The sequence below is a fragment of the Streptomyces sp. NPDC007875 genome (genome assembly GCF_042868035.1).
Classification (GTDB): Bacteria; Actinomycetota; Actinomycetes; order Streptomycetales; family Streptomycetaceae; genus Streptomyces; species Streptomyces antimycoticus.
On record NZ_JBIADZ010000003.1, the window covers coordinates 1 to 53,171 of the forward strand.

General features: G+C 72.4%; 48 protein-coding genes and 1 pseudogene. 34 read left to right on the top strand and 15 right to left on the bottom strand.

All coding sequences use genetic code 11. The features are described from left to right. The 4 genes and pseudogenes from ACFYOY_RS06905 to ACFYOY_RS06920 all read left to right on the top strand — a co-directional run. A pseudogene (locus ACFYOY_RS06905) lies at nucleotides 1-159 on the top strand (4-hydroxy-3-methylbut-2-en-1-yl diphosphate synthase); the annotation flags it as partial. Nucleotides 160-182: 23 nt separating this feature from the next. Continuing rightward, nucleotides 183-2,132 carry a 1-deoxy-D-xylulose-5-phosphate synthase gene (gene dxs, locus ACFYOY_RS06910; RefSeq protein ID WP_351903754.1) on the top strand — a complete coding sequence of 650 codons (1,950 nt, stop codon included), beginning with the start codon at nucleotides 183-185 and terminating at the stop codon, nucleotides 2,130-2,132. Then, a complete protein-coding gene (locus ACFYOY_RS06915) occupies nucleotides 2,129-3,535 on the top strand; it encodes an aspartate aminotransferase family protein (RefSeq protein WP_351903757.1) in 1,407 nt (468 codons plus the stop codon). Before dxs ends, ACFYOY_RS06915 begins: the two co-directional genes overlap by 4 nt. A gap of 17 nt (nucleotides 3,536-3,552) precedes the next feature. Beyond that, complete coding sequence (locus ACFYOY_RS06920; RefSeq protein ID WP_388585325.1) at nucleotides 3,553-4,761, top strand: serpin family protein; 1,209 nt, start codon at nucleotides 3,553-3,555, stop codon at nucleotides 4,759-4,761. Between the two features lie 104 nt (nucleotides 4,762-4,865). Here ACFYOY_RS06920 and ACFYOY_RS06925 read toward each other — a convergent pair whose 3' ends face one another. Continuing rightward, on the bottom strand, nucleotides 4,866-5,690 hold the full coding sequence (locus tag ACFYOY_RS06925) for a tyrosine-protein phosphatase (RefSeq protein WP_351903763.1): 825 nt from the start codon (nucleotides 5,688-5,690) through the stop codon (nucleotides 4,866-4,868). Between the two features lie 170 nt (nucleotides 5,691-5,860). Between ACFYOY_RS06925 and ACFYOY_RS06930 the strand changes: the two genes are divergently transcribed. Together ACFYOY_RS06930 and ACFYOY_RS06935 are read left to right on the top strand one after the other, a co-directional pair. Beyond that, entirely contained in the window at nucleotides 5,861-7,972 is a 2,112-nt protein-coding gene (locus ACFYOY_RS06930) for an alpha-galactosidase (protein ID WP_388585329.1), read from the top strand. A 79-nt stretch (nucleotides 7,973-8,051) separates the two neighbouring features. After that, entirely contained in the window at nucleotides 8,052-8,849 is a 798-nt protein-coding gene (locus ACFYOY_RS06935) for an SGNH/GDSL hydrolase family protein (RefSeq protein ID WP_351903769.1), read from the top strand. A gap of 255 nt (nucleotides 8,850-9,104) precedes the next feature. On the opposite strand, the gene ACFYOY_RS06940 is transcribed toward ACFYOY_RS06935, so the two are convergent. Continuing rightward, nucleotides 9,105-9,548, bottom strand: coding sequence for an ATP-binding protein (locus ACFYOY_RS06940; RefSeq protein ID WP_237298680.1), 444 nt, complete (start codon nucleotides 9,546-9,548; stop codon nucleotides 9,105-9,107). 136 nt (nucleotides 9,549-9,684) lie between these two features. Here ACFYOY_RS06940 and ACFYOY_RS06945 point away from each other — a divergent pair, with 136 nt between their 5' ends. Both ACFYOY_RS06945 and ACFYOY_RS06950 read left to right on the top strand, forming a co-directional pair. Next, on the top strand, nucleotides 9,685-10,551 hold the full coding sequence (locus tag ACFYOY_RS06945) for a helix-turn-helix transcriptional regulator (RefSeq protein WP_351903773.1): 867 nt from the start codon (nucleotides 9,685-9,687) through the stop codon (nucleotides 10,549-10,551). 3 nt (nucleotides 10,552-10,554) lie between these two features. Then, entirely contained in the window at nucleotides 10,555-10,806 is a 252-nt protein-coding gene (locus ACFYOY_RS06950) for a DUF397 domain-containing protein (protein ID WP_078639994.1), read from the top strand. On the opposite strand, the gene ACFYOY_RS06955 is transcribed toward ACFYOY_RS06950, so the two are convergent. The 5 genes from ACFYOY_RS06955 to ACFYOY_RS06975 are packed head-to-tail and all read right to left on the bottom strand — an operon-like array spanning nucleotide 10,760 to nucleotide 16,058. After that, nucleotides 10,760-11,731, bottom strand: a complete 972-nt coding sequence (locus tag ACFYOY_RS06955; protein ID WP_351903776.1) for an STM4011 family radical SAM protein — start codon at nucleotides 11,729-11,731, stop codon at nucleotides 10,760-10,762. The two genes, ACFYOY_RS06950 and ACFYOY_RS06955, sit on opposite strands and share 47 nt — an antisense overlap. A gap of 11 nt (nucleotides 11,732-11,742) precedes the next feature. After that, nucleotides 11,743-13,101, bottom strand: coding sequence for an STM4012 family radical SAM protein (locus ACFYOY_RS06960; protein WP_388585334.1), 1,359 nt, complete (start codon nucleotides 13,099-13,101; stop codon nucleotides 11,743-11,745). Beyond that, nucleotides 13,098-13,901 (bottom strand): STM4013/SEN3800 family hydrolase, encoded by an 804-nt coding sequence (locus tag ACFYOY_RS06965; RefSeq protein WP_351903864.1) that lies wholly within the window; start codon nucleotides 13,899-13,901, stop codon nucleotides 13,098-13,100. The genes ACFYOY_RS06960 and ACFYOY_RS06965 overlap by 4 nt, the downstream gene beginning before the upstream one ends. Nucleotides 13,902-13,929: 28 nt before the next feature. Next, complete coding sequence (locus ACFYOY_RS06970) at nucleotides 13,930-15,057, bottom strand: STM4014 family protein (RefSeq protein WP_388585336.1); 1,128 nt, start codon at nucleotides 15,055-15,057, stop codon at nucleotides 13,930-13,932. A gap of 44 nt (nucleotides 15,058-15,101) precedes the next feature. Beyond that, the gene (locus tag ACFYOY_RS06975) at nucleotides 15,102-16,058 is read right to left on the bottom strand and encodes an STM4015 family protein (RefSeq protein ID WP_388585337.1); all 957 of its coding nucleotides are present in this window, start codon (nucleotides 16,056-16,058) and stop codon (nucleotides 15,102-15,104) included. A 261-nt stretch (nucleotides 16,059-16,319) separates the two neighbouring features. Here ACFYOY_RS06975 and ACFYOY_RS06980 point away from each other — a divergent pair, with 261 nt between their 5' ends. The 7 genes from ACFYOY_RS06980 (at nucleotide 16,320) to ACFYOY_RS07010 (ending at nucleotide 23,106) form a co-directional block, all read left to right on the top strand. After that, complete coding sequence (locus ACFYOY_RS06980) at nucleotides 16,320-16,646, top strand: hypothetical protein (protein ID WP_137968229.1); 327 nt, start codon at nucleotides 16,320-16,322, stop codon at nucleotides 16,644-16,646. Between the two features lie 64 nt (nucleotides 16,647-16,710). Then, nucleotides 16,711-17,829: a DUF6745 domain-containing protein gene (locus ACFYOY_RS06985; protein WP_388585339.1), complete on the top strand. Its 1,119-nt coding sequence runs from the start codon at nucleotides 16,711-16,713 to the stop codon at nucleotides 17,827-17,829. Nucleotides 17,830-17,989: 160 nt separating this feature from the next. After that, complete coding sequence (locus ACFYOY_RS06990) at nucleotides 17,990-18,895, top strand: glycoside hydrolase family 19 protein (RefSeq protein ID WP_351903791.1); 906 nt, start codon at nucleotides 17,990-17,992, stop codon at nucleotides 18,893-18,895. A 92-nt stretch (nucleotides 18,896-18,987) separates the two neighbouring features. Further along, a complete protein-coding gene (locus tag ACFYOY_RS06995) occupies nucleotides 18,988-19,872 on the top strand; it encodes a GNAT family N-acetyltransferase (protein WP_351903794.1) in 885 nt (294 codons plus the stop codon). A 69-nt stretch (nucleotides 19,873-19,941) separates the two neighbouring features. After that, nucleotides 19,942-21,210 carry an MBL fold metallo-hydrolase gene (locus ACFYOY_RS07000; protein WP_388585343.1) on the top strand — a complete coding sequence of 423 codons (1,269 nt, stop codon included), beginning with the start codon at nucleotides 19,942-19,944 and terminating at the stop codon, nucleotides 21,208-21,210. A gap of 207 nt (nucleotides 21,211-21,417) precedes the next feature. After that, the gene (locus ACFYOY_RS07005; RefSeq protein WP_351903800.1) at nucleotides 21,418-22,284 is read left to right on the top strand and encodes a chitosanase; all 867 of its coding nucleotides are present in this window, start codon (nucleotides 21,418-21,420) and stop codon (nucleotides 22,282-22,284) included. A 96-nt stretch (nucleotides 22,285-22,380) separates the two neighbouring features. Further along, nucleotides 22,381-23,106, top strand: coding sequence for an alpha/beta hydrolase (locus tag ACFYOY_RS07010; RefSeq protein ID WP_351903803.1), 726 nt, complete (start codon nucleotides 22,381-22,383; stop codon nucleotides 23,104-23,106). 42 nt (nucleotides 23,107-23,148) lie between these two features. Here the strand turns inward: ACFYOY_RS07010 and ACFYOY_RS07015 are convergent, their stop codons facing one another. From ACFYOY_RS07015 to ACFYOY_RS07025, 3 genes are all read right to left on the bottom strand, one after another. Then, a complete protein-coding gene (locus ACFYOY_RS07015) occupies nucleotides 23,149-23,841 on the bottom strand; it encodes a gamma-glutamyl-gamma-aminobutyrate hydrolase family protein (RefSeq protein WP_351903806.1) in 693 nt (230 codons plus the stop codon). A 42-nt stretch (nucleotides 23,842-23,883) separates the two neighbouring features. Then, on the bottom strand, nucleotides 23,884-25,365 hold the full coding sequence (gene eat / locus ACFYOY_RS07020) for an ethanolamine permease (protein WP_388585347.1): 1,482 nt from the start codon (nucleotides 25,363-25,365) through the stop codon (nucleotides 23,884-23,886). 134 nt (nucleotides 25,366-25,499) lie between these two features. Further along, the gene (locus ACFYOY_RS07025; RefSeq protein ID WP_351903812.1) at nucleotides 25,500-26,249 is read right to left on the bottom strand and encodes an FCD domain-containing protein; all 750 of its coding nucleotides are present in this window, start codon (nucleotides 26,247-26,249) and stop codon (nucleotides 25,500-25,502) included. Between the two features lie 183 nt (nucleotides 26,250-26,432). Here ACFYOY_RS07025 and ACFYOY_RS07030 point away from each other — a divergent pair, with 183 nt between their 5' ends. The 4 genes from ACFYOY_RS07030 to ACFYOY_RS07045 all read left to right on the top strand — a co-directional run bounded on the left by ACFYOY_RS07030 (nucleotide 26,433) and on the right by ACFYOY_RS07045 (nucleotide 31,027). Beyond that, a complete protein-coding gene (locus tag ACFYOY_RS07030) occupies nucleotides 26,433-27,800 on the top strand; it encodes a glutamine synthetase family protein (protein ID WP_351903815.1) in 1,368 nt (455 codons plus the stop codon). Between the two features lie 11 nt (nucleotides 27,801-27,811). After that, a complete protein-coding gene (locus ACFYOY_RS07035; RefSeq protein WP_388585351.1) occupies nucleotides 27,812-29,206 on the top strand; it encodes an aldehyde dehydrogenase family protein in 1,395 nt (464 codons plus the stop codon). 1 nt (nucleotide 29,207) lies between these two features. Beyond that, nucleotides 29,208-29,990, top strand: a complete 783-nt coding sequence (locus tag ACFYOY_RS07040; protein WP_059148024.1) for a 3-oxoacyl-ACP reductase — start codon at nucleotides 29,208-29,210, stop codon at nucleotides 29,988-29,990. 68 nt (nucleotides 29,991-30,058) lie between these two features. After that, on the top strand, nucleotides 30,059-31,027 hold the full coding sequence (locus ACFYOY_RS07045; protein WP_351903822.1) for a DUF2510 domain-containing protein: 969 nt from the start codon (nucleotides 30,059-30,061) through the stop codon (nucleotides 31,025-31,027). 83 nt (nucleotides 31,028-31,110) lie between these two features. On the opposite strand, the gene ACFYOY_RS07050 is transcribed toward ACFYOY_RS07045, so the two are convergent. Then, nucleotides 31,111-32,307 carry an alanine racemase gene (locus ACFYOY_RS07050; protein ID WP_351903825.1) on the bottom strand — a complete coding sequence of 399 codons (1,197 nt, stop codon included), beginning with the start codon at nucleotides 32,305-32,307 and terminating at the stop codon, nucleotides 31,111-31,113. Nucleotides 32,308-32,519: 212 nt separating this feature from the next. On the opposite strand from ACFYOY_RS07050, the gene ACFYOY_RS07055 reads away from it, so the two are divergent. Together ACFYOY_RS07055 and mycP are read left to right on the top strand one after the other, a co-directional pair. After that, nucleotides 32,520-33,560, top strand: a complete 1,041-nt coding sequence (locus tag ACFYOY_RS07055) for a hypothetical protein (protein WP_351903828.1) — start codon at nucleotides 32,520-32,522, stop codon at nucleotides 33,558-33,560. Further along, the gene (gene mycP / locus ACFYOY_RS07060; protein WP_388585356.1) at nucleotides 33,557-34,774 is read left to right on the top strand and encodes a type VII secretion-associated serine protease mycosin; all 1,218 of its coding nucleotides are present in this window, start codon (nucleotides 33,557-33,559) and stop codon (nucleotides 34,772-34,774) included. Before ACFYOY_RS07055 ends, mycP begins: the two co-directional genes overlap by 4 nt. 486 nt (nucleotides 34,775-35,260) lie before the next feature. On the opposite strand, the gene ACFYOY_RS07065 is transcribed toward mycP, so the two are convergent. Beyond that, on the bottom strand, nucleotides 35,261-36,025 hold the full coding sequence (locus ACFYOY_RS07065) for a serine hydrolase (protein ID WP_351903834.1): 765 nt from the start codon (nucleotides 36,023-36,025) through the stop codon (nucleotides 35,261-35,263). A gap of 68 nt (nucleotides 36,026-36,093) precedes the next feature. Between ACFYOY_RS07065 and ACFYOY_RS07070 the strand changes: the two genes are divergently transcribed. Next, a complete protein-coding gene (locus ACFYOY_RS07070) occupies nucleotides 36,094-36,828 on the top strand; it encodes an SseB family protein (protein ID WP_351903837.1) in 735 nt (244 codons plus the stop codon). 128 nt (nucleotides 36,829-36,956) lie between these two features. Beyond that, a complete protein-coding gene (locus ACFYOY_RS07075; protein ID WP_351903840.1) occupies nucleotides 36,957-37,757 on the top strand; it encodes an aquaporin in 801 nt (266 codons plus the stop codon). A 136-nt stretch (nucleotides 37,758-37,893) separates the two neighbouring features. Here the strand turns inward: ACFYOY_RS07075 and ACFYOY_RS07080 are convergent, their stop codons facing one another. Further along, complete coding sequence (locus ACFYOY_RS07080) at nucleotides 37,894-38,259, bottom strand: DUF1844 domain-containing protein (protein WP_014056105.1); 366 nt, start codon at nucleotides 38,257-38,259, stop codon at nucleotides 37,894-37,896. A gap of 443 nt (nucleotides 38,260-38,702) precedes the next feature. Between ACFYOY_RS07080 and infC the strand changes: the two genes are divergently transcribed. From infC to ACFYOY_RS07130, 10 genes are all read left to right on the top strand, one after another. Continuing rightward, nucleotides 38,703-39,344, top strand: a complete 642-nt coding sequence (gene infC, locus ACFYOY_RS07085; RefSeq protein ID WP_093470618.1) for a translation initiation factor IF-3 — start codon at nucleotides 38,703-38,705, stop codon at nucleotides 39,342-39,344. 120 nt (nucleotides 39,345-39,464) lie between these two features. Continuing rightward, nucleotides 39,465-39,659, top strand: coding sequence for a 50S ribosomal protein L35 (gene rpmI / locus ACFYOY_RS07090; protein WP_020867203.1), 195 nt, complete (start codon nucleotides 39,465-39,467; stop codon nucleotides 39,657-39,659). Between the two features lie 97 nt (nucleotides 39,660-39,756). Next, nucleotides 39,757-40,140 carry a 50S ribosomal protein L20 gene (gene rplT / locus ACFYOY_RS07095; protein ID WP_078639975.1) on the top strand — a complete coding sequence of 128 codons (384 nt, stop codon included), beginning with the start codon at nucleotides 39,757-39,759 and terminating at the stop codon, nucleotides 40,138-40,140. Between the two features lie 324 nt (nucleotides 40,141-40,464). Continuing rightward, the gene (locus ACFYOY_RS07100) at nucleotides 40,465-41,298 is read left to right on the top strand and encodes an RNA methyltransferase (protein ID WP_351903845.1); all 834 of its coding nucleotides are present in this window, start codon (nucleotides 40,465-40,467) and stop codon (nucleotides 41,296-41,298) included. Nucleotides 41,299-41,342: 44 nt separating this feature from the next. Then, the gene (locus ACFYOY_RS07105; protein ID WP_351903848.1) at nucleotides 41,343-42,539 is read left to right on the top strand and encodes an ATP-binding protein; all 1,197 of its coding nucleotides are present in this window, start codon (nucleotides 41,343-41,345) and stop codon (nucleotides 42,537-42,539) included. A 193-nt stretch (nucleotides 42,540-42,732) separates the two neighbouring features. After that, nucleotides 42,733-43,854 carry a phenylalanine--tRNA ligase subunit alpha gene (pheS, locus tag ACFYOY_RS07110; protein WP_351903851.1) on the top strand — a complete coding sequence of 374 codons (1,122 nt, stop codon included), beginning with the start codon at nucleotides 42,733-42,735 and terminating at the stop codon, nucleotides 43,852-43,854. Further along, nucleotides 43,854-46,379, top strand: a complete 2,526-nt coding sequence (gene pheT / locus ACFYOY_RS07115; protein ID WP_388585364.1) for a phenylalanine--tRNA ligase subunit beta — start codon at nucleotides 43,854-43,856, stop codon at nucleotides 46,377-46,379. Before pheS ends, pheT begins: the two co-directional genes overlap by 1 nt. Nucleotides 46,380-46,867: 488 nt before the next feature. Beyond that, nucleotides 46,868-48,304 carry a PP2C family protein-serine/threonine phosphatase gene (locus ACFYOY_RS07120; protein ID WP_388585367.1) on the top strand — a complete coding sequence of 479 codons (1,437 nt, stop codon included), beginning with the start codon at nucleotides 46,868-46,870 and terminating at the stop codon, nucleotides 48,302-48,304. Between the two features lie 418 nt (nucleotides 48,305-48,722). Then, entirely contained in the window at nucleotides 48,723-50,060 is a 1,338-nt protein-coding gene (locus tag ACFYOY_RS07125; RefSeq protein WP_078639969.1) for a transcriptional regulator, read from the top strand. A 48-nt stretch (nucleotides 50,061-50,108) separates the two neighbouring features. Next, nucleotides 50,109-50,672 (top strand): NUDIX hydrolase, encoded by a 564-nt coding sequence (locus ACFYOY_RS07130; protein ID WP_086710837.1) that lies wholly within the window; start codon nucleotides 50,109-50,111, stop codon nucleotides 50,670-50,672. A gap of 24 nt (nucleotides 50,673-50,696) precedes the next feature. Here the strand turns inward: ACFYOY_RS07130 and ACFYOY_RS07135 are convergent, their stop codons facing one another. Next, a complete protein-coding gene (locus ACFYOY_RS07135; protein WP_059148009.1) occupies nucleotides 50,697-50,954 on the bottom strand; it encodes a hypothetical protein in 258 nt (85 codons plus the stop codon). Nucleotides 50,955-51,177: 223 nt separating this feature from the next. On the opposite strand from ACFYOY_RS07135, the gene ACFYOY_RS07140 reads away from it, so the two are divergent. Next, entirely contained in the window at nucleotides 51,178-51,972 is a 795-nt protein-coding gene (locus ACFYOY_RS07140; RefSeq protein WP_351903860.1) for an MgtC/SapB family protein, read from the top strand. An 89-nt stretch (nucleotides 51,973-52,061) separates the two neighbouring features. Here ACFYOY_RS07140 and ACFYOY_RS07145 read toward each other — a convergent pair whose 3' ends face one another. Continuing rightward, the gene (locus tag ACFYOY_RS07145; protein ID WP_078639964.1) at nucleotides 52,062-52,919 is read right to left on the bottom strand and encodes a 3-hydroxybutyryl-CoA dehydrogenase; all 858 of its coding nucleotides are present in this window, start codon (nucleotides 52,917-52,919) and stop codon (nucleotides 52,062-52,064) included. Between the last annotated feature and the right edge of the window lie 252 nt (nucleotides 52,920-53,171).

Sequence of the window (53,171 nt, forward strand, 5' to 3'; positions counted from 1 at the left end):
GGCAATGGCAAGGGGCAGATCTTCGTCAAGGGCGAGGTCATCAAGACCGTGCCGGAGTCGAAGATCGTGGAGACCCTGATCGACGAGGCCATGAACATCGCGCGGCGCATGGAGGACGAGGGGGTCCCGTCGGGCACCCCGGACGTCACCGTGGGCTGATACACCGAGGAGGGGAACCGACCATGCCGTTGCTGGAGAACATCCGGGGCCCGCACGACCTCAAGGCGCTGACCGGTGAGGAACTGGACGTGCTCGCCCAGGAGATCAGGGAGTTCCTGATCGACGCGGTGGCCAGGACCGGAGGCCATCTGGGCCCGAATCTCGGCGTGGTCGAGCTGTCCATAGCCCTGCACCGCGTCTTCGACTCACCCGCCGATCGCATCCTGTGGGACACCGGCCACCAGTCCTACGTCCACAAACTGCTCACCGGCCGCCAGGACTTCTCCAAGCTCCGCCACAAGGGCGGACTGTCCGGCTATCCGTCACGGGCCGAATCCGAGCACGACATCATCGAGAACAGCCATGCCTCCACCGTGCTGGGCTGGGCCGACGGCCTCGCCAAGGCCAATGAGGTGCGCGGCGGCACCGACCATGTGGTCGCCGTCATCGGGGACGGGGCGCTGACCGGCGGGATGGCCTGGGAGGCGCTCAACAACATCGCCGCCGCCCGGGACCGTCCGCTGGTCATCGTCGTCAACGACAACGAGCGCTCCTACGCGCCCACCATCGGCGGGCTCGCCAACCACCTCGCCACCCTCCGCACCACCGACGGCTACGAGCGCTTCCTGGCCTGGGGCAAGGAGGTGCTGCAGCGCACCCCGGTGGTCGGCCAGCCGCTGTACGGCTCGCTGCACGGCGCCAAGAAGGGATTCAAGGACGCCTTCGCACCGCAGGGCATGTTCGAGGACCTCGGGCTGAAGTACCTCGGCCCCATCGACGGTCATGACACCGAGGCGGTCGAGTCGGCCCTGCGCCGCGCCAAGCGGTTCCACGGCCCGGTCCTCGTCCACTGCCTCACCGAGAAGGGCCGCGGCTACCGGCCCGCGCTGGAGGACGAGGCGGATCGTTTCCACACCGTCGCCGCGATGGACCCGCTCACCTGCGCTCCCCTCATCCCCTCCGGCGGCCGCTCATGGACCTCGGTGTTCGGGGAGGAGATGGTGCGGATCGGCGCCGAGCGGCCCGATGTGGTCGCCCTCACCGCCGCGATGCTGCACCCCGTGGGCCTCGCCGGCTTCGCCGAGGCGTATCCCGAGCGGGTGTGGGACGTCGGCATCGCCGAGCAGCACGGGGCGGTCTCGGCGGCCGGACTCGCCACCGGCGGACTCCACCCGGTCTTCGCCGTCTACGCCACCTTCCTCAACCGCGCCTTCGACCAGCTGCTCATGGATATCGCCCTGCACCGCTGCGGGGTGACCTTCGTCCTGGACCGGGCCGGTGTCACCGGCACCGACGGGCCGAGCCACAACGGCATGTGGGACATGTCCGTCCTCCAGGTGGTGCCGGGGCTGCGGATCGCCGCCCCGCGCGACGCCGACCAGCTGCGCGCCCAGCTGCGCGAGGCGATCGACGTGGACGACGCGCCGACCGTCATCCGCTTCCCCAAGGAGTCGGTGGGGCAGCCCATCGCGGCCATCGACCGCGTCGGCGGGATGGACGTCCTGCGCCGGGGCGAGGACGTCCTCCTCGTCGCGGCCGGGGTCATGGCCACCGTCGCGCTGCGCGCCGCCGAGCTGCTGGCCGAGCGCGGCATCGGCTGCACGGTCGTCGATCCGCGCTGGGTCAAACCCGTCGACCCCGAGCTGCCCGGACTCGCGGCGCGCCACCGGCTGGTGGCGGTCGTCGAGGACAATGTGCGCACCGGCGGAGTGGGCGCGGCGGTCGCCCAGACGCTGGGGGACGCCGAAGTCGACCTGCCGGTGCGGACGTTCGGCATCCCCGAGGCGTTCCTGGCCCATGCCAAGCGCGGTGAGGTGCTGGCCGACATCGGGCTCACCCCCGCCGAGATCGCGGGCCGGATCGGGGCGGCCCTGACCCGTATCGCGGACCGTCCGGAGCGCGCGAGCACCGCCGCCGAGGCCCGTACCGCCGCCCAGGCCCGTACCGCCGCCGCCAAGGAGAGCCAGGCATGACAGCAGCCGAGCAGCAGCGGCGTTCGGGCTTCGACCTCGGGAAGCTGCTGGCCGAGCGTGCCTCGGAGCGGTACGACCTGCACACCCGGCATCTCAACCACCAGCTGCCCCGGATGCTGCAGACCATCGGATTCGACAAGGTCTACGAACGGGGCGAGGGCGCGTACTTCTGGGACGACGAGGGCCAGGACTACCTCGATATGCTCGCCGGCTTCGGGGTGATGGGCCTGGGCCGCCACCACCCCGTGGTCCGCAAGGCGCTGCACGACGTCCTGGACGCCGACCTGGCCGATCTGACCCGCTTCGACTGCCAGCCGCTGCCCGGTCTGCTGGCCGAGCGGCTGCTGGCCCACGCCCCGCATCTGGACCGGGTCTTCTTCGGCAACAGCGGCACCGAGGCCGTCGAGACGGCCCTGAAGTTCGCCCGCTACGCCACCCGTAAACCACGCATCCTCTACTGCGCCCACGCCTTCCACGGGCTCACCACCGGCTCGCTGTCGGTCAACGGCGAGGACGGCTTCCGCAAGGGGTTCGCCCCGCTGCTGCCCGACACCGCCATCGAGATGGGCGATCTCGACGCGCTGGAGCGGGAGCTGGCGCGCGGGGACGTGGCGGCGTTCGTGGTGGAGCCCATCCAGGGCAAGGGGGTGCACGAGACCCCGCCCGGCTTTCTGCGCGCCGCGCAGGAGCTGCTCCACCGCCACAAGGCGCTGCTCATCGCGGACGAGGTGCAGACCGGCCTCGGCCGCACCGGGGACTTCTTCGCCTACAGCCACGAGGACGGCGTCGAACCGGATCTGGTGTGCGTGGCCAAGGCCCTCTCCGGCGGCTATGTGCCGGTCGGCGCGACGCTCGGCAAGGACTGGATCTTCAGGAAGGTCTACTCCTCGATGGACCGGGTGCTGGTCCACTCCGCCAGCTTCGGCGCCAACGCCCAGGCCATGGCGGCCGGCCTCGCCGTCCTCGCCGTGATGGAGGACGAGCAGATCGTGGCCAACGCCCGCCGCACCGGCGAGCTGCTGCGCGAGCGCCTCGCCGCGCTCGTGGACCGCTACGAGCTGCTGCACGACGTCCGCGGCCGGGGGCTGATGATCGGCATCGAGTTCGGCAGGCCCAGCTCACTGGGGCTGCGCAGCCGGTGGGCGATGCTGCAGACGGCGCGCAAGGGGCTGTTCGCGCAGATGGTCGTCGTCCCGCTGCTGCGGCGCCATCGCATCCTCACCCAGGTGTCCGGGGACCATCTGGAGGTCATTAAGCTGATCCCGCCGCTGATCATCGGTGAGCGGGAAGTGGACCGATTCGTCGAGGCGTTCACCGCGGTCATGGATGACGCACATCAGGGCGGCGGCCTGATGTGGGAGTTCGGCCGGACTCTCGTCAAGCAGGCGGTGGCCAACCGCTGACCGATGGGGGATCCGGCATGATCGACGCGACCGCCGTAGGGGCCGTCAACACGATGACGGCGAGGTGGGCGCGGGCCGCCGTGGCGGACGAGGGCACGGTCTTCGCCGCCACCGGGGTCTGGCCGCTGCTCGCCCTGCTCGCGGGCGGTGCCGGCGGCCCGGCCCGCCAGGAGCTGGAGGACGCGCTGGGCGTCGGCGCCGACCGGGCCACGGCGCTCGGCGGCGAGCTGCTCGGGGCGCTGGACGGCATGGACGGTGTCGACGCCGCCACCGGGCTGTGGACCCGTCAGGACCTGCCGATCCGGTCCGAGTGGGAGGCCGCGATGCCGCCGGGCGTACGGGGTGCGCTGACCGGGGACAGCGAGCACGACCGCAAGGAGCTGGACGCCTGGGCATCCCGGTGCACACGGGGCGCGATCGCCGAGATGCCGGTGCCGCTCAGCCCCGCCACCCAGCTGGTGCTGGCCGGGGCGCTCACGGTGCGGACGGCCTGGCTGCAGCCGTTCCAGCCGGGCTGGCTGATGCCGAAGAGCGGCCCGTGGCGGGACCGGTCGCTGGCCGGGCTCACCCGGTCCGCGGACGACCTCGACGGGGTGCTGCGAGTCGTCCCGGACACCCCGGCCGGTCCGCTCACCCTGTCCGGGGTCGCGGGCCGCAACGGGCTGGATGTGCATCTGGTCCTCGGCGCCGAGGACGCACCGGGCGGCGAGGTGCTGGAGGCCGGGATCGGCGCGGTGGCCGGGCGGTACGCGGGGTGGCCCGGCTCGGCGCTGCCGCCGGGCGCGGCCGGGCCCGGAGTCCAGGTCATGGAGGTCGAGAGCTGGGACCCCACGCCCCGGGTGACGCTCACCACCCCGGCCTTCACCGATGAAGGCCCGGCACGATCTGCTGCGCCGGGCCGAGCTGTTCGGGCTGCGTACCGCCCAGGACACCGCGCGCGGCCACTTCCCGGGGATCAGCCCGGCCGCGCTGGCGCTGTCCTCCGGAGAGCAGTCCATGACCGCCTCGTTCAGCGCCGAGGGCTTCTGGGCGGCGGCGGTGACCGCGTTCTCCATGGCTCCCGGTTCGGCGCCGCCGCAGCGGAAGGTGAAGCTGATCAGCGTGCGGTACGACCGGCCGTTCGGCTTCCTGGCCGTGCACCGCGCCACCGGTCTGGTGCTGGCGGCGGGCTGGGTCACCGAGCCCGAGGCCGGGGCCGACACCATGTGGTGAGCCGTGAGCCGTGAGCCGTGAGCCGTGAGCCGTGAGCCGTGAGCCGTGAGCCGTGAGCCGTGAGCCGTGAGCCCCGGGGCGGGCGCGGGCCGGCGCTGTCGGCCCCGGGGCGGTGTTGTCAGCCGGTGAGCAGCCGCTCGCGGAGCCGCTCGCGCCGCTCGGGGGTGAGGCCGAGCCCCTCGGCGAGATAGCGGTCGGTGCCGCCCCAGGTCTCCTCGATGGTCGCGAAGGCCGCTGCCAGATATTCGGCGCGCGCGTCGAAGAGCGGCAGCAGCAGCGCCATGACCTCTGCGGACATCGGGTCGGAGCCGTCCTCCGGATCGCCCTTGCGCCAGATCTTGTAGCGCCGGTGGGCGGCGGCCGACGCGAGGTAGTCGGCCTCGATGGCCTCCCGCTCGACGCCGAGGGCCAGCAGGGTCACCGCGATGGACAGCCCCGCCCGGTCCTTGCCGGCCGAACAGTGCATCAGCACCGGCGAGCTGTCCTCCGCCATGTCGCTGAGGATCCGGCCGTGCTCGACGATCCGGGTGGTGATGATCCCGCGGTAGGAGCCGATCATGCGCTTCTCGGCCCGGCCCTCGGCGAGCAGCTTGCGCAGGGTGTCCAGATCGCCCTCGCGCACCATCGTCCAGAACCCGGCGCCGTCGGCCGGGTCGGACAGCGGCAGATTGACGTTCCGGACCCCGCTCAGCGTGACGTCCGGGCCCTCCAGCTTGATGTCGGCGGCGTTGCGGAAGTCGAAGACGGTGTGCAGGCCGAGCGCGTCGAGGAAGGCCGCGTCCGCCTCGGTGGCATGGGCGAGATGGCCGCTGCGGAACAGGACGCCGGGCCGCACACGGCGGCCGTCGGCAGCCGGCAGTCCGCCGAGATCACGGAAGTTGCGTACCCCCACCAGCTGAGTTTCGGCCTGGGGGACCTGCGGCGGCTGCGACTGCTGCGTCACGGGCTCTCCTTCACCATGGGCCGCCGACGCGGCTCGTCGACGAGGCGGCTGCAGCCGACCATACGACATGGGTGCAACGGGCAATCGGTCTCCCGCCGGTGCGAGGGCATTGCCGCACCGGCCCGCCCTCCCCGATCATGTTGACACCTGTGGAGAATTGGGGGAGCGCGATGATCGAAACCGGTGGAAGCGGTCGGCTCTGGGTGCTCTCGGGGCGGCACAGCAGCTATGCCCTGCATGTCACCGACCGTGATGAACTGCTCCACCTCCACTGGGGTCCGGGCATCGCGGTCGAGGACGCCGAGGCCCTCGCCGCCGAGCCGGGGCCGCCGGAGCGGCCGTTCGAATCACCGCTGGACGGGCGCGAGGAGTACCCCGTGGAGGGCGGCCCGCGTTTCGTCCGCCCCGCCCTGTCCGTACACGCCGGGGGCGTGCGCGGCACCGAGTGGCGGTTCAGCAGCGGCACCGTCCTGGACCCCGGCACCGGCCAGGAGCTGCGGTTGCGCTTCCACGACCCGCTGCACCACCTCGACATCACCCTCCACTACCGGATGCGGGACGACGGCGATGTCATCGAGCGATGGACCACCCTCACCCACACCGGCAACGCCGGCCAGGAGCCCGTGGAGCTGCTGCGCGCCGACTCCGCCGCCTGGTCGCTCCCGGTGCGCGACCGCTGGCGGCTGTCCCATCTGCACGGCCGCTGGGCCGCCGAGAGCCGGCTGGCCCGCACCGAGCTCACCCCTGGCGAGAAGGTGATCGGCAGCCGCCGGGGCCACACCAGCCACCATCATCTGCCCTGGATCGCCCTGGACGGCGGGGAGGCCACCGAGGAGAGCGGCGAGGTGCACAGCTGCGCGCTCGCCTGGTCCGGGGCCTGGCGGATCGCCGTCCAACGGCTGGCCGATGGCGCCGTCCAGGCGGTCGGCGGGGTCGGCCACGACGACGCGGGCCAATTGCTCCTCGCGCCCGGTGAGTCGTTCACCACCCCCGTCTTCGCGGGGCTGTGGACCGACGGAGGCTTCGGGGCCGCGAGCCGAGCCTGGCACGCCTGGCAGCTCGCGCGGGTGGTCCCCGGCGCCGACCGGTCCCGGCCGGTGCTCTACAACTCCTGGGAGGCCACCGAGTTCGAGGTGAGCGAGGAGCAGCAGCGCTCGCTCGCCCAGCTGGCCGCCACCATGGGCGTCGAGCTGTTCGTCGTCGACGACGGGTGGTTCGGGGCGCGCACCAGCGACCGGGCCGGGCTCGGCGACTGGACGGCCAACCCGGACCGCTTTCCACACGGGCTGAAGCCGCTCGCCGACGAGGTGCACGCGCTGGGGATGCAGTTCGGCATCTGGGTCGAGCCGGAGATGGTCAACCCCGACAGCGACCTCTACCGCGCCCACCCCGACTGGGTGCAGCACCACTCCGGCCGGGCCCGCGCCGAATTCCGCAACCAGCTCGTGCTCAACCTCGCCCGCCCCGAGGTGCGCGAGTATCTGTGGGAGCGGCTGGACACCCTGCTGAGCGGTGCGCCCATCGACTATGTGAAATGGGACTTCAACCGCTCCTTCTCGGACGCCGGCTGGCCCGGTGAGCCCTATCCGCGGCGGCTGTGGATCGACCATGTACGCGGGCTGTACGAGCTGCTGGAGCGGCTGCGCGCCGCACACCTCCAGGTCGCCTTCGAGTCCTGCTCGGGCGGTGGTGGCCGGATCGATCTGGGCGTCCTGGGCCGCACCGACCAGGTGTGGACCTCGGACAACACCGACCCGCTGGACCGGCTGGCCATCCAGCACGGCTTCAGCCAGCTCCACCCGGCCCGGGTGATGGCCGCCTGGGTCACCGACAGTCCCAATGCCATGGGCAACGCACGCGTCAGCTCGCTGCGCTTCCGCTTCGTCAGCGCGATGGCCGGGGTGCTGGGCGTCGGCGGCGATCTCACCCGCTGGAGCGAGGCGGAACTGGCCGAGGCCCGCGACTGGGTGGCGCTCTACAAGCGGGTGCGCCCGGTCGTCCAGCACGGTGAGCTCTACCGGCTGCGACCGCCGGAGGGCGACGGGCTCAGCGCGGTGCAGTACGTCCGGGGCGAGGAGACCGTGGTGCTGGCCTGGATCCAGGCGCAGCACTACGGCGACGCGCAGCCCCCGCTGCGGCTGCGCGGGCTCGACCCGGCGGCCACCTACCGGGACCTGGAGACCGGGGAGGTGCACCGGGGAGCGGTGCTCGCGCACCGGGGCCTGCGCACCGGGCTGGGCGGTGACCTCGACGCCGCCGTATTCCACCTTCGCCGAAACTGACCAGGTGGGATAGATCACCCCACGTCAAGCCCTGGTTACGATGGCGTAAGTCACGCCGTCGGGTGAATGATGTCCCGACGTGGCAGACGATAAGGAGAGATTCAGCAACGGTTCCATCGGGTCGTACGCAGCCGTCGGCGACAGCTTCACCGAGGGCGTCGGCGACCCCGGTCCTGATGGAGTGTTCGTCGGCTGGGCCGACCGGCTCGCGGTCCTGCTGTCCGACCAACGACCTCACGACGATTTCCGCTACGCCAATTTGGCCGTACGCGGTCGACTCCTTGACCAGATTGTCGCGGAGCAGGTGGCGCGCGCCATCGAACTCGGCCCCGATCTGGTCACCTTCTGTGCGGGGGGCAATGACATCCTGCGCCCCGGCAGCGACCCCGACGATGTCGCCGAGCGCTACGAGGCGGCCGTCGCCGACCTCAAGGCACAGGTGGGCACGGTGCTGGTGTGCACGGGCTTCGACACCAGAGGGGTGCCGGTACTGCGTCATCTGCGGGGCAAGATCGCCACGTATACGGCGCATGTGCGGGCGATCGCCGACCGCTACGACTGCCCGGTGCTCGACCTGTGGTCGCTGCGCTCGGTGCAGGACCGCCGGGCCTGGGACGCCGACCGGCTGCATCTGTCGCCGGACGGGCACACCCGGGTCGCGCTGAGGGCCGGTCAGGTGCTGGGGCTCGACGTTCCCGCCGACCCCGATCAGCCCTGGCCGCCGGAGGGGCAGCGCACCGCCGCCGAGGTGCGCCGGGACAACGTCCACTGGGCGCGCGAATATCTGGTGCCCTGGATCGGCCGACGACTGCGCGGTGAGTCGTCGGGTGACCATGTGGAGCCCAAGCGGCCCGATCTGCTGCCGCTGCGGCCCTGAACGTTCCGTGACCCGAAGCGGTCCCGGAGGAATAGGGGCAGACCCCCGTTGGCGCCCCGAGGCTGACCGCCTCGTGCGCTGTCGCTGCCCCTATTCCCTCGGCACCGCTCGTTCCGAGCCCCTGTGCTCGCGCCGCTCCGGACGGCGCGTCGCGCCGTGCCTGCTCGTACGTAGGTCGTGCGTGCGTCGTGCCTGGGTCGTGCGTGAGTCGTACTCGTCCGTGCCCGTCCGTACGGTCGTGTCGTCGCGGAGCCGCTACGTCGCCAGATAGGCCCAGACGGCGCGGCCCGCTCCCCCCTGGTTCGGCCTGACCCCCCAGGCTTCCGAGAGGGCCTCCACCAGCATCAGCCCGCGGCCGCCCTCCTGGTCCGCGGTCACCGACCTGGCCTCCGGCACCGTGCGGGCGCATCCCTGGTCGGCCACCTCGAGCCGCAGCCGGGTCCCTATGAGCTGCAGTGAGCAGCGAACCTCCTCGCTGGAGGTGTGGCGGACCGCGTTGGTGAACAGCTCGGAGACGATCAACTCCGCGCTGTCCCGGGTGTCCTGGTCGATGCCCCATGAGCGCAGCCGCCGGACGACATGCCTTCTCGCCTCGGCGACGGACGTGCTCAGCGCCGGCAGACGAAACACGTCGTGGCGGGGCGGAGCGACCACGGTGCCGCCGCGCCCTAACCGGAGAGCCTCATAGGAAGGAGCCACGTCGACACTATGCTCTGTCACGCTCGCGTATGGCAAGGTTCAATCTGTAAATTACAGAATCGCAAGCGCAGGGTGTTCGGAATGCTGAGCCCATGCCAGACTGCTGTGTCGTGAAGGTACTTGGAGGGGGACGGTAGTGGCGGATGCGCGGGCGGGCGGAGCCCCGACCGTCCTGCGAGTCGTGCTCGGAAAACGGCTCCAGGACCTTCGGGAGAAGGCCGGGCTGTCGTTCGAACAGGCCGGGCGCGCCCTGGACGTCACGCATGCCACGATCCGCCGGATGGAGAAGGCCGAGGTCGGCCTGAAGCTCCCGTACGTCGAGAAGCTGCTGCGGACGTACGGCGTCATCGACCCCGAGGAGGTCGAGGGGTTCCTCTCCCTCGCGCGCGAGGCCAACAAGGCCGGCTGGTGGCACCGGTTCCGCGACGTCCTGCCGGAGTGGTTCAACACCTTCGTCAGCCTGGAGGTCGAGGCCAATCTGATCCGGGCCTACGAGCCGCATTACATTCCCGGGCTGCTGCAGACCGACGACTATGCCCGCGCGGTGCTCCGCGCGGGCATGCCGCATGCGCCCGAGTCGGAGATCGAGCGCAATGTCGCCCTCCGTATGGAACGCCAGGCCCTGCTCACCCGGGACAACCCGCCGATGCTGTGGGTGGTCATGGACGAAACGGTGGTGCGCCGCCCCATCGGCGGTTCCGAGACCATGCGTGCCCAGATCGCGCGGTTGATCGAGGAGGCGGAGGCCCCTCATATCCGGCTGCAGATCATGCCGTTCGACGCCGGCCCGCACCCGGCGATGTACGGCCCCTTCCATATCTTCCGGTTCCCGATCCCGGAGCTGCCGGATATCGCGTATACGGAGTCGCTGGTCAGCGGCTCCTACTTCGACCAGCGCGATGACGTATCGGCATTCCTGGAGGCCTTGGACCGGATGTGCGCGCAGGCCGCGCCTGCTCAGACGACTCAGGCCATTCTGAGTCGCATTCGCAAGGAGATCTGAACGATGGATCGCATATGCGGGAGCCGCGTATACAGCGGCATGCCGGCAAGGGACCTCGGCAGCGAGGGCTGGCACAAGCCTTGGAGTGGCGGCAACGGGGGAAGCTGCGTCGAGGCGATGAGGCTGAAGGACGGACGGGTGGCGCTGCGCCAGTCGACCGATCCGGACGGACCGGCACTGATTTACACCCCGGTGGAGATGAAACGCTTCATCCAGGGGGCGAAGGCCGGGGAAGCGGACTTTCTGTTCCTGTGACGTGCGGTTCTGCGACGCTCGTCATGACCAGGGGGATCGAGGGGGAAACAGTGTGACCGACCGACCACGGACCGGCCGGCGGGGGCGGCGCCGGGACGCGTTCCAGCACACCGCCCGCGAACACGTCGTACAGGGGGAGCGACTCCAGGTGCACATAGCCGATATGGCAGTCACAGACGGCTAGCGGGCAGGGCCGGGGCCGTAGCGCCGCGCGGTACGACCCGTCGTAGAGATTGCCCAGTTCCGCAGGGACGAAATGGCAGCGGCGCACCGTGCCGTCGCCGTCCACCGAGATCACCGAGGCGCCGGTCCGGCATGGCAGACCGGCGCTTCGGTGCGGATGGCGGCTGTAGCCGAAGAGCGGGTCCAGCGCGGTCCACTCGGCCGCCTCGGCGTCCGTGTAGGTGTGGCCCTCGGCCGCGTTCACCCACAGGTACACCTGGCTCGGGAGATCGGCGCGCAGTTGGCGGGCCCGGTCCAGATGGGCGGGCAGCCCCACGATGCCGACGCTGTGGCGCACCCCGCGCGCGGCCAGCTCCCCGCACTTGGCGAGAAACCGGTCGTACGGGGTCTGGCCCGGGTGGTAGGTGCACCACAGGGCGAGGGTGGCCGGGTCGGCCTCGGTCGTCCACCCGGTCCGGCAGCTCAGATTGGTCTGGATGGCGACCCGCTCGACATGGGGCAGATGGCTGAGCTCGATGAGCGCACGGCGATACCAGGAGCGCACCAGCCCCTCGCCCCACGGGGTGAACAGCACCGACAGCCGGTCACCGGTCTGCTCCGCCGCCCAGGCCGTGAACCGCTCCAGCGCGGCGCGGTCGGCGCGCAGCCGCTCCGGGCTGTCCCGGCGCTTGGCGAACGGGCAGTACGGACAGTCGTAGTCGCACGAGGCGAGCGGACCCCGGTACAGAATGGTCAAGTCCACGCCTGAACACCTCACTTCAGGTCGTACGCGGCCATGGCGGCGCGCACGGCGGGCGAGAACAGCTCAGGGCCGAGCGCATCGGAGTGCGCCAGCCCCTCGGGGGACAGCCGCAGCCGTCCGGGCACCGCGCCCGGATCCAGCCAGCCGCGCGCCGCGAACCGCGCCAGCTCCACGGGGAAGTCCTCGGCCGGATCGGCACCGAACCGGGCCCGGTAGCCCGCCGACTCCATCCCCTCGGCCTGGAGGACGGACTGCAGCAGATGGCGCCGGCGGGCCTCGTCGCCGGTCATCCTCAGGCCGTGCTCGGCGCGGGCGAAGTCGGCCGCGGGCCGGGAGACATAGTCGTCGATGATGCCGCGGATCTCCCGCATGTCGACCGCGTAGTCGAACGAGTAGTGCAGGGCGGAGGTGTAGGAGCGGGCGCCGCAGCCCAGGCCGACCATGCCGTCCGTCTGGCAGGCGTGGTCCTCACCCCCGGTCGCGGGTACGCCCTGGGCACGGAACATCCGCATCGAGACCTGCTCATAGCCGTGGGCGAGCAGATGGTCGCGGCCCGAGCGGTACAGCCGCAGCCGCCGCTCGTCCCACTCCGCGTCCCACTCCGCCTCTGGCTCCCTGACCTCCTTGCGGCCGAGCCCGGTCAGCGGGCGGACATAGAGGGGATAGAGATACAGCTCCTCCGGGCGCCAGGCCAGGGCGGCGTCCAGGGATTGGCGCCAACTGTCCTCGGTCTGACCGTCGATGCCATAGATCAGATCGATGTTGAGCACCGGTATCCCCGCGTCCCGGATCCGGCTCAGCGCCGCCTCCACATCGGCCCGGCGCTGCGGCCGCACCGCCGAGCGCGCCTCCGCGTCGACGAAGCTCTGCACCCCCAGGCTCAGCCGGGTGGTGCCGCGCCCGGCCAGCACCGCGAGCCGGTCGGCCGTGGCGGTGGCCGGGGACGCCTCGACCGAGAGCGGCACGGCGGCCAGGTCCGCGCCCATCCCCTTCTCGGCGATATCGCAGAGCCGCTCCAGCTCGGCCGCCTCCAGGAACGTGGGGGTGCCGCCGCCGAACGCCGCGGCGGCGAACCGGGCCTCCTCGCCGAGCGCCTCGCGCACCGCCCCCGCCTGCCGCTCCAGCGCGTCCAGATAGGCCGTCACCAGCCCCTCGGGGGCACCGATCCGGGTGAAGAGATTGCAGAAGCCGCAGCGCACCTCGCAGAAGGGGATGTGCAGATACAGTGACAGCGCGTCCTTCGGCTCGGCCGCCCACAGCGCGCGCAGCGCGGGACGCTCGGCGAGCGGCCGGTAGGCGGTCTTGTGCGGATAGGCGTAGACGTACGACTGGTAGGGGCGGACGGTCGAACCGAGCGTGCTGATGTTCATCGGGCCTCGAGGAAGAAGTGGGTGTACGGCACGGTCCAGACGACCTCATGGCCGAGCCGGTGGCCCGTGTAGCCGTCGTCGCCGTACGCGGTGCCGTGGTCGGAGCAGAGGATGGCGAAGGCGGGACCGCGGCCGCTCAGGGCGGCCAGGAGCCGCTCGACATGGCGGTCCACGTACTCCAGGGCGGCGGCGTGGGTGGCGCGGGAGTCGCCCGCCTCGTGGGTGGCGCCGGGCAGATGGAACCAGTTGGGCTGGTGCAGCGCGGAGACGTTGACGAAGAGGAACAGCCGCCGGCCGGGGTCCAGATCCGCGATCACCTTCTCGGCGCGGTCGATCTGCGCCTCGAACGAGGTGGGGGAGGTGACCCCGAACTCCGGCTCCCAGTGGCTCTCGTCGAAGTAGCCGGGCAGCACCGAGCCCAGCGGCCCCCGCTTGTTGAAGAAGCCGACCCCGCCGACGCACACCGTGTGGTACCCGGCCGCCGCGAGCCCCGACACCAGATCGGGCGTCTCGAAGACATAGGTGCCCGCCGCGGTGGTCTCGCTGCCCGCGAAACGGGCCGCGAACAGCCGGCGGTGCGGTCCGGGGGTGGCCGGGGTCGGCAGGAAACCCGCGAACATCGCCTGGTGGGAGGCGTAGGTGAAGCTGCCGGGGGCATGCCGCTCGTCCCAGGCGCCGCCGGGCATCCGGGCACTGAGGTTCGGCGTCCGTCCTGCGGCCGCCAGTTCGGCCGCCACGTCGTAGCGCAAGGTGTCGAGGGTGATCAGCAGCAGGTCATGGCTGCCCACGACCTCGCTCATATCGGGCTCGGACAGCGGCATGGCGGGCTCAGACAGCGGCATCGCGGTGGGCGTCCTTCCGTATCCGCGGCACGGCGGCGACCTGGGCCGCATAGGTGTCAAGGCCCTCCGCGCCGCTGCCGGGCAGACCGGTCAGCCGGGGCAGCAGATCGCCGAAGGCGTTGACCTCGCCGACGGCGAACCGCCGCCACCCCGGACCGGGCAGCAGATCGACCCCGACGCACAGCGTGCGCGGGAAGCACTCGGCCGCCCGCTCCGCGGTGCCCAGCACCTCGCTCCAGGCCACCCCGCTCGCCTCCGCCGCCGCGCGGGCGGCGGTCAGATCGCCGCGCACCCCGCCGAGGTGGAGATTGGTCATGGGGGAGCGGCTGGTGCGCACCACGGCGTGGGTGGCCCTGCCCGCCACCACCACGATCCGCAGATCGGCCACGCGCTTGTCCTGGGACGCCTTGGGCAGCCAGCGCTCGATGTGCAGCCCGTCCGGCGCCAGGGTGTCGACGATCGCGGCGACCTCCGCCTCGGTGTCGTACCGCCGCACCCGCAGCGAGTTGTACAGCCGGCCGTCCTCCGTGCGCTCCACGGAGGTCGTGGCCCGCACCCGGCCGGGGCCCGCCGTCTCCACGGCGAGCACTCCGGAGGCGGACGAGCCGTGGGCCGGCTTGACGAAGGCGCGCCGCAGCCCCGAGGTGCCGAGCGCCGCGCGCACGTCCTCCCAGCCGCGCATGGGCGGCGCCTGCGGCCCGGAGGTCGGCGAGGGCGGTACCGGGACGCCCGCGCCGTCCAGCGCCCCGTGGCACAGCCGCTTGTCGAACAGGACGGCCAGCTCTCCGGGGTCGTTCAGCAAGGTGGCACCGGCCGTGCGCGCCGCCGCCGCGACGCCCCGGACGGCCTCGGTGAACCGCGCGTACCAGCGGCCGGTGCCCTCGACCCGGGTGGGGTCGACGGCGCCGCGCAGCAGCCACTCCACCTCCTCGTCCTCGCCCGGCGAGTCGATCCGCACGGTTTCGGCGGGCTCGAACGCGGCGCCGTCGGTCAGCACATCGCGCCAGGCCAGCACCCGGGGCGCGGGCAGTCCGGCGGCCACGGCGGCTTCGGAGAACATCTCCACCCGGCGGCCGCCCGGATTGCCGACCACGGCGAAGCGCGTCCCATTCATGGAAGGGGGCCCTTCCCTGTCGGGTTCTCGATGGGGCATGGACATCACTCGGCGACGGCGGTGTAGCGGAACACCTCGTCGTCGTACTCGTCCTCATCGCCCTTCTCGGCCATCACGACCTTCACCCCGGACGGCTCCAGGGCCGTGCGCAGCCGCTCCTCCATGGCCGAGGAGAAGTAGTTGTGGTCCAGATCGAGCCACTTCAGATGGGTGAGCGGCTGGCCGTCGAGCAGCGCGGCCGCACCCTCGTCGGTGAGCACACCCATGGACAGGTCGAGGGATGCGAGCTGAGCGACCACGGGGGCCGCCGCCATGGCGGCCGCGATCTCGTCCTGGATCTCGCTGTTCTGCACCCCCAGGTGGCGCAGCGCGGGGAACCGGCCGCCGCTCAGGATCGGGGCCAGGTCGGCGACGGTGGCGTTGCCCCCGTACTCCTCCACACCGAGCCACATCTCCAGGTGCTCGAGCGCGGGCAGGTCGCTGGCGGCGACCCCGCGCACCACCTCGCCGGGCAGCCCGCCGGTCTCGAAGCGGAGCGTGCGCAGGTGGGTATGGGTGACGGCCGGGAAGGACAGCCCGTTTCCACCGCGGACGCCCAGTTCACGCAGGGTGGGGTAGGCCTGGAGGACCGGTGTCACATCGGACTGCTCGATCCAGGAGATCTCCGACTCCTCCGCGGTGATGTCGCCGATGAAGACCGCCTCCAGCGCGGTCAGCCGGTCCTTGGCCATGAGGAGCTGCTCGATGGCATCGTCGGCGTCGCCTTCGTAGGTCTCGCCCCACTGACCGATGATCAGCGCTCGCACCCGCGAGGGGTCCACTGAGGTCGAGAAGCGCTGGAAACGCCCATCGAAGTCCTCGTCCGACTCGTCGCGGTAGGGGTCGTAGGAGATCCGCCAGGCGACGGCGCCCGGCTCGGGCAGCTCGGCGGCCCCCTCGTCGGACAGCGGAAAGTCGAAGGCCGGAAGGCCGTGCAGTTCGTCCAGGTGGTCGACCGACATGAGCGGTATCTCCTGATGTGTTCGCGTGGGCGTGCCTGGTTCCGATTGGCGTGCGAAGAGTTGTACCAAGCGCCACCGACAGCCGCCCCGGCGGGCGTTGGCGGACGCGGTCCGGCAACGCCGTTGCGGGGCCGGGGTGCCGGGCGGGGGCCGGATCGGGTTGTCGGACGGTGTTGTCGGTGGCCCCCCGTAACGTCATGACCATCGACCGGCCCGCAGGGCTCGGTGGGCCCAAAACGGCTGCGGTGAAAGGGAATTGGCATGTACCGACAGGGCGACGTCCTGATCGTTCCGGTGGCCGCGGAGGCGCTGCCGCAGGGCATCGACGCGCTGCCGCGGCAGCCGAGGGACGGGCGGGGCCGGCTGGTGCTGGCGCTCGGCGAGGTGACCGGGCACGCCCATGCGGTGGTCGGGCCGGGCACGCTGGTGCGCGAGTCGGGCCCGTTCGGCGTCTCGTACCTTCATCTCCCCGACGGCGGGCGGGTGGTGCACGAGGAGCACGCGGCGATACCGCTGCCCAAGGGCTGGTACCGCGTGGTGCGCCAGCGGGAGTACGTGCCGGGCGCCGTGCGCGTCGTGGCGGACTGAGGGCGGGGAGCGAACGATGACGACGGCAACGGCAACTGCGGTTGCGACGGCGGTGGGGAACGGCATGAGTGGTGTGAACGTGCTCGCGGACGAGGACCGGACGGCACACTGGCGCACGGTCGCCGCGGCCACCGGCCCGGCCGACCGCGCGGCGGCCGAGGCGGGCATCCGCCGCGCCTATGAGCAGGCCGGGCTCACCGCGCCCGAGCGGATCGTATGGGCCGGTTCCCCGCTGGCGGCCACGGCGGCCGTGATGCCGCTGACCGGGCAGGAGGACCGGCTGCCCCAGGATTTCGCCGAGCGGGCGGCGGGCACGCTGCGGGCGGCCGGGGTCGAGCCGGTCGCCGGCGGCGTGGGTGCGTCGGTGCGGGAGGCCGTGCGCACCCATCCGTGGGCGCGCGCCCGGCAGCGGCTCCATGACGACCTGGGTCCGGCCGGCTGGGCCGGGCGGTGGGCGCTCTCGGCGGCGCCGCTGTGGGATGTCACCCGCGCCCTGACCGAGCGCGTCCGCACCGGGGTGGTCGAGGCCCTGGCGCCGGAGCCGGATCGCGGGACGGCCGTCCGGCTCGCCCTGCTGGACGCGGTGCTGGGGCAGCATGACGCGCCCTGGCTGGCCGCCGTCGCGGACGGGGCGGAGCCCGACCCGCTGGCCGGTGTCGCCGCGGTCGCCCGCGCCGCCGGCTGGTGGTGGCCGTACGAGAAGGCTGTGATCGTCGCCGAGCGCCCGGTCGAGTTGCACCGCGACGAGGCGGGCCGCCTCGACCGCGGCGACGGTCCCGCCCTCGCCTTCCCCGACGGCTTCGCGCTGTACGCCTGGCGGGGCATGCCGGTGCCCGCGGCCTTCCTCCAGCGGCTCGGCGAGCTGACCCCGGAGCGCATCCGCGAGGAGGAGAACGCGGAGCTGCGCCGGGTGATGCTGGAGCACTACGGCTATGAGCGCTATCTCGAGGAGTCCGGGGCCGAGCCGGTGCACCGCGACGAGACCGGGGCCCTGTGGCGTATCGCGCTGGACGGGGACGAGCCGGTGGTGATGGTCGAGGTGGTCAACTCCACGCCGGAGCCCGACGGTACGCACCGCACCTACTGGCTGCGCGTGCCGCCCCGGGTCCGGACCGCCCGCGAGGGCGTCGCCTGGACCTTCGGGGTGGACGCCGACACCTACCGCCCCGAGCGCGAGACCTGATTGAAAGTCAGATCCCCGTACTGCTACCGGACTTGCTCCGGAGACCGCCCGTTTGCTCATTCCGGCACAAAGGTTTGGTCTATACCTTGACTGGTATAGACCAAGCCGCTTGAGTGTCCCTCAGCATTGCAGGGCCCCCCACGCGAAGGAGATCGGCCTCATGTGGAGACGACGTGTTCTGGCGCCGCTCGCGGCGACCGCGGCGGTGTGTGCGAGTGTGCTTGTCATGCCCATGGCCTCGTCCGCCTCGGCGGCGGGGACGACCACCCAGGCGGCCTGCGACTACCCGAACTGGGCCGCGGGCAAGGCGTACGTCACCGGCGACATCGTCCGGTACACCGACGGCAAGTACTACCGCGCGGAGCACGACAACCCGGGCTATGACCCGGTGATCAGCACCTGGTACTGGGAGCCCTTCAACTGCGGCTCCGAGGGCCAGAACCCGAGCGCCTTCGTGGTGAGCGAGGCCCAGTTCAACCAGATGTTCCCGAACCGGAACTCGTTCTACACCTATCAGGGCCTGACCGCCGCCATGAGCGCCTACCCCGGCTTCGCCAACACCGGCAGCGACACCGTCAAGAAGCAGGAGGCGGCCGCCTTCCTGGCCAACGTCAACCACGAGACCGGCGGTCTGGTCCACGTCGTGGAGCAGAACACCTCCAACTACCCGCACTACTGTGACTCGAGCCAGCCCTACGGCTGCCCCGCGGGCCAGGCGGCCTACTACGGCCGCGGACCGATCCAGCTCAGCTGGAACTTCAACTACAAGGCCGCGGGCGACGCACTCGGCATCGACCTGCTCGGCAACCCCTGGCTGGTGGAGCAGGACGCCGCGGTGTCCTGGAAGACCGCCCTGTGGTTCTGGAACACCCAGACCGGGGCCGGCTCGATGACCCCGCACGACGCCATGGTCAACCAGCGCGGCTTCGGCGAGACCATCCGCGCCATCAACGGCAGCCTGGAGTGCAACGGCGGCAACCCCGGCCAGGTCCAGAGCCGGATCGACGCCTACCAGCGGTTCGTCCAGATACTCGGCACCACCCCCGGCTCCAACCTGAGCTGCTGAGCGGCCGCTGACCGGGCTGCCGAGCGGTCATCCGGTCAGAAGCGAGGAAATTGAGGTGCGCCGCTCCGCCGCTCCGCGCCAGCCTGGAGCACATGGCGTGGACGGTGACGTACGACCTCGATGAGTTCCGGGCCGCGGCGGGCGACTTTCTGGACGCCCGCCCGGCCCGGCACACCACTTTGCTCACAGTGGTCTCCTCCCTGGTGGCCGGGGGCAGCGGCAGATACGGCGATCAGCCGCCGGTGTACGGCTGGTGGACCGGGCAGGGGTCGGTGGAGGGCGCGTTTCTGTGCACCCCGCCCTACCCTCCGCTGCTCTCCCCCCTGCCCGGCGAGGCGGCTCGGGCCCTCGCCCGCACCCTCGCGGGGAACGGCGAGCGGCAGATCAGCGGAGTGAACGCCGGGCGTGAGACCGCCGAGACCTTCGCCACCGCCTGGACGGGCCTCACCGGTGCGATGAGCAGCGTCGAGCAGAACCACCGGCTCTACCGGCTCTCCACCCTCACCCCGCCCGATCCCGCGCCGCCGGGGCGCCCCCGGACCGCCACCCCCGCCGACCGCGATCTGCTGCTCACCTGGTACGAGGGGTTCGCCCGCGAGACCCAGGCGCTGATGGACGATGTCGCCGCCCAGGTGGACGACAAGCTCAGCCACGACGGGATCACCCTGTGGGAGGTCGACGGCCGGCCGGTGGCCTGCGCCGGGATCAGCCGTACGGTCGCGGACATGGCCCGGGTCGCCCTCGTCTACACCCCGCCTGAGCTGCGCGGACGCGGTTACGCGGGCGCCGCCACGGCCGCCGTGAGCCGGGCCGCGCGGGCCGCCGGGGTGCAGGAGGTCCTGCTCTTCACGGATCTCGACAACCCCACCAGCAACGCCCTCTACCAGCGTCTCGGCTACCGCCCGCTGGAGGACCATCTGGTGGTGTCGTTCACCTCGGCCGAGCGCACCGTTCCGGAACAAGGTCACCCCTCGTGAGAGTTGTGTGATTGCAGCCCAACGGCACCGCGCGTTGGAGTGCCCCCGCCCTCTCACCCTGGAGGATCCGTGACCGGCTCCCATCCGACACGTTCCCGGCTCACCGCCGCCCTGCGCCCCGCCGCCTTCGGGGCGGATCCCGCTGGGGAGCGGATGGAGCGCATCCGACGGTCGCCGAACTTCGCGAACGGTGTGTTCGTGAACCCGGTGGGCGCCCGCACCGTCCCGTCCGGCTCGATGCTGAAGTTCGCGTCCACCTACTTCCGCAAGGAGGAGCGCGTCCGCAGGGCACCGGCCGGGACCGTGCCGGTGCACCCCACCACCGTCGCCGATCTGGCCGCCCCGCCTGCCTCCGGGCTGCGGCTGACCTGGATGGGGCACTCCAGCGTGCTCGCGGAGATCGACGGGCGGCGGGTGCTGTTCGACCCCGTATGGGGGCAGCGCTGTTCGCCCTTCTCGATGGTGGGGCCCAAGCGGCTGCACCCGGTGCCGGTGCCGCTGCGGGAGCTGGCGCCGGTGGACGCGGTGGTCATCTCCCACGATCACTACGACCATCTGGACATGCCCACGATCCGGGCGCTGGTGCGGAGCCACGCCATGTTCGTCGTCCCGCTCGGGGTCGGCGCCCATCTGGAGCGCTGGGGCGTCCCGGCCGACCGGATGACCGAGCTGGACTGGCATGAGTCCACCGAGGTCGCCGGGCTCACGCTCACCGCCACTCCGGCCCGCCACTTCTGCGGGCGCGGGCTGCGCAACACCCAGCACACCCTGTGGGCCTCTTGGGTGGTGGCCGGTCCCGAGCACCGGGTCTACCACAGCGGGGACACCGGCTACTTCCCCGGCTTCGCGGAGATCGGCGCGGCCTACGGGCCGTTCGACGCGACCATGGTGCAGATCGGCGCGTACTCCGACTACTGGCCGGACATCCATATGACCCCCGAGGAGGGCATGCGGGCCCACCTCGATCTGCAGGGCGGGGACCCGGCGAAGGGGATCATGCTGCCGATCCACTGGGGCACCTTCAACCTCGCCCCGCACCCGTGGGAGGAGCCCGCCGAGGGAACGGTGTCCGCGGCGGGGGAGGCCGGGGCGAACGTGGCCGTTCCGCGTCCGGGGCAGCCGTTCGAGCCCGGGCAGGGGCTGCCGCTGGAGCCGTGGTGGCGGGCGATCGCGGCACGGCCGGTGACCAAGACGCCGGCCGGGGCCGAGGGCGCGGCCGAGCCGGCCGGCCTCACCGGCACATCCGGGGCGACGGGCTCGTCCGGGGCGACCGGCGGGTCCGGAAGGTCCGGGGCGGCGGGTGGCGCGGACCCCGCGATGCCCATACCTCAGTCGTAGCAAGGGATTTGGCGCCGCCTCCCGGCGGCGGACCGGCGCAGGGCTTCTTTGTCGAATGGTGTCGAAACCCTTGTGGTGGACACGACGCGCTCGCTTGAATGGTTAGGAAAGGTTCCTAACGGATCGTCCCAGGACCCGGGGCTGCCCCGGTGTGGCCTGGGACGGCCGAGCGCACTTCCCCCACAGTCGACAAGGAACGGAGTCCCCATGTCCCCCATGCCCCGGAGGATCGGCCTCGCGGCGGTGGCCGTCACCGTACCGGCCGCGCTCGTCTTCACCGGCGTCGGAGTCGGGCAGGCGTCCGACCACCTGCCGTCGTCGGCGGACGTGCACCGCCACTCGGCGCACAAGGCCGCCGCGGCGAGCAACCTGGACGACCCGGCGAAGAAGGAAATCGCCATGAAGCTGGTCTCCAGCGCCGAGAACTCCTCGCTCGACTGGCGCGCCCAGTTCCAGTACATCGAGGACATAGGTGACGGCCGCGGCTACACGGCGGGCATCATCGGATTCTGCTCCGGCACCGGCGACATGCTGGAACTCGTCGAGTACTACACCGAGCAGAAGCCCGGCAACGTCCTGGCCAAGTACCTCCCCGCGCTGCGTGACGTCGACGGCACCGACTCCCATGACGGCCTGGACCCGAACTTCACCGAGGACTGGAAGAAGGCCGCCGCCGACAAGGCGTTCCAGGACGCCCAGGAGCACGAGCGCGACCGCGTCTACTTCAACCCGGCCGTCCAGCAGGGCAAGAGCGACGGCCTGGGCGCGCTGGGCCAGTTCATCTACTACGACGCGATCGTGATGCACGGCCCCGGCGACAGCAAGTACAGCTTCGGCGGCATCCGTAAGACCGCCCTGTCCAAGGCCAAGCCCCCGGCGCAGGGCGGCAACGAGACCACGTACCTCAACGCCTTCCTCGACGCCCGTAAGGAGGCCATGAAGAGCGAGGAGGCGCACAGCGACACCAGCCGCGTCGACACCGAGCAGCGGAAGTTCCTCAACGAGAAGAACTTCGACCTGACGCCCCCGCTTCGGTGGGCGGTCTACGGCGACCCGTTCGAGATCAACTCCTGACCGCCGCACCGGCCCCCGCTTGCTAAGCGGGACGCTGTCCCATATTTTTAACCGGGACAGCGTCCCGTTTATTTTTGATGCAGATGGAGCGGAAATATGTCGACATATGTACTAGTGCACGGCGCTTGGCACAGTGGAGAGTGCTGGGAGCGGGTGGTTCCGTTGCTGGCGGCGGCCGGACACCGGGTGGTCGCGCCGACGCTGACCGGCTACGGCGACACGGCACACCTGCTGAGTCCCGAGGTGGGGCTCGAGACGCATGTCGACGACATCGTCGGGCTGATCACCGAAGAGGACCTCACCGACGTGGTGCTCGTCGGGCACAGCTACGCCGGGCTGGTCATCTCGTCCACGGCCAACCAGCTCCCGGACCGGATCGCGCAGCTGGTCTATCTCGACGCGATGGTCCCGGAGGACGGCGAGACCGCGGCCGATGTCATGCCCTTCACCCAGGCCATGATCGACCAGGCCCTGGCATCCGAGAGCGGCTGGCGGATTCCGCCCCTGGTCGGGATGGACCCGTCCTCGGGTCTGTTCGGGGTCACCGATCCGGCGGACGTGGCGTGGCTGCGCTCGATGATGTCGGATCAGTCGGTGCGCTGCCTCCAGCAACCGGTCCGGCTGGACAACCCGGCCGTCAACGCGATTCCCCGGACGCATATCCACTGCGTTGCCCATGTGCCGGAAGGCGTCACCCGGCGGCCGGTCCCCGCGATCCAGCCCAACGGCTCCCCGGCGCAGGTGTGGGAGTTGGAGACCGGCCATGACTGCATGATCACCATGCCGGCCGAACTCACCGAACTGCTGCTCAAGCTCGGCTGAACCGGGCCCGCCCGGGCCCGGCCCGCCTGGGCCCGATCCGCCTCAGCCCGCCGCCGCCTCGACCAGGGCGCGCATGATCCGTACGTCGTCGCCGGCCTCCGGATGCCACTGGACACCCAGCACGAACCCCTCCACGTCCGGCAGTTCCACCGCCTCCACCGTTCCGTCGTCCGCGGAGTGGGCCGAGGGGACCAGGCCCTCGCCCAGCCGGGCCACGGCCTGGTGGTGGAAGGTGGGGACGGACACCGGGTCCGGGAGGATCTCGGCCAGGAGCGTGTCCGGGACCGGCTTCACCTCGTGGTGACCGAAGACGCCGGGCCGGCCCGCGTGGCCGTCCAGGTGCTGGACGAGGGTGCCGCCGAGGAAGACGTTCAGCAGCTGGTGGCCGCGGCAGATGCCCAGCAGGGGAGTGCCCGACGCCAGGGCCGCGTCGATCAGGGCCAGCTCCCAGGCGTCCCGCTCCCGCGCGGGCGGCCCGGTGCGCGGGTCCACCTCGGCCCCGTACCGCATGGGCTCCACGTCCGGACCGCCGGAGATGACGAGCCCGTCGAGGCGGGAGACGATCCGCGCTGCGGCGGCCGGGTCCTCGTCGGGCGGCAGCATCGCCGCCAGGCCGCCCGCGCGCTGGACGAGCCGGTGGTAGCCCGCGGGCAGCAGCGCGGCGGGGAGGTTCCAGACACCCCAGCTCGCCGAGGATTCGAGATAGGTGCTGACGCCGATCAGGGGCTTGGACACCGGGGACTCCGATCTTCGAAGATCTGTGCACTCACTGTGCGCTCAATCGCGGGACAGTTCCGCCTCGGCCTCCGCCAGCGCCGCGAACTCCTCCTCCGGCGCGGCCGCGACCAGGCGATGGCGGCTGTAGAAGGCGAAGTAGGCCAGCGCCACCGCGTAGACGCCGAGCGCGATGAAGGCCGCGTCCTTGTCCACCAGGAAGGTGGCCACCAGCGCGGAGCAGGCCAGGACGAAGGCGATGGACGACGTTACCGTGCCGCCGGGGGTGCGGTAAGGGCGGTCCAGGCCCGGCTCGCGGCGGCGCAGGACGATATGGGAGAGCGACATCAGGGCGTACGAGATGGTGGCGCCGAAGACCGCGGTGTTGAGCATCCGGGCGCCGTCGCCGGTCCAGGCCGCGAGGGCGAAGCCGATGGCCCCCGGGACCAGCAGTCCCAGGAACGGGGCCTTGCGCCTGCTGGTCAGGGAGAGGAAGCGGGGCAGATAGCCGGCCCGGGAGAGGGCGAACAGCTGGCGCGAACCGGCGAAGATCAGGGAGAAGAAGGAGGCGACGAGCCCGGCGAGGCCCGCGTAGTTGACGATGCGGGACAGCACGGTCGCCTTGCCGTCCGGCTGCAGCGCCTCGACCAGCGGATTGCCCGCCTCCTGTACGGCGCCGGAGCCGCGCGCCCCCGTGGCCGCGAGGAAGGTGAGCAGGGCGAGAACCAGCAGGATGCCCATGGACCAGGCCATGGCCTTCGGCAGCGTACGGGCCGGGTCGCGGGTCTCCTCCGCCGCGAGCGGCACCCCCTCCACGCCCAGGAAGAACCACATGCCGAAGGGGAACGCCGACCAGATGCCGAGCAGCCCGAAGGGCAGCCAGGAAGTGGCACCGGCGGCCGAATGGTCCACCGGGATGTCGTTGAGCGAGCCCGCGTCGAAGTCGGTGAGCGCGCCGACGGCGAAGACCAGCAGCGCGGCGACGGCGATGGCGGTCACGACCAGGCTGAACCGCAGGGCCTCGCCCACGCCCCACAGATGGATGCCGATGAAGAGGATGAAACACGCCAGATAGACCGGCCAGCCCGACTCCAGGCCGAAGAGCCCGAGCGACTCGACGTAGTCGCCGATGAAGATGGAGATGGCGGCGGGGGCCAGGACGTACTCGATGAGGATCGCCGTGCCGGTGAGAAAGCCGCCCCAGGGGCCGAGGGCGCGCCGCGCGAAGCCGTAGCCGCCGCCCGCGGTCGGGAGAATCGCGGCCAGCTCGGCCAGGGCGAACACCATGCAGGCGTACATCAGGCCCATCAGCAGGGCGGCGATGGCGAGGCCGCCGAAGCCGCCCTCCGACAGGCCGAAGTTCCACCCCGAGAAGTCGCCGGAGACGACATAGGCGACGCCGAGGCCGGTCAGCAGCAGCGGGCCCGCGCTGCCGCGCCGCAGGGTGCGGCGCTCCAGATACGCGTCCTCGGGGGACGGCGCCGGGGCACCGCCGACGGAGGCGCGGGCGGATTCGGTGCGGGCGGACTCGGTTCCGTCAGCCATGGGGGACTCCTGCTCCACGCGAGGGGGCGATGGCAAAGGTGTGGGGCCATACCTTTGTCTGCCGGTCAGCGATGCGCAAGACCTCTGCGTAAAACCGTGGTTAAGGGCCGGTGCTCTCCCGCCCGCGCGCCGGGTCAGACCAGGAAGCCGCGCAACAGCGCCGCCGTGCCCTCGCAGTGCTCCCGCATCACCTCGCGCGCCCCGTCCGCGTCCCCGTCCAGCACCGCCTCGACCAGCGCCCCGTGCTGGGCCTGGGAGTGCTCGAGGTTCTTCACCAGCAGCGGGATGCAGTCCAGCAGGTCGTTGACGGTCGCGCGGACGGCCGCGTACTGGGTGGCCAGCGACGGTGAGCCCGCCAGCTCCGCGAGCGTGAGATGGAGCATGGTGTCCAGGCGGCGGTAGTCGGCCAGCGGGGCGTCCCGCGTGGCGTCCAGGGCCGCCCGCAGCCGCCGTACCTGCCCGTCCCCGAGCCCGTGCGCGGCGCACAGCCCCGCCGCGCCCACCTCCAGGACCTCGCGGAACCGAAGTGTGTCCTCGACGTCGACCGCCGCCACCCGGCGCCGCAGCTCGTCCTCGCCGCCCCCGGCGGGCTCGGGCCTGGCCCGGACGAAGGTGCCGCCGTAGCGGCCGCGGCGGCTCTCCACCAGCCCCTGGTCCTGCAGCACCTTCAGTACCTCGCGCAGGGTCACCCGGCTGATCCGCAGCCGGTCGGCCAGCTCCCGCTCGGCCGGGAGCCGGCCACCGTCGGGGACCAGCCCCAGTCGCAGCACCTGGAGTATCTGCTCCAGTGCCTCCTCGAAGCCGTTTCCCGCTCGCACCGGGCGCAGCACCGGCGCCAGCCGGTCGTCCGCCGCGCTCCCGTGCTCACTCCCGCTCTCGCTCATCGAACCGTCCGCACCTACTTCCCAATCAATGGTATGCGGTATTACCTTAAGGCCACCCCGCGCCCTCAGGCCCTCTCCGATTCCCTGCACTCCCCGAAAACGCTCTGACTCTCCGCGCTTCCCGAACCCCCGAACTCCCGAATTCCCCCCGCTCCCCGCACTCTCCGACGCAGGAGGCCCACCGTGGCAGACCGCACGCCCCCGCTCTCGGTCGACGAGCTGACCAGACTGGTCGCCGCCGGGGAGATCGACACCGTCGTCCTGGCCTTCACCGATATGCAGGGAAGGCTGCAGGGCAAGCGGTTCGCCGCCCGCTTCTTCCTCGACGACGTCCTGGAGCACGGCACCGAGGGCTGCAACTACCTCCTCGCCGTCGACACCGAGATGAACACCGTCGACGGCTACGCCATGTCCTCCTGGGAGCGCGGCTACGGCGACTTCGCCATGCACGGTGACACCGCCACCCTGCGCCGCACCCCCTGGAACCCCGGCACCGCCCTCCTCACCGCCGACCTCGCCTGGCACGACGGCAGCCCCGTGGTCGCCTCCCCGCGCCAGATCCTGCGCCGTCAGCTCGACCGGCTCGCCGAGCGCGGCTGGACCGCGTACACCGGCACCGAGCTGGAGTTCATGGTCTTCCGGGACAGCTACGAGCAGGCGTGGAACACCGGCTACCGCGGGATGACCCCCGCCAACCAGTACAACGTCGACTACTCCGTCCTCGGCACCGGCCGGGTCGAGCCCCTGCTGCGCCGCATCCGCAATGAGATGGGCGCCGCCGGGATGACCGTCGAGTCGGCCAAGGGGGAGTGCAACCTCGGCCAGCACGAGATCGCCTTCCGCTACGACGACGCGCTGACCACCTGCGACCAGCATGTCGTCTACAAGACCGGTGCCAAGGAGATCGCGGCCCAGGAGGGCATGGCGCTCACCTTCATGGCCAAGTACGACGAGCGCGAGGGCAACTCCTGCCATATCCACCTCTCGCTGCGCGACGAGGCCGGGCACCCCGTGCTCGCCGACGACGACGGCCCGTACGGCATGTCGAAGACCATGCGCCACTTCCTCGCCGGACAGCTCGCGGCGATGCGCGAGTTCACCCTGCTCTACGCCCCGAACATCAACTCCTACAAGCGGTTCCGCCCCGGCTCCTTCGCGCCCACCGCCGTCGCCTGGGGCCCGGACAACCGCACCTGCGCGCTGCGCGTCATCGGCCACGGCCCCTCCCACCGGCTGGAGAACCGGCTCCCCGGCGGCGATGTCAACCCGTATCTGGCTGTGGCCGCAATGGTGGCCGCCGGGCTGTACGGCGTCGAGCAGGAGCTGGAGCTCCCCGAGGTCTGTACCGGCAACGCCTACGCCGGAGACGCCGAGCACGTCCCGACCTCGCTGCGCGACGCCGCCGAGCTGTGGCGGAACAGCCCCATAGCGCGGGCCGCCTTCGGCGACGAGGTGGTCGAGCACTACCTCAACATGGCGCGCGTCGAGCAGGACGCCTACGACACCGCCGTCACGGACTGGGAGCGCTTCCGGTCCTTCGAGCGCATGTGAGGAACCACCGAGTGAGCAACGAACCCTCCCACCAGCACCCCCACGAGCACCAGGTCCTCAACCCGGCCACCGAGGAGGTCATCGCCACCGTCCCCGCCGCCACCCCGGGAGACGTGGCCGCGGCCGTCGCCCGCGCCACCGAGGCGCAGCGCGGCTGGGCCGCGCTCGCGCCGGCCGACCGCGCCCGGCTGCTGCGCCGCTTCGCCGCCGTCGTGGACGACCACATCGAGGAGCTCGCGGCGCTTGAGGTCCGCGAGGCGGGCCACCCGATCGGCAACGCCCGCTGGGAGGCGGGCAATGTGCGCGATCTGCTGGACTACGCGGCCGGGGGAGCGGAGCGGCTGAACGGCGCCCAGATCCCGGTGGCCGGCGGGCTGAACGTCACCTTCCATGAGCCGCTCGGCGTGGTCGCGGTCATCGCGCCGTGGAACTTCCCCATGCCGATCGCCGCCTGGGGCACCGCGCCCGCCCTGGCCGCCGGGAACGCGGTGGTCCTCAAACCGGCCGAGACCACCCCGCTCACCGCGCTCCGGCTGGCCGAACTCGCCCTGGAGGCAGGCCTTCCCGAGGGGCTCTTCCAGGTGCTGCCCGGGGCCGGGCCGGTCGCGGGCGCCGCGCTGGTCGAGCACCCCGGCGTGGCCAAGGTCGTCTTCACCGGCTCCACGGCCGTCGGCAAGGGGATCATGGCCAAATGCGCGGAGGGGGTGAAGCGGGTGACCCTCGAACTCGGCGGCAAGAGCCCGAACATCGTCTTCGCCGACGCCGACGTCGAGCGTGCCGCGGCCGCGGCCCCCGGCTCCTTCCTGGACAACACCGGACAGGACTGCTGTGCCCGCAGCCGCATCCTGGTCCAGCGCAGCGTCTACGACCGGTTCATGGAGCTGCTGGCGCCCGCCGTAACCTCCTTCGCGGTCGGCGATCCGGCCGACCCCGCCACCGCGATGGGCCCGCTGATCTCGGCCGCCCAGCGGGAGCGCGTACGGTCCTACGTACCCGAGGACGCGCCCGCCGTGATCCGTGGCGAGGCCCCGAAGGGCAAGGGGTTCTGGTACCCGGCCACCGTGCTGGAGGCCGCAGGGCCCGGGGACCGCGCCGCCGTGGAGGAGATCTTCGGCCCCGTCGCCGTCGTCGTTCCCTTCGAGGACGAGGCCGACGCCGTACGGCTGGCCAACGCCACCGACTACGGCCTGTCCGGCTCGATCTGGACCCGCGACGTGGGCCGCGCGGTCCGGGTCTCGCGCGCCGTCGCCGCCGGGAACCTGTCCGTCAACTCACACAGCAGCGTGCGGTACGCCACCCCCTTCGGCGGCTACAAGCGGTCCGGCCTGGGCCGGGAGCTGGGCCCCGACGCCCTTACCGCCTTCACCGAGACCAAGAACGTCTTCATCAGCACCGAGGAGCAGTGACGTGACCGAGACCCCCGTGTGCCGCCGTCTGGTGGGCCGTACCGCCGTCGTCACCGGAGCGGGCAGCGGCATCGGCCTGGCCACCGCGCGCCGCCTGGCCTCCGAGGGCGCGCAGGTCGTCTGCGCCGATATCGACGAGAGCGCGGGCAAGGCCGCGGCCGACGAGGTCGGCGGGCTCTTCGTCCGGGTGGATGTGACCGACCCCGAGGAGGTCGAGGCGCTCTTCAAGACCGCCTTCGACACCTACGGTTCGGTGGACATCGCCTTCAACAACGCCGGTATCTCGCCGCCCGACGACGACTCGATCCTCACCACCGGACTCGACGCCTGGAAGCGCGTCCAGGAGGTCAACCTCACCTCCGTCTATCTGTGCTGCAAGGCCGCGCTGCCCTATATGCGGCGGCAGGGCAGGGGTTCCATCATCAACACCGCCTCGTTCGTGGCCGTGATGGGCGCCGCCACCTCGCAGATCAGCTACACCGCCTCCAAGGGCGGGGTGCTGGCCATGTCCCGCGAACTGGGCGTGCAGTTCGCCCGCGAGGGCATCCGGGTCAACGCGCTGTGCCCGGGGCCGGTCAACACCCCGCTGCTGAAGGAGTTGTTCGCCAAGGACCCGGAGCGGGCCCAGCGCCGGCTGGTCCATGTGCCGGTGGGCCGGTTCGCCGAACCGGAGGAGATCGCCTCCGCCGTGGCCTTCCTGGCCAGCGATGACGCGTCCTTCGTCAACGCCGCCGAGTTCCTCGTGGACGGCGGGATCGCCGGGGCATATGTCACTCCGTTGTAGTCCTGTGCGCAGTCCAGCCATCCGCGGTGTACGGACCGCACCCCTGGCCATAGGCTGACCGTGTGACCATGAACACGCCCCCCGGCTGGTACCCCGATCCCGGCTACGCAGGTAACGGCCCCGCCATGGAACGGTGGTGGGACGGTTCCGCCTGGACCGAGTACACCCGTGATGCCTCGGGCGCCACGGACCTGGGCTTCGGCCCGCCGCCGATGCCGCCCTACCTGCCAGGGCGGCAGGGCGGCCATGGCCGGGGCCGCGGCCCGAGGATCGCGGCGGTCGCGGTCGCCGCCGGCGTCGTGGTCGCCGCGATCGTCGGTGGCATCGTGCTGCTGGGCGACGGTGGCGACGGCGGTGGTGGCAACGCACAGACCGGGCCCGCCGCCCCCAGCGACTCCGCCCCGCCGGACGGCGGCGACCCGGCCCCGGACCTCCCCAGCCCGGACAGCCCCTCGGACGGGCCCACCGACGCCCCCACCGCACCGCCCAGCTACGACCCGGACACCGCCCCGGACCCCGGCAACGGCATCAGTCTGCCGGTGCTCACCGGCTGGCAGGCGGGGCGCAGCAGCTCCGGCGGCGCGGGCGTCACCACCTCCCGCTACCCCTGCCCGGGCGACCCGTCCACCGAATGTGTGCGCGGCGGCGCCTTCTCCCGGACCGCCCAGGGCTACAAGGCCACCTCCGCCAAGGGCATAGCCAAGGAGGACATCGCGCAGAACGCCGAGGAGTCCTACGGCACCGACGGGGACAGCGACCGTAAGGCCTACGGCGGGATCACCTCCCACAAGGAGCTGAAGGAGGCGGCGGTCGAGGTCGCGGGCGGGAAGGGCTATCTGGTCCGCTGGAAGGTGGTGACGAAGAAGGGCGACGACGGCATCGTGCAGTCGCTGGCCTTCCCGTCGCCCACCGTGCCGGACACGATGGTCGTGGTGCGCTTCGGGTTCGACCAGAGCGACAAGGCGCCGCCGCTCAGCGACATGGACAAGATCGTCAAGGGCATCGAGGCGCTGGCGGGCGACGGCCGGTCCATCTAGGCCCGTTGCCGGTCCGTCCAGGCGCGACGCCGGTCCGTGCAGGCCGAAGTCGCCGGTCCGGCAAGGCCGGAGGAGTGTGCCGGTCAGAGGAAGGTCCTGCCCTCGCCCCGGTACGTCGGCGCGTCGGCCACCACCCGGTCCCCCTCGATCAGCCGCAGCGTGTCGAACCGCTCGCACAGCTCACCGGCCTTGGCATGCCGGAACCACACCTTGTCGCCGATCAGCAGATCGTCGGCGGCCGTGCCCAGCAGCGGGGTCTGTACCTCGCCCGGCCCCTCCATCGAGTCGTACACCAGCCCCTCCGGCAGATACGGCACCGGCAGCCGGTCCCGGCCCGGCGCGCCCGACGCCGGATAGCCGCCGCCGAGCACCGTCACCACGCCCACCCCGGGCCGGCGCACCACCGGCTGGGCGAACAGGGCCGCCGGGCGGCCGTGGAAGGAGGTGTAGTGGTCGAAGAGGCGCGGCTGGTAGAGCCCGGACCCGGCGGCGATCTCGGTCACCGCGTCCTCCGCGGCGGTGTGCTGCACACTCCCCGTACCGCCGCCGTTGACGAACTCCAGGTCCGCCACCGCCCGCACCGCCCGCACCACCGCGGCCCGGCGCGCCGCGAGCTCCCGGCGCGCCACGGACTGCATCAGCCGCACCGCGCGCGAGCGCAGCGGACTGCCCGGCACCGCGTCGCCCACGCCCGCCACATGCCCCTCGTACGCCATCAGCCCGACCAGCCGGAAGCCGGGGCGGCGGTCGATCGCCCGTGCCAGCTCGGCCAGTTGCTCCGGTTCGCGCAGCGGTGAGCGCAGCGCCCCGACCCGCACCCGCCCGCCGAGCATCCGCAGCGAGGTGTCCAATTCCAGGCAGACCCGGACCTCTTCGGTCCCGGCGCGAACGCTGTCGATCAGATCGAGCTGGGCGAGGTCGTCCACCATGACCGTCACGGCCTCGGCCGGCTTGGGGTCGCTGGTCAGGGTGGCGAAGCCGTCCCGGTCGGTGGAGGGATAGGCGAGCAGGACGTCGTCGAACCCCTCGCGCGCCAGCCACAGCGACTCCGGCAGCGTGAAGCTCATGATCCCCGAGAAGCCGTCCCGTGCCAGCACCCGCTCCAACAGCGCCCGGCAGCGCACCGATTTGCTGGCGACGCGGATCGGTTTACCTCCCGCCCGTTGGACCAGATCCCGGGCGTTGTCGTCGAAGGCTCCCAGGTCGACAATCGCCACGGGCGCTTCGAGATGGGCGGTGGCCCGGTCGTACCGGGCCCGGTCAGCGGCGGCAGCGGACATGGACGCAGCTTGCCAGACCGCCATTACCACTGGGTAGAGGGCGGCCGGTGCGCAGGGCCCCCGGCTCCCCGTAGAGTGTCGCGCACGCCACGACCGGCAGGTCAGCGGCGTGTTGTCCGTATACGGGCCCGCCTGCCCGAAAGGCGGTGGGTGGTGCGGCGAACCGGACGGAGCCAGGTGAAACAGGTGTCGACGGCTGCGAGGGGGTGCAGGTGAGCACCGACGCGGAACAGGCGCACTCACCCCACAGCACGCCCCCACCACGCCCCGCACATCCCCCGCGCACGGCGCCCGCGCAGCCTTCCGCAGCCCCGCCGCGCCCCACCGCCCCGCCAGGGTTCACCCCGGACCCGGACACCCCCATCCTCGGCGTACGGGCCAAGGTCCCGTTCCCCAGGGGCACCGCCGGGGCGTCCGGCACCCGGGTGCCCCCACGCCCCTCCGCACCGCCGCGCACCGAAGGGCTCTTCGCGGACGGCGGTCGGCGCGGCCGGCGCCGTCCGCCCAGCCGTACGGCGGCCGCCGCCGCGAGTCTCGTCCTCGGCCTCGGACTGCTCGGCGGCGCGGCGGCCGGGAGCTGGCTGGGCGACGACCCCGACGCCCCGCCGTCCACCGCCGACACCTACGCCCACGCCCGCTCCGCCTGGTACAGCGTCCCCGTGGACGACCTCTTCCCGCGCACCCTGCGCGGCAAGGGCGAGGGCCCCGGCGGCGCCGACCGCGTCTGGACCCGAATAGCCGTCGCGCCGGACAGCAGCTGTGGCGGCGGATTCGACCCACTGCTCGCCAAGGCGCTGGCCCCGGTGGGCTGCAAGCGGCTGGTGCGCGCCACGTACACCGACGCCACCAGCACCAGCGTCACCACCGTCGGGTTGCTGATCACCACCTCCGGCCCCACCGGGATGCGGGCGCTGCACCAGCGCTTCGTGGCCGAGAAGCTGGACGAGCGCACCGATCTGATACCCCGCGCGTACGCCGCCAAGGACACCGCGGCGGCCGGCTTCGGCGACGACCAGCGCGCCAGCTGGCGGATCCGGATCCTCACCGACGCCCCCGTCGTCCTCTACACCGTCAGCGGCTTCGCCGACGGCCGTAAGGTCACCGACCCGCAGTCGGCGGGCGAGGCGACCCAGCGGGGCGCCACCTCGGCCCCCGCGCAGTCGGGGCTCGGCAACGACGCCCGAGGCATCGCCGACGCGATCGAGGCCATATTCCGCCGGGCCCTGTCCACCATCACGGAGACCACGTCATGACCGGGATCGGGCGGCGCCTCGCCGTGGCCCTCGCCGCCGCCGGGCTGCCCCTGGTGACCGCCGCGCCCGCGAACGCCGACGGCATACAGGCCCAGGAGTGGGCGCTGGACACCCTCCACGTCCAGAAGGCATGGCAGACGACCAAGGGCTCCGGGGTCACCGTCGCCGTCCTCGACACCGGCGTCGACGACAGCCACCCCGATCTCGAAGGCCAAGTGCTGCCCGGTAAGGACCTCATCGGCTTCGGCGCCCGCCGCGGCGAACGCGCCTGGGCCCGCCACGGCACCGCCATGGCCGGGATCATCGCCGGTCACGGCCACGGCGCGGCCGGCGGCGAGGGCGTCCTGGGCGTCGCGCCGAAGGCGCGGATCCTGCCGGTGCGGGTGATCCTCGAGGACTCCGACGCCGCCCGTAAGAAGGCCCGTTCGTCCCGTGGCGGGGCGCTCGCCGCCGGTATCCGCTGGGCCGCCGACCACGGCGCCGACGTCATCAACCTGTCGCTGGGCGACGACAGCGCCTCCGCCCACCCCGAGGCCGCCGAGGACGCCGCCGTGCAGTACGCGCTGCGCAAGGGCGTGGCCGTGGTCGCCTCCGCGGGCAACGGCGGCGAGAAGGGCGACCGGGTCTCCTACCCGGCCGCCTACCCCGGCGTGATCGCCGTCACCGCCGTGGACCGCTACGGCTCCCGCGCCGCCTTCTCCACCCGCCGCTGGTACGCCACCGTCTGCGCACCCGGCGTCGACGTGGTCATCGCCGACCCCGACAAGCGCTACTACGAGGGCTGGGGGACCAGCGCGGCCGCCGCCTTCGTCTCCGGCTCCGTCGCCCTCGTCCGCGCCGCCCACCCCGAACTGAGCCCGCGCCAGATCCGGGAACTCCTCACCCGGACCGCCCAGGACGTCCCGGAGGGCGGCCGCAGCGACGCCCTCGGCGCGGGTCTGGTGGACCCGGCGGCGGCGATCGCCGCGGGCGGCAAGATGAAGCCGGAGGCCCAGCGGCCCGCCGTGGCCTCGTCCCCGGGGCGCTTCTTCGGCAACGGTCCCGGCCACGCCCAGGGCGCGCACGACGAGTCCGGGCCGAACGAGATGGCGCTGCTCGCCGGAATCGCCGGAGCGGCCCTGGTGGTCGCCGCGATCGCCCTATGGCGCGGCTCGGGCCCCCTACGGGTGCCACCCAGGCTGCGCTCGCTGCTCATGGGCGTCCGCGCGCGCTGAGACACGTCCCCGCCGCGTCGTCGGCTCGGGCCCGGCGCTCATCGCGCTTGCGCGGCGCTCCTGGCGATCCGCGCGCGCTGAGGCCGGGCGTTGGCCTGGGGCGTGTCGGCGCCGGGGTGGTCGGCCGAGACCCGCTCCGAGGGCGCCGCTGACGAGGTACCGCCCGCGCTGAGCCGCGCGGGGCACGCCGGTCGGCCGAGAACCGCGGTGAGCGCTGCTCCCGACCTTTCGTTCGCGCTGAGCGAGGCGTCGGCCCGAGCCGCGTCGGGCCGGGTGGCCGGTTGGGGCCCGTGGTGGGCGCTGCCGACGGGCTTCCGTGCGCTGAGCGACCCCCGGGCGCCGCGTCGTCGGCTCGGGCGTGCCGCGCGTTGAGGCACGGCGGCGGCCGTTGGCCTGGGCGTGCTGTGGGGCCGCTCACCGGGTTCCGTAGGGCGTCGGGCCGGGGCACTGCGGCGAGTCGTCGGATCAGGGCCGCTCCGGCGCCGCTTACCGGGATCGGTAGGTGCGGGCCGTCGCCACGGCCGTACGTGCCGCCTCCTCGACCAGCGCCACGCCACTGTCCAGGTTCGCGCTGCCCTCGGACAGCACCGCGACCAGATAGGCGCGCCCGTCCGCCGTCACCTCGCCGATGCTGTTGACGACCCACAGCCCGGTGGCATCGCGGGGCATCCAGCCGTTCTTCAGCCGAGACCCGGGACCGCCCCCGTCGGCGGCGGCCGAGACTCCCCAGCTCTGGCGGTCGACGACGCGCCCCATCAGCGCCCGTAGATACGTCCGCGCGCGGCCGTCCAGGGCCGAGTCGTCCGAGAAGACCGAGCGCAGCAGGGCCAGCTGGTCGGCGGCGGTGGTCAGGGTGACCCCCCAGTTCCCTCCGCTCCCGGCACGAGTCCCGGTCAGGCCGAGCCGCTGGTGCGCCGCGTCGAGCCCGGCGGCACCGCCGATCGTCCGCCACAGCGCGGTCGCCGCGTCGTTGTCGCTCTGCTCGATCATCACGGCCGCATGCGATCGTTCCTGGGCGGTCAGCGGCCGCTCCTCGTCCTCCGCCCTGAGCAGCAGCGCCGCGAGGATGCCCACCTTGACGATGCTCGCCGTGGCGTACGAGCCGTCGCCGTGGGTCCCGCTCGTCCCCGACCGGGTGTCCAGGACGGCGACGGAGAAGTGGGCGCCGGAGCCCTGGGCCACGGGGCCGAGCGCGTCGGCGAGCGCCGCGCTCAGCCCCTGCTCCGTCACGTCGTCCGCCGTCCGCTCCACGCCGCCTCCCTCTCCGCCGCCCGCCGCCCGCCGCGTCGGGTTCTCCCCGCCCTCGATACCCTCATGGCGTGGCGCTCAAGAACATTCCCGACCCTGGCTTCTCCGGCGACGACGGCTCCGCCGACCCCCGGCTGACCGCGGCGCTCGCCGCCTGGGCCGATGACCGCTCGGCCGAACCCGAGGTGCTCGCCGCGCTCACCGACGCCCGCCTCCTCGTCCCCGTGGTGGCGATCCTCGGCGAGGTCGAGGAGGGGCCCGAGGGGCTGCGCCGCGACAAGAGCAGCGACATGGCGGTGCCCACGCTGGAGGCCCCCGGCGGCCGGCGCGCCCTGCCCGCCTTCACCTCGCTCGAGACGCTGGCCCGCTGGCGCCCGGACGCCCGGCCCGTGGCCGTACCGCTGCGCCAGGCGCTGGAGGCCGCCGCCCATGAGAAGGCGGACACGCTGGTCCTGGACCTCGCGGGCCCGGTGCCGTACCAGCTGACCGGCCCCGCACTGCTGGCCCTCGCCGAGGGACGGACCAGCGCCGATCCGCTCGCCGACCCGGCCGTGACCGAGGCCGTGCGCACGGTGCTGGCCGCCGAGCCGGAGGTGCTCCGGGCCCATCTGGCCCCGGCGGCGGACGCCGACGGGATGCTCGCGCTCGCTCTCGTGCCGGAGGCACCGGCGCGGGAGACGGCGCACCGGGTGGCGGGCGCCCTGGCCGCCGATGAGGTGCTGCGGGCACGGCTGGTACGCGGTCTGACCCTGGCGCTGCTGCCGCCGGACGCGAACGTCCCTGGCGAACCGCTCTTCAGCCGCTGAGGGGCGGGGCCCGACCCGCTGAGGGGCCAGGGCCAGGCCCTCCCCATTCGGACCAACAGGCGAATCGTCTCAATTCCCCCCACAATGCTTAGGCGACTGGCGGTCGGAATCTGCGTGAGGAGAGCGCCATGGAGACGAGAACGGTCGTAGCGGAGTTCATCGGGACCGCGATGCTGGTCCTCTTCGGAGTCGGTTCGCTGGTCCTGGCGGGCGACTACATCAACGCCCTCGGGATCTCGCTCGCCTTTGGCTTCACGCTGATCGCGATCGCCTACGCGTTCGGACGCATCTCGGGCTGCCACATCAACCCGGCGGTGACCCTCGGCGTGCTGCTGGCCAAGCGCATCGACATCCGTACGGCCGTCCAGTACTGGGTCGCGCAGTTCGTCGGCGCGATCGTGGGCGCGGCGGTGCTCTTCCTGCTCGCCAACCAGGTGCCCAGGCTCCAGACGGCCGATGCCTTCGGCAGCAACGGCTACGGCGGCCGCTCACCGGTGGGCATGGGCGCGGGCGGGGCCTTCCTCGCCGAGGTGCTGCTGACCTTCCTGCTGGTCTTCGTCTTCCTGGCGGTGACCCACTCGGTGGCGCTGGTCGGCGGTGAACCGATCCCGGTGGGCCTCGCCCTCGCCGCGGTCAATCTGATCGGCATCCCGCTGACCTGGGCCTCGGTCAATCCGGCGCGCAGCTTCGGCCCCGCGATCTTCGCGGGCGGCGATGCGCTCGGCCAGCTGTGGCTGTTCATCGTGGCACCGCTGGTCGGCGGGGTGCTCGCCGCCGTGGTGCACCGGTTCACCCATCTCCATCCGGCGGGGCAGGCCGACCAGGAGGAGGCCCATCCGCCCCCGGCGACCGGGCCGTGGGGGCGGCTGCGCGGCGGCCACCGCCCCGAGGCGGGCGGACAGGAGACCAAGGGCCCGGAGGCGGCCTGAGCCGCGCGCGGGGGCCCGGAGGCGGCCTGAGCCGCGCGCGGGGGCCCGGGCGCGGAAGGGGCGTACGGGCCCCGCGGGCGTACGTGCCCCGAGGGGTCACGGGCTCCCCAGAAGCCCGGCCCCCAGGGGGCAGCCGTCAGCCGAAGACCGGGCCGGTGAACTTCTCGCCGGGCCCCTGCCCCGGCTCGTCCGGCACCACCGACGCCTCGCGGAAGGCGAGCTGCAGGGACTTCAGGCCGTCCCGCAGCGGAGCGGCGTGGAAGGAGCTGATCTCCGTGGCGCTGGCCGTGACCAGCCCCGCCAGGGCGTTGATCAGCTTCCGCGCCTCGTCCAGGTCCTTGTGCTGGGGGCCCTCCTCGGCCAGGCCCAGATTGACTGCGGCGGCGCTCATCAGGTGCACCGCGACCGTGGTGATCACCTCGACCGCGGGCACATCCGCGATGTCCCGGGTCATCCGGTCGAAGTCGGGGGCCGGCGGCTGCCCGGCGTTGGCGTCGCTCATGGTGGTCGGGGCTCACTTCCTGAGGGATGGTGGGCCCCAGCCTAGGCGGCCGCCCGGCGCCGTACGCACGGGCGGGTGAGTTCACAGGAACGCCGGGGGACGCAGGGGAACGCCGGGGGACGGGAGGCGGGACGGACGCCGAGGACGCACCGGGTGAGCATCCCGGGCCGATCCTGGTATCGTAGATAAATGACCGGCCGGTCACGTGTGTGTCCGGCCCACAAGTGGAGGCTCCCCAGCTCCCACCTTCCGACCCCCCGGGTCGGCAGGTCATCGGTCAGGCTGCGCCCCGCGGTGATATCGCGGCGGTGCTCCCGGTCAATGAGGAGCCCCGCCTGTGTACCCGTCGGGGCGTTTTGTGCGTTACGGCGCGGTGGTCATACCGAAACAGACGTTACGCGGCAGTCCGCCAGACGGTCGCGTGGTGCAACCGAGGAGGATCCATCAGCGCCGAGCCCCGCATCAACGACCGGATTCGCGTCCCCGAGGTGCGACTCGTCGGTCCCAGTGGCGAGCAGGTCGGCATTGTGCCGCTTGCCAAGGCCCTGGAGCTTGCGCAGGAGTACGACCTCGACCTCGTCGAGGTGGCGGCGACCGCTCGCCCGCCGGTCTGCAAGCTCATGGACTACGGAAAGTTCAAGTACGAGTCGGCCATGAAGGCCCGTGAGGCGCGCAAGAACCAGGCGCACACGGTCATCAAGGAGATGAAGCTCCGGCCGAAGATCGACCCGCACGACTATGACACCAAGAAGGGTCACGTCGTCCGGTTCCTCAAGCAGGGCGACAAGGTCAAGATCACGATCATGTTCCGCGGCCGTGAGCAGTCCCGGCCCGAGCTCGGCTACCGGCTGTTGCAGCGGCTCGCCGAGGACGTCCAGGAGCTTGGCTTCGTGGAGTCCAACCCGAAGCAGGACGGCCGAAACATGATCATGGTTCTCGGTCCGCACAAGAAGAAGACCGAGGCGATGGCCGAAGCCCGCGAGGCGCAGGCCGCCCGCAAGGCGGAGCGCCAGGGAATTCCTCACCTGGACCAGTCCCCGGACGCGTCCGCCGAGGAGCCTGCCGAGGAGCCCGCCGAGGCGTGATTGAGAGGCGCGAGCCTCGACCGCCCACCCGGGGCCGAACGGCTCCGGACACCAACCGAAACACATGACGCTTCCGTGTGCCGAACCGCGGAAGCGTCCCGACGAGGAGAGAACGGCGACATGCCGAAGAACAAGACGCACAGCGGTGCCAGCAAGCGCTTCAAGCTCACCGGCTCCGGCAAGGTGGTGCGCCAGCGCGCCGGTCGCCGCCACCTTCTCGAGCACAAGCCGTCCACGCTGACGCGCCGCCTGGCCGGAAAGGTCGAGATGGCCCCCGCCGACGCCAAGAAGATCAAGAAGCTTCTCGGCAAGTGACGCCCCCGCCCCGCTTCGGCGGGGCGAGCGCCAGACCGGGACCTATTCGTTTCCGGGCCGCGTGAGTCACCCGCGGCCCCGTACAAGGAGTTAACAAGTGGCACGCGTCAAGCGGGCAGTCAACGCCCACAAGAAGCGCCGGGCGATCCTCGAGCAGGCCAGCGGCTACCGGGGCCAGCGCTCCCGCCTGTACCGCAAGGCCAAGGAGCAGGTCACCCACTCTCTGGTCTACAACTACAACGACCGCAAGAAGCGCAAGGGCGACTTCCGGCAGCTGTGGATCCAGCGCATCAACGCCGCTGCCCGCGCCAACGGCATGACGTACAACCGCTTCATCCAGGGTCTGAAGGCCGCCAACATCGAGGTGGACCGCAAGATCCTGGCCGACCTCGCCGTGAACGACGCCGGTGCGTTCGCCGCGCTGGTCGAGGCGGCGCAGAAGGCGCTGCCGAGCGACGTCAACGCGCCGAAGGCCGCGTAAGCGCCGCCCTGAGCTGTACGCCACGGACCCGCAGGTGAACGCGTACCTGCGGGTCCGCGCATGTGGGTTCCGACGCATGCCAGGTTGTGGGCAATCGTCCCGCCAGGGGCACCTCCCAGCGGTAGCTGGGGGAGGGACGGGTGGGCACAACCCGGCCACCGGGCCGCACCCGGCAGCGAAACCCCAGGGGCACAGCGAGAGGGCCGCGGCTGCCGCCGTTCCCCCGGGGGCCCGGGGCCTGTCCCCGGTTTCGGGGAGCGGCGGGGTGGGGGAATCCGCCCCGCGCCACCACCACACACCGCACGAGAAAGCGCATCGCACCCCATGGCGACCCCCGAGTTGACGTCCCTGCGATCGCCGCGTGTCACCGCCGCCCGGCGGCTTGCCAAGCGCAGCTTCCGCGGGAAGGAGCGGCGGTTCATCGTCGAGGGGCCGCAGGCCGTACGGGAGGCCATCGCGCATCTCGTGGAGGTGTACGCCACCCCCGAGGCCGCCGAGCGCCACGCGGACATCCTCGCCGCCGCCCGCGCCGCGAACCTTCCCGTGCTCACCGCGTCCGACGAGGTCATCGCGGAGATGTCCGACACCGTCACCCCTCAGGGTGTCGTCGGGCTGTGCCGCTTCCTCGACTCGCCGTTCGAGGAGATCCTGCGCGCCCGCCCGAGGCTCGTCGCCGTCCTCGCCAACGTCCGCGACCCCGGCAACGCCGGGACCGTGCTGCGGTGCGCCGACGCCGCCGGGGCGGACGCCGTGGTGCTGACGGACGCCTCCGTGGATCCCTACAACCCCAAGGCCGTACGCGCCTCCGTCGGCTCCCTCTTCCATCTCCCCGTCGCCGTCGGGGTGCCCGTCGAGCGCGCGGTGAGCGGGCTGCGGGAGGCCGGGGCGCGGGTGCTGGCCGCGGACGGGACGGGGGAGCGGGACCTGGATTCCGAGCTGGACGACGGGCTGCTGGGCGCCCCCACCGCCTGGGTCTTCGGCAATGAGGCGTGGGGCCTGCCGGAGGCTACCCGCGCACTCGCGGACGAGGTGGTGCGCGTTCCGATTCACGGCAGGGCCGAGAGCCTCAATCTCGCCACGGCCGCCGCCGTGTGCCTCTATGCCTCCGCTCGTGCGCAGCGCGCTCCCGCAGGGTGCCGCTCCGTCACATCGACCTAGTAGGGTTGCCCCCTCTGGGAGGGGACCCGAGAGGGGGTGTGGGGATGGACGTCAGGACCTCCGGCGCCAGGGCGGCCGACGCCCATGCGCCCGGAGCGGGGCCGCCCGGCGGGGGGCGCGACCTCTCGTCCACCGGGGCGGGCCCCGGTGTGCCCGGCGGCGCGCCGGACGGATTCGCGCCGCACCCCGACGATCTGCCCGACGGCCTGGTGGTGGCCGATGAGACCGGCCTGGTCACATGCTTCAACGCGGCGGCGGCCCGGATCACCGCCACCGATCCCGCGGACGCGATCGGCCGCCGGCTCGAGGTGGCCCTCCCGTTAGAGGACCTGGACGGCCGGCGCTGGTGGGCGCTGACCGATCCCTATGGAGGGCTGGCCATCCGGGCCGGTCAGCCCGAGCGGAATCTGCTGCTGCCGGGCGGGCGCGAGGTGCTGGTCTCGGCCCGCTATGTGCGCGAGCGGCCGACCGGGCCGGTGCGCCGGGTGGTCGTCTGTCTGCGCGGCACCGAGGCCCGCCGCCGTACCGAGCGCAGCCATGCCGAGCTGATCGCGACCGTCGCCCATGAGCTGCGCTCGCCGCTGACCTCCGTGAAGGGGTTCACGGCCACCCTGCTGGCCAAATGGGAGCGGTTCACCGACGACCAGAAGCGGCTGATGCTGGAGACCGTCGACGCCGACGCCAACCGGGTCACCCGGCTGATCGCCGAGCTGCTGGACATCTCCCGGATCGACTCCGGCCGGCTGGAGGTGCGCCGCCAGCCGGTCGACCTCGCCGCCGCCGTCCGCCGCCATGTGCAGGCGCTCACCGCGGCCGGGCACACCGCCGAGCGGTTCCTGATCAGGTCCAGGGGACCGCTGCCCAGACTGTGGGCCGATCCGGACAAGATCGATCAGGTGCTGGGCAACCTGCTGGAAAACGCGGTGCGCCACGGCGAGGGAACGGTCACTATTGATATAGCGCCCGCGACACCGGCCAAGCCGGTCGTGGAGGGCCCCGCTGTCGAAAGGACCGCCGTCACCGTGAGCGACGAAGGCCCCGGTATCCCGGAGGAGTCGATGAGCCGCGTCTTCACCCGCTTCTGGCGGGGCAGCAAGCGCGGCGGCACCGGCCTGGGGCTCTACATCGTCAAGGGCATCGTCGAGGCGCACGGCGGGACGATCACCGTCGACCGGGCCCGCGGCGGCGGCGCGGAGTTCCGATTTATCCTGCCCGTGGGCACCCCGGCCTATCTGGCCTGAGCCGCCCGCGGGCTTCTCCAGCACGGGGCGGACCCCCGCGCGGCGGCCGCCGAGCGGCGTCCCCCGGAACAGCACCCCTCCCGCGCCCCTTAGACTCGGGCTTTGGCACCTTTGGCGTCCCCTTCGTGGTCGCAGCGGTCGCAGCCAGTCGAGCCGGGGTCGCGCAGCCAGCTAATCGGAAGTACGGGAAGAGATGTCGGCACCCAATAAGTCGTACGACCCTGTCGAGGTCGAGGCACTGAAACCGGAAGAGATCGCCCGCAGGCGGGACGAGGCGCTCGCCGCCATCGCCGCCGCCGGGGACCTCGAGGCGCTGCGCGAGGTGAAGGTCGCCCACACCGGCGACCGGTCGCCACTCGCGCTCGCCAACCGCGAGATCGGCGCCCTGCCACCGCACGCCAAGGCGGACGCGGGCAAGCGCGTCGGCCAGGCCCGCGGCCAGGTCAACCAGGCGCTGAAGGCCCGGCAGGAGGAGCTGGAGGCGGAGCGCGACGCCCGGGTGCTGGTCGAGGAGGCGGTGGATGTCACGCTGCCGTACGACCGCACCCCGGCCGGCGCCCGCCACCCGATCACCACGCTCTCCGAGCGCATCGAGGACGTCTTCGTCGCGATGGGCTACGAGGTCGCCGAGGGCCCCGAGGCGGAGGCCGAGTGGTTCAACTTCGACGCGCTCAACTTCCCGCCCGACCACCCCGCCCGCGAGATGCAGGACACCTTCTTCGTGCGCGGCGCGAAGGACGGCGAGTCGTCCGGTGTGGTGCTGCGCACCCACACCTCGCCGGTGCAGATCCGGTCGATGATCGACCGCGAGCCGCCCATCTATGTGATCTGCCCGGGCCGCACCTTCCGCACCGATGAGCTGGACGCCACCCACACCCCCGTCTTCAGCCAGGTCGAGCTGCTCGCCATCGACGAGGGCCTGACCATGGCCGACCTCAAGGGCACGCTCGACCACATGGTGCGGGCGCTGTTCGGGGAGGGCATGACCACCCGGCTGCGGCCGAACTTCTTCCCCTTCACCGAGCCGTCCGCCGAGATGGACATGCTGTGCTACGTGTGCCGGGGCGAGTCCGTGGGCAACCCGGACCGGCCCTGCCGCACCTGCTCCAGCGAGGGCTGGATCGAGCTGGGCGGCTGCGGGATGGTCAACCCGCGGGTGCTCATCGCCTGCGGTGTCGACCCGGACAGGTACAGCGGCTTCGCCTTCGGCTTCGGCATCGAGCGGATGCTGATGTTCCGGCACAACGTGGAAGACATGCGAGACATGGTCGAGGGTGATGTGCGCTTCACCCGGCCCTTCGGGATGGAGATCTGATGCGGGTCCCGCTTTCTTGGCTGCGGGAGTACGTCGACCTGCCCGCCGGTGAGACCGGCCGTGACGTACAGGCCAAACTCGTCTCGGCCGGGCTCGAGGTCGAGACGGTCGAGCAGCTCGGCGCCGGCCTCAAGGGCCCCCTGGTCGTCGGGCAGGTGCTGGCCATCGAGGAGCTGGAGGGGTTCAAGAAGCCCATCCGCTACTGCCAGGTGGACGTCGGTCCGGCCAACGGCACCGGTGAGCCGCAGAACATCGTCTGCGGCGCCTCGAACTTCGCCGTCGGCGACAAGGTCGTGGTCGTGCTGCCCGGTGCCGAGCTGCCCGGCGGTTTCGCGATCTCCGCGCGCAAGACCTACGGCAAGACCTCCGAGGGCATGATCTGCTCCGCCAGCGAGCTGGGCATGTCCGACGACCACGACGGCATCATCGTCCTGCCGCCGGAGTACGAGGTCGGCACCGACGCCATCGAGCTGCTGGAACTGGTCGACGAGGTCCTCGACATCGCCGTCACCCCGGACCGGGGCTACTGCCTGTCGATGCGCGGTGTCGCCCGCGAGACCGCGACCGCCTACGAGCTGCCGCTGCGCGACCCGGCCCTGATCGACGTGCCCGCGCCCAACAGCCACGGCCACCCGGTCCAGGTCGCCGACCCGATCGGCTGCGACCGCTTCACCGCCCGCACCGTCACCGGGCTCGACCCCGAGGCGCACTCCCCGATCTGGCTCCAGCGCCGGCTGCAGAAGGCCGGAATGCGTCCGGTCTCGCTCGCGGTCGACATCACCAACTACGTGATGCTCGAAATCGGCCAGCCGCTGCACGCCTACGACCGCTCCCGGATCAGCGGGGCGATCGGCGTGCGCCGCGCGGAGCCGGGCGAGAAGCTCACCACCCTCGACGGCAGCCAGCGCGTCCTGGACGCCGAGGACCTCGTCATCACCGACGAGAACGGGCCCATCGGCCTCGCCGGTGTGATGGGCGGCGCCAACACCGAGATCGCGGACGTCACCGCCGACGCCGAAACCGGCCAGGCGGCGGGCACCACCGAGGTCGTCATCGAGGCGGCCCACTTCGCCCCCGTCCCGGTCGCCCGCACCGCCCGCCGCCACAAGCTGTCCTCCGAGGCGTCCCGCCGGTTCGAGCGTGGCGTCGACCCCGAGGCCACCTCGGCGGCGGCACAGCGCACCGTCGACCTGCTGGTGCTGCTCGCGGGCGGCACCGCCGAGGTGGGCGTCACCGAGATCATCGCGCCCAGCGCCCCGCACACCATCACGCTGCCCGCCGACCACCCGGACAAGGTCGCGGGCGTGTCCTACGGCCGCGAGACCGTGGTGCGCCGGCTGCAGCAGATCGGCTGCGATGTCTACGGCGCCGACGACCTCACCGTCACCGTCCCCAGCTGGCGGCCCGACCTCACCGACCCCAACGACCTGGCCGAGGAGGTCATCCGGCTCGAGGGGTACGAGAACCTCCCCTCGACGCTGCCCCAGCCGCCCGCCGGGCGCGGGCTGACCGAGCGTCAGCGGCTGCACCGCCGGGTCGGCCGGGCGCTGGCCGGAGCCGGATACGTCGAGGCGCTGAACTACCCGTTCATCGGCGAGGAGGTCCTCGACCAGTTCGGGCTGGCCGCGGATGACCCGCGGCGCGATCTGGTCCGGCTGGTCAACCCGCTGTCGGACGCCGAGCCCGCGCTCCGTACGACGCTGCTGCCCGGGCTGCTCGCCGCGCTGCGCCGCAACGCCGGCCGCGGCGAGCACGACCTCGCGCTCTTCGAGACGGGCCTGGTCTTCCGCGCCACCGGCCACGAGCCGGCCGCGGCCACCCTCCCCGTCGACCGCCGCCCCACCGACGAGGAGATCGCCGGGCTCAACGCCGCGCTGCCGCACCAGCCGCGCCGCGTCGCCGTCGTCCTCGCGGGCGACCGCGAACAGGCCGGCTGGTGGGGCAAGGGCACCCCGGTGAGCTGGGCCGATGCCGTCGAGGCGGGCCGCATCGTGGCCCGTGAGGCCGGGGCCGAGCTGATCGTCCGCCAGGACCAGCAGGACCCCTGGCACCCGGGCCGCTGCGCCGCGCTGCTGGCCGTCGTCGACGGCGAGGAGATCCTCGTCGGCAACGCCGGTGAGCTCCACCCGCGGGTCACCAAGGCCCTGGGCCTGGCCGAGCGCACCTGCGCCATGGAGATCGAGCTCGACCGCCTGGAGCAGGCCGGCACCGGCGGCGTGGAGGCCCCCCATGTCTCCACCTTCCCGGTGGCCACCCAGGACGTCGCGCTGATCGTGGACGCCTCGGTCGCCGCGGCCGACGTGGAGACGGCGCTGCGCGAGGGCGCGGGCGAACTGCTCGAATCCCTCCGCCTGTTCGACGTCTTCACCGGTGAGCAGCTCGGCGAGGGCCGGAAGTCGCTGGCCTACGCGCTGCGCTTCCGCGCCCCTGACCGCACCCTGACCGCCGAGGAGATCGCGACATCCCGCGACGCCGCGGTAGCGGCAGCCACCAACCGCACGGGCGCCACCCTCCGCGGAGCCTGACGCCAACCGGCTCCGGTCGGCCGCCGCGAACAAGGCGATGGGGCGCACCCCACCATGGGGCGCGCCCCATCGCCGCGTCTGGACCCGGGGACGGCGGCCCACGCGCCGCGTTCGCAGAACGGGGGGCATGTGGGGGCTGACCGGTGCGCGGTCGCCCCCTCGTGGGGGCCCCGCCACCGCCGTGGCGGGGTGCGTGTCGTCGGCGATTCCGGCGGGGCCGGGCTGCGGCCTGCCGACGCGGGGCTTGGGGCCGTGGCCCCGTGCCGTGCCGTCTCGGTGGGCGGCAAATAGCCGATACCGCGTCCGCGGGGCGGTGGGGTGTTCGGGTGGCTGCCTGGGGTGTGGTCACCCGATCAGGTGAGATCCGGAAGGGGCTGGTCCAATTGGCAGGAGCTGTCGCCAGAATCGTGCCGGTCGCACGGCCCGCGCGGGATCGATCGTCCAGGGGCCCGGCCGACCGCCTCATTGGCCGGCGTTGGGGGCGACACATGATCGGGACATCGGCAGTCGGCGGCGCGTTCGTACGGAAGGCACGGAGTCTGCGGGAGGTCACCCGCGTGGTCCCCTGTCTGTGGGTGCTCGGCGCCATCTGCTGGGCCCTGCTGACCCCCTATCACACCGAGCTCGTCACGCTCCTCGCCGCGGCACCCGCCATCGCCTGCGCGAGCAGCGGCCGCCGCAGATGCATCGTGCTGCTCGGCGGCGCCGGCCTGCTGTTCGCCCTCGCGCCTCCGACCGCCCTGGAGCCCGACGGCGACGGGAAGGAGCCGCACGCCGCCCTGGTCACCTGCTGCGCCATCCTCGGCGTGGCCGTCGCCTGCTATTTCACAGCGGGCCGCAAGCTGCGGCTGGTGCGCGAACTGGAGCAGCTCCGGGCGGTGGCCGCCGCCGCGCAGGACGTGGTGCTGCGGCCGCTCCCGGCCCGGCTGGAGGGCATCGAGCTGGCCGGCGGCCATCTGTCGGCCAGCCGGGGTGCCGCCGTCGGGGGCGATCTCTACGAGGCGTTGGCCACCCCGTACGGCGTCCGCGTCATCATCGGCGATGTGCGCGGGCACGGCCTCGCCGCGATCGGCACCGTCGCCGCCGTCCTCGGCAGTTTCCGCGAGGCCGCCCATGAGGAACCCCGGCTCTCCGGCGTGCTGCGCCGGCTCGACCGCGCCCTGGAGCGCCATCTGCGGGCGCGAGCGAGCGGGGAGTGCCCGCTGGACAGCCACGTGGAGGAGGAGTTCGTGACCGTCCTGCTGCTGGAGGTGGGCGCGGACGGCGAGGTCACCGCGCTCAACTGCGGCCACCCCTGGCCGTACCGCCTCCACGAACAGCCGGTCGGCCCGGCCATGGCCCGGCAGACCGCGCCCGGAGACGTGCTGCCGCCGCTCGGCCTCTTCCCGCTGCCCGCCGAGCTTCCCACCGCCCGCTGGAGCGCCCTGGGCGTCGGCGACACGCTGGTGCTGCACACCGACGGCGCCGAGGACGTGCGCGACGCCCACGGCACGTTCTTCCCCCTGCGCCGCGCCCTGTCCGAGGCCGCGGGCCCCGGGCCGCTCGTCCCCGCGGCGGTCGTGGCGGGAGTGCGCTCGGCGCTGCTGCGCCACACCGGCGGCCGGCTCGCCGACGACGTCGCGCTGCTCGCGCTGCGCTACGACCGCTGCCCGCTGTCCGCCACCACGGCCCTCACCCGCCCGGCCGCCGACGCCCACCAGGGGCTAGGGGATTGTCCGCCGGACCTTGACGCCTGCGGCGGGCTGCTCCTCTCCCCGCCCCTTCCCGAAACTGGGGCTCCGCCCCAGACCCCGGGGCCCAGGGGCGAGGCTCCTGGCAACAGGCACGGGTGGGCAGGCTGGTCGAGCCCCGCCCCTTCCCGCAGCATCGATACGCGGCTCCGCCACGTGGCAGGGCTCCGCCCCGGACCCGGGGTTCACGGGTGAGGCCCTTGGCAACGGGCACGGGTGGGCGGGCTGTTCCCTACCCCGCCCCCTTCGCCAACCGGGGCTTCGCCTCCAGTCCTCGGGGTCCATGGGTGAGGCCCCTGGCAACGGACACGGCGGGCAGGCTTCTCCCCGTGCCTTCGCCAACCGGGCTCCGCCCCGGACCCGGGGTTCACGGGTGAGGCCCTTGGCAACGGGCACGGGTGGGCAGGCTGTTCCCCGCCCCGCCCCGTCCCCAACCGGGGCTCCGCCCCAGCCGCCGGGGTCCAGGGGCGGAGCCTCTGGTATCGGGAAGAGCCGGGTTGGGGAAAGACCCGCCGGACACCCCCTGCACGCCGCGCCAACTCCCCGCCCGTTCACACCCCGTGCGAATCCCCCTCCACTACGCTGGCGCCACCGAGCGTTTCGGGAGGGCGAGATGGAGCCCAACACACTGCTCGACTCCGTGCTCGACGAGGCCGGAGTCTCCCACGCCGGACTGGCCGCGCATGTCAACGAGGCAGGCCGGGCCCGGGGGATGAAGCTGCGGTACGAACACACCGCGGTGGCCCGGTGGCTGAAGGGCCAGCGGCCGCGCGGCCAGGTGCCGGACCTCATCTGCGAGGTGCTGGGCGAGCGGCTGCACCGCGCCCTCACCCTGGACGACATCGGCCTCGGCACCCCCGGCAGCCGCCGGGGGCCCGCCACCCCGCTGTCCGGATTCGTCGAGCGCGCCACCGCGCTGTGGCGCTCCGACGAACAGCAGCGCCCGCATGTCGTCGAGGCCCCGGCGGTCACCGGCACCCCCGCCGTCATCCCGGTGTGGGAGTGGGAGAACCCTCCCGAGGACTCCGATGTCTCCCGGCGCGGTCTGACCCGCGTCAGCATGACCGACATCGAGACGCTGCGCGCCGCCCGCGCACACTACGAGCAGATGTACCGCAAGGCCGGTGGCGTGGCGACCCGGACCCGGGTGGTGGGGTTCCTCAACTCCGAGGCCGCACCGCTGCTGCGCGGCAGCTACGCCGACGACACCGGCCGCCAGCTGCACCGGGCGACCGGCGGCCTGGTGGCCATCGCCGGGATCTGCGCGTACGACTCCAACACGCACGGCCTGGCCCAGCGCTACTTCCATCAGGCGCTGCGGCTCGCCAAGGCCAGCGGCGACCGGGGCCTGGGCGCGTATGTCATAGCGCTGCTGGTCAACCAGTCCCTCTTCATGAAGGAGTACCGGCAGGCGGTCGCCTTCGCCGAATCGGCGCTGCGCGCCGCGGGCTCCCAGATCACCCCCGCGCTCGCCGCCGACCTCTACGCCATGCAGGCCAAGGCGTACGCCCGGCTCGGCGACGGCGCCGGGGCGCTGTCCTGCATCCGGCGCGCCGAGACCGCCGCCGACCGGATCAGACCGGGCCAGGAGCCCGACGAGACCGGCTATGTGCAGCCGGGTCTGGTGAACGTCCAGGTGGCCGAGGCGCTGCTGAGCCTCGGCGACCTCGGCGGCGCCCGCGAGCACGCCACCGCCGCGGTCGGCACCCCCGCGCACGACCGGGGCCGGGTGCACCGGCTCGCCATGCTCACCCATATCGAGCTGCGTCAGGGGGACGTGGACCGGGCGGGCGCCACGGCGGTGGAGATGACCGAGCGTGCGCGGGGCATGGAGTCCCAGCGGTTACGCGACCGGTTGCGGGCGGTACGGGAGCACCTCGCGGCCAGCGGAAGCGCCGCGACAGCCGAGGCCGCCGCGCTCATCGACGGGGCACTGCGCGTTCCTCTGTGACCAGCGGTTCCGCTCGCGGTCCGCACTCTCGTCAGCGGGTGGCCCACGATGGCCTCCCGTTTCGACGAAAGGTGGCTGACAGTGCGATGGAAGAACCTCAGGGAGCGGACCGTGTACGAGAACCGATGGTTCCGGGTCAACCTCGCCGATGTCCGGCTCCCCGACGGGCGCCATCTGGACCACTATCTGATCCGGCTCCGTCCCGTGGCCGTGGCCACGGTGGTGAACGCGGCCAACGAGGTGCTGCTGCTGTGGCGCCACCGGTTCATCACCGACGCCTGGGGCTGGGAGCTGGCCGCGGGCGTCGTCGAGGACGGTGAGGACATCGCCGACGCCGCGGCCCGGGAGATGGAGGAGGAGACCGGCTGGCGCCCCGGCCCGCTGCGTCATCTGCTCTCCGTCGAGCCGTCCAACGGGCTCACCGACGCACGGCACCACATCTACTGGGCCGAGGAGGCATCGTACGTCGGGCACCCGGAGGACGACTTCGAGTCGGACCGCCGCGAGTGGGTGCCGCTGAAGATGGTGCCCGACCTGGTCGCACGCGGTGAGGTGCCCGCGGCCAACATGGCGGCCGCGCTGCTGCTGCTCCACCACATCAGGCTCGGGTAGGCCGGGCCGCCGTCCGCGCCGGCGCTAGTGTCCCGCTGCCTGCCATATCGCCAGGGCCAGGGCGGTCACCCCGGTCAGGGCGGCGATGGAGGGCAGCGGCCAGCGTCCGTGCTCCAGTATCCGCATCCGTCCGCCCAGTTGGTTCACGTCCTCCTCAGCCTGCTCTCCTCGGTGGTCGAGCAGGGCCAGCCGGCCGTCGACGCGGGTGAAGCCCACTTCGACGGTCCGGCGCAGTTCCGTGAGCTCCACGGCTAACGCGGCTTGCTCGGGCTCGGTGGTCACGGGTTGATCCCCTTCCGGATGTAACGTCCGTGCAGTGGTGACGCTCCGAGTCAAGCGCATGCCCAGGTGGTGCGGGAGCGTGTGTGGGGATGGTGTGTGAGTCACCGGCGCACACCCCGTGCGAAAGGCGGTATGCAGCGGGTACCCATGGGGGACGGCGGTCGAAGAGAGGGGCCGCGAGGGGCGGACAGACCGGATGGATCGGATGGGCCGGACAGAAGGGATGGATGTGCGACTGATCGCCGCTCCGATGTGGGAATTCGGTATCGACCAGGGAGTCCGGCAGTTCGCCGAGCTCGGCGTCGCGCTGGTGCTGTCCACCCTGATCGGGCTCGAGAGGGCGGTGCAGCAGAAGAGCGCCGGGCTGCGCACCCACACCCTGGTGGGCGTGGGCAGCGCGCTGTTCATGCAGGTCTCCCAGTACGGCTTCACCGATGTGCTGTTGCGCGACCACGTCGGCCTGGACCCCTCACGGGTGGCGGCGCAGGTCGTCTCCGGTATCGGCTTCATCGGCGGCGGCCTGATCTTCGTCCGGCGCGACGCCGTCCATGGGCTGACCACCGCGGCGACCGTCTGGCTCACCTGTGCGGTGGGCATGGCCTGCGGCGGTGGTCTGGCCCTGCTGGCCACCGCCGTCACCGCGGTGCACTTCCTGGTGATCCGCGGCTATCCGCTGTTCACCCGCCGGCTGCCGACCCTCTGGTCGGCCGAACGGGTGGAGTTGCAGCTCTCCTACCGGGTGGGCGCCGGGCTGCTGCCACGCGTCCTGGAGCTGTGTACGGCCGCCGGGTACCGGGTGCTGCGGGTCCGGGTGGACCGGGCGCCCTGGAAGGGCCGGGACCGCACCACCCGGGTCGTCCGGGCCGAGGAGGAGGCCCGGCCCGCCGATACGGGCGTCGCCGAGGTGCAGCTCGCCCTCGAGGGCACCGGGGACGTCCTCCGGCTGGTCGGGGCGATCTCCGAGCTGGACGGCGTCCTCGGCGCCGACGCGGGCCGCGACCTCGACGACTCGGAGTGACCCCGACGACTCGGAGTGACGAGGACGAGGCGATGGCGCCGGTGCGACCCCGGTGCGACCCCGGTCCGTGGCCAGCTCCCGGTCCGCGCTCAGTACGTGTAGAAGCCCGAGCCCGACTTGCGTCCCATCCGGCCCGCGTCCACCATCCGCAGCAGCAGCGGGGGAGCGGCGTACAGCGGCTCCTTGTACTCGCCGTACATCGAGTCGGCGATCGCCGCGATCGTGTCCAGACCGATCAGATCGGACAGCTTCAGCGGGCCCATCGGATGGGCGCAACCCATCTCCATGCCGTTGTCGATGTCCTCACGGCTGGCGATCCCGGACTCGAACATCCGGATGGCGGAGAGCAGATACGGGATGAGCAGCGCGTTGACCACGAACCCCGCGCGGTCCTGTGCGCGGATGGCGTGTTTGTCCAGGACGTCGTGGACCAGCGCCTCGGTGCGCTTGATGGTCTCGTCACCGGTGGTGAGCGCCGGGATCAGTTCCACCAGCGCCTGCACCGGCGCCGGGTTGAAGAAGTGGATGCCGATCACCTGATCCGGGCGGGAGGTGGCGACGGCCAGCTTGACCAGCGGGATGGAGGAGGTGTTGGAGGCGAGGATCGCGTCCGGGCGGGTCACCACCTGGTCGAGGACCTGGAAGATCTCCGTCTTGACCTGCTCATTTTCCACGACCGCCTCGATCACGAGGTCACGGTCGGCGAATTCCCCCAGGTCGGTGGTGAAGCTCAGCCGGTCCAGCGTCGCGTCGCGCTGCTCCTCGGTGATCTTGCCGCGTTCCGCGGCCTTGCCGAGGGAGTTGGTCAGCCGGGTGCGCCCTATCTCCAGGGCCTCACCCGTGGTCTCCGCGACCATGACGTCCAGGCCGGATCGGGCGCACACCTCCGCGATGCCCGCGCCCATCTGGCCACAGCCCACCACTCCGACGCGTTCGATGTCGGTCACATCGTGCCTTTCGCTGGTCCAACTGTCCGTTGTGTCGTCCCCCTGTCGCCCCAGACGTTACCCTCCGGTTATCGGCGAGGGGCGGGGGGGGGGGGGGGGGGGGCGGGGCCCCCCCCCCCCCCCCCCCCCCCCCCCCCCCCGCGGGGGCCCCCCCCCCCCCCCCCCCCGCCCTTTTTGCCCCGCTCCCCCCCCGGGGTGCCCCCCCCCCCCCCGCCGCCGGGGCCGGCCCCCACCGGGGCGCGGAGGCTCACG

What these genes read in the sequence shown, in the direction of transcription:
- ACFYOY_RS06995 (WP_351903794.1), top strand. Translation starts at nt 18,988, where the DNA reads ATGGCGTGGACGGTGACGTACGACCTCGATGAGTTCCGGGCCGCGGCG.
- ACFYOY_RS07120 (WP_388585367.1), top strand. Translation starts at nt 46,868, where the DNA reads ATGATCGGGACATCGGCAGTCGGCGGCGCGTTCGTACGGAAGGCACGG.
- ACFYOY_RS06960 (WP_388585334.1), bottom strand. Translation starts at nt 13,101, where the DNA reads ATGAACATCAGCACGCTCGGTTCGACCGTCCGCCCCTACCAGTCGTAC.
- ACFYOY_RS06985 (WP_388585339.1), top strand. Translation starts at nt 16,711, where the DNA reads ATGAGTGGTGTGAACGTGCTCGCGGACGAGGACCGGACGGCACACTGG.
- ACFYOY_RS06950 (WP_078639994.1), top strand. Translation starts at nt 10,555, where the DNA reads ATGGATCGCATATGCGGGAGCCGCGTATACAGCGGCATGCCGGCAAGG.
- ACFYOY_RS07005 (WP_351903800.1), top strand. Translation starts at nt 21,418, where the DNA reads ATGTCCCCCATGCCCCGGAGGATCGGCCTCGCGGCGGTGGCCGTCACC.
- ACFYOY_RS07130 (WP_086710837.1), top strand. Translation starts at nt 50,109, where the DNA reads ATGGCCTCCCGTTTCGACGAAAGGTGGCTGACAGTGCGATGGAAGAAC.
- pheT (WP_388585364.1), top strand. Translation starts at nt 43,854, where the DNA reads ATGCGGGTCCCGCTTTCTTGGCTGCGGGAGTACGTCGACCTGCCCGCC.
- ACFYOY_RS07080 (WP_014056105.1), bottom strand. Translation starts at nt 38,259, where the DNA reads ATGAGCGACGCCAACGCCGGGCAGCCGCCGGCCCCCGACTTCGACCGG.
- ACFYOY_RS07125 (WP_078639969.1), top strand. Translation starts at nt 48,723, where the DNA reads ATGGAGCCCAACACACTGCTCGACTCCGTGCTCGACGAGGCCGGAGTC.
- ACFYOY_RS06915 (WP_351903757.1), top strand. Translation starts at nt 2,129, where the DNA reads ATGACAGCAGCCGAGCAGCAGCGGCGTTCGGGCTTCGACCTCGGGAAG.
- dxs (WP_351903754.1), top strand. Translation starts at nt 183, where the DNA reads ATGCCGTTGCTGGAGAACATCCGGGGCCCGCACGACCTCAAGGCGCTG.
- rpmI (WP_020867203.1), top strand. Translation starts at nt 39,465, where the DNA reads ATGCCGAAGAACAAGACGCACAGCGGTGCCAGCAAGCGCTTCAAGCTC.
- ACFYOY_RS06920 (WP_388585325.1), top strand. Translation starts at nt 3,553, where the DNA reads ATGATCGACGCGACCGCCGTAGGGGCCGTCAACACGATGACGGCGAGG.
- ACFYOY_RS06980 (WP_137968229.1), top strand. Translation starts at nt 16,320, where the DNA reads ATGTACCGACAGGGCGACGTCCTGATCGTTCCGGTGGCCGCGGAGGCG.
- ACFYOY_RS07050 (WP_351903825.1), bottom strand. Translation starts at nt 32,307, where the DNA reads ATGTCCGCTGCCGCCGCTGACCGGGCCCGGTACGACCGGGCCACCGCC.
- eat (WP_388585347.1), bottom strand. Translation starts at nt 25,365, where the DNA reads ATGGCTGACGGAACCGAGTCCGCCCGCACCGAATCCGCCCGCGCCTCC.
- ACFYOY_RS07105 (WP_351903848.1), top strand. Translation starts at nt 41,343, where the DNA reads ATGGACGTCAGGACCTCCGGCGCCAGGGCGGCCGACGCCCATGCGCCC.
- pheS (WP_351903851.1), top strand. Translation starts at nt 42,733, where the DNA reads ATGTCGGCACCCAATAAGTCGTACGACCCTGTCGAGGTCGAGGCACTG.
- ACFYOY_RS07045 (WP_351903822.1), top strand. Translation starts at nt 30,059, where the DNA reads ATGAACACGCCCCCCGGCTGGTACCCCGATCCCGGCTACGCAGGTAAC.
- ACFYOY_RS06975 (WP_388585337.1), bottom strand. Translation starts at nt 16,058, where the DNA reads ATGTCGGTCGACCACCTGGACGAACTGCACGGCCTTCCGGCCTTCGAC.
- ACFYOY_RS06990 (WP_351903791.1), top strand. Translation starts at nt 17,990, where the DNA reads ATGTGGAGACGACGTGTTCTGGCGCCGCTCGCGGCGACCGCGGCGGTG.
- ACFYOY_RS07010 (WP_351903803.1), top strand. Translation starts at nt 22,381, where the DNA reads ATGTCGACATATGTACTAGTGCACGGCGCTTGGCACAGTGGAGAGTGC.
- ACFYOY_RS07025 (WP_351903812.1), bottom strand. Translation starts at nt 26,249, where the DNA reads ATGAGCGAGAGCGGGAGTGAGCACGGGAGCGCGGCGGACGACCGGCTG.
- ACFYOY_RS07140 (WP_351903860.1), top strand. Translation starts at nt 51,178, where the DNA reads ATGGATGTGCGACTGATCGCCGCTCCGATGTGGGAATTCGGTATCGAC.
- ACFYOY_RS06970 (WP_388585336.1), bottom strand. Translation starts at nt 15,057, where the DNA reads ATGAATGGGACGCGCTTCGCCGTGGTCGGCAATCCGGGCGGCCGCCGG.
- mycP (WP_388585356.1), top strand. Translation starts at nt 33,557, where the DNA reads ATGACCGGGATCGGGCGGCGCCTCGCCGTGGCCCTCGCCGCCGCCGGG.
- ACFYOY_RS07100 (WP_351903845.1), top strand. Translation starts at nt 40,465, where the DNA reads ATGGCGACCCCCGAGTTGACGTCCCTGCGATCGCCGCGTGTCACCGCC.
- ACFYOY_RS06930 (WP_388585329.1), top strand. Translation starts at nt 5,861, where the DNA reads ATGATCGAAACCGGTGGAAGCGGTCGGCTCTGGGTGCTCTCGGGGCGG.
- ACFYOY_RS06965 (WP_351903864.1), bottom strand. Translation starts at nt 13,901, where the DNA reads ATGAGCGAGGTCGTGGGCAGCCATGACCTGCTGCTGATCACCCTCGAC.
- ACFYOY_RS07075 (WP_351903840.1), top strand. Translation starts at nt 36,957, where the DNA reads ATGGAGACGAGAACGGTCGTAGCGGAGTTCATCGGGACCGCGATGCTG.